Below are 57,671 nucleotides of genomic sequence, written 5' to 3' on the forward strand. Positions count from 1 at the left end.
ATCAGCTGGTATCAGCAAGTTTAATGAGATGGCGACAGAGATACTTTCTTAGAGAAGCATGACTTATGGTGCTAGCCAATTTTCGAATACAATGTGCTAGTAACTTCCAATTAAAAGAGCGCATCGGCACATCGGCAGCCTTACCGAGGCCTCGCCGAAGCGGTTCGTTCGCCACCGTAGTGGCGGACGGTATTGGATTGCGTCAAGCAAATACTCTAACGCTGATATAGTTTTTGCGGGATAGCGTTATAAAAATCTCACCTAGTGGTGCCGGGCAATCTAATATCAAAAAGGTATGCATCCTTCAAAGTCTCACCACTCTCCGGTAAGCTCAACACCACGCTTTCCGCCCGACCTGTCTCTGTTTTCCGATCTGATTCCCCCTTTCTCGCTCCCATAAAGGGGCTCACCAACGTGATAAGCACATATGTCAATCATGAATGAGCGTACTCGCTACCGCGCATTAATTGTTCAGCGCCGCTTGACGCATTATCGGGTTGCTTTTTTTGAAGCACTTCGTAAAGAACTCAGCGAAAGAGACTGTGAATTAAAGCTTGTCTATGGACAGCCTGCACCGAGTGAAGGTGGTAAAGACGATTCGGGAACATTGTCTTGGGGAGAAGGCCTCGAAACGCGCTATTTTTTTGGTGAGAGAATCTGTTGGCAGCCTTTCGGACACAAACTGGCAGAAGTTGACATTGCCGTGCTCAGCTCAGAAAACAAGCTTATCTATAACTTGATTGCCCAATATCTTTATAAACGCCAACGCCTCGCCCTCTGGGGCCACGGGGGTAATCTTCAAGCTGACGCAAATAGTCTTCGGGAGAGATATAAACGTGTTGCCACGAAAAGAGCGGACTGGTGGTTCGGTTATACGAACATTAGCGTGCCATTAATCGAGCAGAGCGGCTTTCCGCGGGAGCGCATCACGGTGTTGGACAACGCTATTGATACCGTCGAGCTTTCGAATATGGTCGGAGGGGTGAAGCAGGAAGCATTGAGGCAGCTGCGGGAAGAGTTGGGATTGAAAAGCGAAAATGTTGGTATATATATCGGTTCGTTTTACGCGGAAAAACGAATCCAATTTATGCTGGACGCAGTAGCTAGAATTCATCATCGCATGCCGGATTTCGAGTTTTTGATAGTAGGCTCAGGATCGGAAAAACATTTAGTCGACCAATTTTGTGCGAAGCATACGTGGGCAAAGTATCTTGGGGTGCGCAAGGGACAAGCCAAAGCAGATGTGCTGGCGTTAGCAAAAGTAATGATCAATCCCGGCGTCGTTGGCTTAAATATCCTTGACTCCTTTGTCGCAGGTGTTCCAATGATAACAACAAGTTGTAGGGGGCACGGTCCGGAAATAGCCTATTTGACTAATGGCGAAAACGGATTGATGACGACGACCTCCTTGGATGATTACGTAGAGGCCGTGTCCAAGCTTCTGGCGGATGAGTCGGCGATCGAATTGCTGACGATCGGCTGCAAAACGAGCGCTCAAAAATATACGGTAGGGAATATGGCACGCAAGTTTGCAGATGGTGTTTTGCGCTGCCTGGAATTACCCACTCTGAGAGGACGATGAGAATGAAGGAACGCATACTCATCGTCCATAATGCCTACAAGCATCGGGGAGGAGAAGACGCCGTTGTTGAGTCTGAAGTCCCGCTATTGCGTTCACATGGCCATATAGTGGAGGTTTACTCTCGCACCAACGACGAAATTACCGACATCCCGTCAATATCGCTTGCGCGGCAAGTGCTCTGGTCAACGCGGACAACACGCGATCTAGCTGGACTGATTGTACAGTTCCGTCCCGATGTCATCCATGCACACAACACCTTTCCCCTGATTTCGCCTTCTCTTTACTGGGCCGCCGCCCGAGCCAAAGTGCCGATCGTGCAGACCCTACACAACTTTCGACTTATCTGCCTAAATGCAGTGTTTCTGCGCGAAGGGAGTGCATGTGAGGACTGTTTGGGCCGCTTACCATGGCGCGGAGTGGCACACGCATGCTTCCGAGGCTCGCGGGCGGCCTCTGCGATGACGACAGGAATGCTGGCACTGCATCGCGGATTGGGTACGTACCGCACCAAGGTAACGCGTTACATTGTGCTAAACGAATTCTGCCGTAAGAAGTTCATCGAAGGTGGATTACCGGAAGATCGCGTCATAGTGAAACCAAATTTTGTAAATTTTCCACCGCCACTCCCCATGCCCCGCCAAGGACTACTGTTCGTTGGGCGCTTGTCGGTAGAAAAAGGGGTGAAAACGTTAGCTAGCGCAGCAGCTTTACTGTCAGAAGTCGATTTGCGTGTCGCTGGTGAGGGCCCCGAAGCTTCAGAATTACGAAGAGTGGAAGGTATTAGACTTTTAGGTCATCTGTCGCCGTCAGATGTGCACCACGAGATGAGCTGTGCCGCGGTACTAGTAGTGCCGAGCATGTCTGAGACCTTTGGCTTGGTTATTCTGGAGGCTTTTGCCACTGGAACCCCGGTTATTGCAAGTCGTATCGAGCCATTTGCCGAACTTGTAGAGAATGGCGAGACCGGCTTGTTATTCGAGCCCGGGAACCCGGTCGACCTGGCTGATAAGATAATGTGGGCGCTGGCACACCCGGAACAGATGATCGCAATGGGTCGGAGGGCTCGCCTTTGCTACGAAGCGCGCTATACTGCCAGTCGTAATTATGAGCGGCTTGTCACCATTTATCGTGATGCGATTGATGAGGTAAAAAAAGCAGCGCATGAATAGTCCGTCTGATAATTTCCGTACATCCTTTAAAGGTCAATCTTCTCAAGCACTGCAAGTGACTGGATTTAATTTGGGAACAGTATCCGCTTCAGGATGGGTAGTAGGAGGTTATCTCAACTAATATTCGATCTCGCTCTAATCTCGAATGGGCCTTTTAAGCCTGTGATGGAGAGCTAAGCAGGTCAGTGGCGGGTATTTTTGGTATTAGTGATATTTGCAACTTTAAAGACATGAGATTGAAACAGGCAAAAATATATCTGATCGCGGGAGCCCGGCCGAATTTCATGAAAATCGCCCCCATCGTACGGGCGCTGCACGCCCATGGCGGCTTTACCTACAGTATCATTCACACGGGTCAACATTACGACCGCGAAATGAATGATGTATTTTTTGAGGAATTGGGCATTCCCGCGCCGGATACCTTTATGGGCGCCGGCGGCGGTAGCCATTCTCAGCAGACCGCCAAAATCATGGTTGCTTTCGAGGAGTTGTGCCAGCGCGATCGGCCCGATGCTGTGGTTGTGGTGGGGGATGTGAATTCTACGTTAGCGTGCGCAATTGTTGCGAAAAAGGCAAATCTTACAGTGGCACACGTCGAAGCCGGGTTGCGTAGCGGCGACATGACCATGCCTGAAGAGATTAATCGTTTGGTTACCGATAGCATCTCTGATTTATTTTTTGTTACAGAACCGAGTGGGGTTGCGCACCTGAAACGCGAGGGCAAGCGAGACGTCGCGATTCACCATGTGGGGCACGTGATGGTGGATAATTTACTGTATCAGGCAAAGAAGTTGGAGCAGGAAGATACTGCCGCGTTTGACACATCCGGTTTCAAAATCGCCACCATGGCGGATGGCGGACGTTATGGAGTAGTTACCTTGCATCGCCCCAGCAACGTGGATACGGCGTATACGATGACGAAGATATGCGAAGGATTGAAGGAGATTTCGGCTGAGTTACCGTTGATATTTCCGGTACACCCGCGTACGCGAGGAAATCTTGAAAAATTTGGAATCGATCTCGGGCCGAACATCACCCTGGTGGGGCCGCAGGCCTACATGGCGTTTCTCAATCTATGGAAGGATGCCGCTGTCGTGTTAACCGACAGCGGCGGTCTGCAGGAAGAAACCACCGCGCTCGGGGTACCATGTATTACTGTTCGTCAGAACACAGAGCGCCCGGTGACGATAGATGAAGGTTCCAATGTGCTGGCGGGTACTGATCCGGCCCGTATCGTTGCCGAGGTGCGCAAGGTGCTGCGCGGCGAAGGCAAGCAAGGACGTCGCCCGCATCTGTGGGACGGAAAAGCAGCCGAGCGGATTGTGGGGATTCTAGCGAGGGAACTGGGCGTTGACGAAGCCCAGCATTGAATCCTTGGGCGCGTTTTAAAAAAGATGAGATGTGATCGATGAAATCGAGAATAACTATTGGGGTGGAACTTAATTCGCCTCTATGCTCAAATTGGTATCCCTGAGATCTTCATAGCGTATGACCACTATTCTCGTGACGGGCGGAGCGGGCTACATCGGTTCGCATACCTGCGTCGAATTGCTGAACGCGGGTTTTGAAGTTGTCGTTTTCGACAACCTTTGTAATAGTCGTCCCGAGGCCCTGGCGCGGGTGCAGCGGATTACCGGCAAACAGCTCCGCTTGATAAAGGGCGATTGCCGCGATCGCGTTGCGCTGTCTACAGCGCTGCGCGACAGCAGGGCAACATCGGTTATACACTTCGCCGGCCTCAAAGCCGTGGGAGAGTCTGTTACGCAGCCTCTGACTTATTATGATAATAACGTCGTCGGCACACTCCGGCTCCTTGAAGCGATGGGAGACCAAGGAGTGCAAAAACTGGTCTTCAGTTCCTCCGCAACCGTTTATGGTGATCCACAGCGGCTCCCCCTGACTGAGGACCATCCTCTTTCCGCCACCAATCCCTATGGACGAAGCAAATTGATGGTGGAGGAGATTTTACGCGATCTATACCGAAGCGACTCTTCCTGGCGGTTGGCGATACTCCGTTATTTCAACCCGGTGGGGGCACATGCCAGCGGCTTGATCGGAGAGGATCCGCTCGGTACACCCGATAATCTGATGCCATTCGTTGCGCAAGTGGCGGTAGGTCGACGGGATGCCCTAAACGTGTGGGGCAACGATTATCCAACCCCGGATGGAACCGGAGTGCGCGATTACATCCATGTGGTCGATCTGGCCTTGGGCCATCTCAAAGCCTTGCAAGCGCTGGACGCGACGACTGACTCGACCGGGCAACAGTCGACCGGCTGTTTCACTGTAAATCTTGGCACGGGTACGGGTTATAGCGTCCTGGATATGGTGCATGCTTTCGAAAAGGCAAGCGGCAGGCGCGTCCCTTACAGGATTGCTCCGCGCCGCTCTGGTGATATTGCTTCTTGCTACGCGGACCCTAAACTTGCGCATGATTTGCTGGGCTGGCGCGCGGAACGCGGCCTTGAACAAATGTGCGCCGACGCGTGGCGCTGGCAAAGTGCAAATCCTAACGGGTATGAAGACTGAGATAAAAAATGCGATCAAGGTCAGTCTCCCAGTTTTCATTCAAGCCTTAGTGCTGTTTAATTTCCATGCACATAACATCACCTCGCTCTCATTGATGGAATTCACATGCAATCGTTAATTCCTGTGGTGCTATCCGGCGGATCGGGTACGCGCCTTTGGCCTCTTTCCCGCGAAAAGTATCCAAAACAGCTCTTACCCCTGATCGGAAACGATTCCCTTTTGCAGGCGACTGTGCGGCGCATGGAGGGAATGACAGACGTGCAACTCGGAGTACCATTGGTAGTTTGCAACGAGGAATACCGTTTTGTCATCGCTGAGCAGTTGCGGTTGATGGAAACCAAGGGCTCAATAGTGCTTGAACCGGTTGGACGCAACACGGCGCCTGCGCTAACTCTGGCTGCTCTTGCGGCGGTGCGTTCCGGAGATGACCCCGTGCTCCTGGTGATGCCGGCAGACCATGTAATTTCCGATATCGCAACTTTTCAGGCGGCGGTTCGCCAAGGCATGATACTGGCAGAGGAAGGTGTGGTCGTCACTTTTGGCATTACCCCCGATTCGCCCGAGACAGGTTACGGCTATATCCAGGCGGGCGAGCGGATTGGGGCGGGTGAGGCGCGCAACATTGCACGATTTGTGGAGAAACCGGATCGTCCTACCGCGCAGGCTTATCTCGACGAGGGCTCCTATTTTTGGAACAGCGGCTTGTTTATGATGCGAGCCTCTGTGTGGCTTTCGGCCATTGGGTTCTGCCGGCCGGATATTTTGTCGGCATGCCGTGCGGCTTGGGATAGAGGATCGGCTGATGGGGACTTTTTACGCGTGGACAAGGAAGCGTTCATGCGGTGTCCGAGCGATTCGATCGACTATGCGGTGATGGAGCGCATAACCGCTAACGACATTAGGTTGCCTAAGGGCGCGTTTATTCCCTTATCGGCGGGATGGTCCGATGTGGGAGCTTGGGATTCGCTGTGGCAGGTACTGCCCAAGGATCATGAGGGCAATGTCACCCAAGGCGATGTGCTGTTACACGACTGCCGTGACACACTCGTCATGGCGGGGCATCGCTTGGTGGCATGCGTGGGAATTAGCAATATGGTAGTGGTTGAAACGCCCGACGCCATTCTCGTGTCCCATATGAGCAATACTCAGCACGTTAAGAAAATCGTTGACAGCCTCAAACGGGAAGGTCGGCCCGAGGGGGAGTTGCATCGTAAGGTCTTCCGGCCCTGGGGTTGGTACGATAGCGTTGATTCCGGTGAGCGGTTCCAGGTAAAACGCATTGTTGTCAAGCCGGGTGCGGCATTATCGCTGCAAATGCATCACCACCGCGCCGAGCACTGGATTGTGGTGCGAGGCACCGCGCAAGTCACTCGTGGTGACACTAGTTATCTTGTATCCGAAAACGAATCGACCTTTATTCCGTTGGGTACGCGCCACCGCTTGGAAAATCCCGGTTGTGTACCCCTTGAGATGATCGAGGTTCAATCGGGCTCCTATCTTGGGGAGGACGATATAGTTCGGTTTGAGGATGTGTATGGGCGGTCAAATTTAGCGTAGAGGCAGCACGTCGGGTCCGTCCACCGCTCTCTGTTGTCCTTCAATCCCATGCTTGTTTAATGGGCCGCCAGACTAGTCTCGGTCAAAGGTTGGACCAGTACTTCACTGCAAACTGCATTGCGAGGACAGAGCCGCTCGTGTCAGTTTTCCAGCATCCGAATTTGGAGCAGAGTAGGGCTCAAAGTCTTCGGTCCATTCTCCTCCTGTGTTGTTCGAACTGCTTCGCCTGCGCACCGCTACACCGTCGCATTGCTTCTTCCAGTCCCTAGTCTATCGGGCAACGCAGTTCCGCTTAACACTTTCTTCCAAAGGACGTTGCCTTGGCTGACGATGTGTTTCTGCTAGCCCAAACGGTCTATTGACCGTTTTCCTTGTGAGAGTAGTCTGTGAGAGCATTGAGGCCTCGGGTTTCCCAGCCGTGTTTATGAAGGCTGATTGAAAAAGGCTACTACTGTCACTTGCGTACTTGTTCGAGCCGAACAACACGTACAAGCGGCATTCTGATAGGAAGAGGCCCCATCGTCGTTCCAGGCAGCGCCCGAGGATGAGCTGATGGATGGATGCTCCTTGCTAGGCCGAACGGTCTATTGACCCTGTTGCAATTGAGAGTAGGCTGTAAGAACGTCGGGGTTCTTTACTTGGAGTCTCGGTGTTTATAAGTGCTTGTAAAATAAGTGAAGTGACTATGCTCACCTGACTTAACCAAGCGATCTTAATGACGCTGTATTTTATGATAGTGTCAGGGTAGTAATGTTTAGACAATTATAAAGGAGGTAAAAAATGATTAAGACTTCTTTGAAGTTAACTGCTGTTGCCGCGATGCTGGCGGGCGCAAGCGTCGGAGCAAACGCCGCGACGACCGATCTTGGTACAGTTGCGCTTGGTACACCCACAACGTTTTCGGGCGTTGTTAGTGGATCCGGTACAAGTATTAACGATCTCTTCACCTTTACTCTGGAGTCGGGCAATACGGCTTCGGGTTACAGCGTCGTGAATATTCCGCTCAGCTTCTCCGGCGGGGAATGGAACACCGCGCTGGCCACGTTGACATTGATGTCAAACGCGGACGGAATCGTGGGTAACTCGGACGACCAGATGCTGGGGACGGCAATCTGGAATCAAGGAAGCAATAGCAACAATTCGCTTCAGTTGTCGTACGACTCAGCCATCAACGGTCCGGCATATATCCAAATTACCGGGGTTACCGACGGTGGTAACGGCGGTATTTATTCCGGCGCAATTGCCGCCATTCCGGAACCGGAAACTTACGCCATGTTGCTCGCTGGTCTGGGGTTGATGGGTGCTGTTGTTCGGCGCAGAAGCAACCGCAAGACCTCGTAAATCGAGCCATGCTCGGGGGGGACATTGTTTCCCCCCACGGGTGGTAGGAAACGGCGTCCAAAAGAGGCCGTTTTTTATTCCCATCCTATTAACGTTGCGTCCTGTTATGAAAGCGTTAGGTTAGTTATGTGTGACAATTAATGGAGGTAACAAATGATTAAAAATTCGATGAAGCTAACCTTCGTCGCCGCGATGCTGGCTGGCATGAGCGTTGGAGCAAACGCCGCCACAACGGATCTGGGTACATTGAATACTGTCCCCACTACGTTTGGCGGTACAGTGTCAGGAACCGGCGTGGCCTTTAGCGATATCTTCACTTTTGACGGTTCGCAGTCGATTGCTTCGAGTTTCTCGGTTGTAGATGTTCCGCTAACCGTAGGTGGTGTAAACTTCGACGGTATACTCACCGGGCTGTCTCTTTTTTCGGCCGGGGCTAACGGAGTCGTAGGTGGGGGTGATGATACGCTGCTGGGATCAAGCGCAGGTACAGGAGCAGGTGACTCTCTTACCTTAAATTATGACCAACCTCTGTCCGGCGCGTCTTTTATCACTGTTACTGGGATATCGAACGGTTCGGCCGGAGCAATCTATGCTGGCGCAATGGCTGCCGCCATTCCGGAACCAGAGACTTATGCCATGTTGCTCGCTGGTCTGGGGCTGATGGGTGCTGTTGTTCGGCGCAGAAGCAACCGCAAGACCTCGTAATTCGACTCATGCTCGGGGGGAGATTGTTTCCCCCCACGGGCAATAAAAAACGGCCTCCAAAAGAGGCCGTTTTTTATTGCCATTGTTCCTCGCTTCCTTTTGCGAAATTCAGTATTCCCCAAAGCCTTCGCCATCGTTCTTTATTTCCACGATAGCTAGTGCAAGCTGAAGTGGTTCGAACGAGCACGTGCGAGAAACGCTCCGCAAATGCTCGCGATTTTTTGATTAGCGGCTGCTGACCAATGCGAGCGAGTTGTTTAAAGACAGGTAGGACGCGGCTTTGCGGCAAGACGATTAGAATATGAAAGCTTACGCAAGCAGAGAATATTGGTAGGCGCGATTGGACTCGAACCAACGACCCCCACCATGTCAAGGTGGTGCTCTAACCAGCTGAGCTACGCGCCTGAAAATACCAAGTCAAATTTTATCTGAAACTGGGCAAGGGTTCAAATTATAATGCCCGTATCCCTTAAAATCGCGGGAAGTAAGACGATTCGTATCTACTTTTCGCCATGAAAGTCGACGGGAAGAAAACGCCGGAAATACCAGGCATCCAAAAGCTTGCGGAGGTACATGGAAAAAATCCGGCTGTCGAAGCTGATGTCTCAACGAGGACTGTGTTCCCGCAGAGAAGCAGATAATTACATTCAACGGGGATGGGTGTTCGTGGACGGCGAGCGAATCACTGAGTTAGGTACAAAAATCTGCCCACTGCAGAAGATAACACTCGATAAGGCGGCGCAATCGCAACAGCTGGAACAGGTCACAATACTGCTGAACAAGCCCGTAGGCTACGTATCGGGTCAGCCAGAACCCGGGTATCAGCCGGCAATTAGTCTGATTAGTCAGGGATCCCGCTTCCCGGGGGATCGCGCACCGCAGCGTTTCAATCCCATGCATTTAAGAGGCCTGGCGCCGGCAGGCCGCCTGGATATCGATTCCTCGGGACTGCTTGTCTTTACCCAGGACGGCCGTATAGCCAAGCAGCTGATCGGGAAAGGCTCGGAGATTGAGAAGGAATACCTGGTGCGTGTCGAGGGGAAATTAGCCGTGCAGGGGCTTACTTTATTGAATCACGGTCTGAGCCTGGACGGTGAAGTACTAAAGCAAGCGCGGGTGGTATGGCAAAATAAAGACCAACTGCGATTCATTTTGCGAGAAGGCAAGAAGAGGCAGATTCGCCGCATGTGTGAGCTGGTTGGGCTAAAGGTAACCGGTTTAAAGCGGGTGCGAATTGGAAATGTCAAATTGCGTGAACTGCCCTTAGGGAAATGGCGATTTCTGGGACGAGATGAAGCGTTCTAATCATAATGCGTCAACTGGTCTCTTCATTGAGGGGTAATACATGATTTTAGTTACGGGGGGTGCTGGGTTCATTGGCGCAAATTTTGTTTTAGACTGGTTGGCACAATGCGAGGAAGGTGTGGTCAATCTCGACGTACTCAGTTACGCCGGCAACATGGAAAATCTGGCTACGCTTGCTGAAGATGAGCGACACATCTTCATCAGAGGAGATATCGGAAACTCTGCCTTGGTGAGTGAACTGCTTCAACGCTACCAACCGCGCGCCGTGGTGCATTTTGCGGCCGAGAGCCATGTTGATCGATCCATTCACGGTCCGGAAACCTTCATCCAAACCAACATCGTCGGAACTTTCAGACTCCTCGAAGCCATTCGATCCTACTGGTACGGATTAGACGGAAAACCCAAGCAGGATTTCCGTTTTCTCCATGTATCGACGGATGAAGTGTATGGTTCATTAGCAAAGGGTGAGGCCGCTTTTACGGAAACACATCAGTATCAGCCCAACAGCCCCTACTCGGCGAGTAAAGCCGCCAGCGACCATCTCGCGCGCGCATATCACCATACGTATGGCTTGCCTGTACTCACTACAAATTGTTCTAACAACTACGGTCCATATCAATTCCCGGAAAAACTCATTCCACTCATGATCGTCAATGCGCTAGCCGGCAAGCCTCTGCCGGTGTACGGCGACGGACAGCAGATCCGCGACTGGTTATACGTAAAGGATCATTGCAGGGCCATAGCTCGCGTGTTAGAAGCGGGCGTGCCCGGGGAAATCTACAACATAGGAGGGTGGAACGAAAAACCCAACCTTGAAATCGTGAATAGTATCTGCGGACTTCTGGATGCTTTAAGACCTCAGATTTTCGGATCGTACCGGAGTTTGATCACCTTCGTCGCGGATCGCCCCGGACACGACCGCCGCTATGCGATTGATGCGAGCAAAATCGAGGGTGAACTGGGCTGGAAACCCGTTGAGACTTTTGAAACGGGTATCCGTAAAACTGTTCAATGGTATCTGGATAATTCTTCCTGGGTCGAAAATGTTCAGTCCGGGGCATACCTGGCCTGGGTTGCGACGCATTATCAAGGACGAGTGGATGAAGATTCTGTTGTTCGGTAAAAGCGGGCAAGTCGGGTGGGAACTACAGCGAAGCCTTGCCCCGCTCGGCGAATTGGTGGCCCTCCATTCCGGTAGCAGCGAACTCTGCGGCAATTTTGAGTACCCTGAGCGGATTGCTCACACGGTTAGAGCGGTGGCCCCGGACGTGATCGTGAATGCTGCCGCTCATACGGCGGTGGACAAGGCTGAAAGCGAGCGGGAGAAAGCGCGCGCCATCAACGCGCATGGGCCTGCCGTGCTGGCCCAAGAGGCGCGCAAACTCGACGCCTGGCTGGTGCACTATTCCAGCGATTACGTGTTCGACGGGAATGGAACTCATCGCTGGCGCGAGACCGATCCAACCGGGCCTTTGAACGTATATGGCTTGACCAAGCTGGAAGCAGAGAAAGCGATTGTCGATTCCGGTTGCCGCCACCTTATCTTTCGTACCAGTTGGGTTTACGCTGCGCGTGGCGGGAACTTCGCAAAAACCATGTTACGCCTGGCTCAGGAACGCGATCGCCTCACCGTTATTGAGGATCAGATCGGTGCGCCGACTGGTGCCGATCTGCTGGCGGACATCACCGCGCACGCCATTCGCGCGGCGGTGCGACATGGGGCTATGGACGCGGTATCGGGTATCTATCACCTCGTTGCCGCCGGAGAAACTTCATGGCACGGTTACGCGCGCTTCGTACTTGATTACGCACGTCACGCGGGAGTCGTGCTTAAAGTTACGCCAGAGAACGTCGTCGCTGTGCCAACCAGCGCATTTTCCCTGCCTGCCAAACGGCCCCGAAACTCGCGTATGGATACCGGTAAACTTCGTCATACCTTCGATCTGACTTTGCCGCCTTGGGAAACGGGCGTGGCACGCATGCTCACCGAAATTTTTGAGAGATCAACATGACTCAACGTAAGGGAATCATTTTAGCGGGCGGGTCGGGCACGCGGCTCTATCCTGTGACAAAGGCTGTCTCGAAGCAATTGCTGCCCATCTATGATAAGCCGATGATCTACTACCCGCTGAGCACCCTTATGCTCGCGGGTATACGCGATATTCTCATCATTTCCACCCCGCAGGATACCCCGCGTTTTGAGCAGCTGCTGGGAAATGGGAAGGAATGGGGGCTCAACCTCCAGTATGCGGTGCAACCCCGGCCTGATGGATTGGCCCATGCGTTTACTATCGGCAAGAATTTCATTGGAAAGGATCCGAGCGCACTGGTGCTGGGCGATAACATCTTTTACGGCCATGATCTGCATCTTCAACTCCGTCGCGCCATGGAAAAGCAGAGCGGCGCAACGATATTCGCTTACCATGTCCAGGACCCAGAGCGTTATGGTGTTGTCGCTTTTGATGCCGCCAGCCGGGTTTCTTCGCTCGAAGAAAAGCCCGCACATCCCAAGAGCAACTACGCAGTCACCGGTTTGTACTTCTATGACAACGAAGTGGTGGATATCGCGTGCACGCTCAAGCCCTCGGCGCGCGGCGAACTGGAAATTACCGATGTGAACCGTATTTACCTGGAACGAGGGCAGCTCAATGTCGAAATTATGGGCCGCGGTTACGCATGGCTGGATACGGGAACACACGAAAGCTTAATGGAGGCGAGCAATTTCATCGAAACCATCGAACACCGTCAGGGTCTTAAAGTAGCCTGCCCGGAAGAGATCGCTTATCGTCAGGGCTTTATCAGTAGCGCGCAGCTTGAGAAACTGGCTCAGCCGCTGGGTAAAAACGGCTACGGCCAGTATTTGCTGCGCTTACTTAATGAGCGGATAATCGTATGAATGTGATTTCTACCTCCATTTCCGACGTGCTGATAATCGAGCCCAGGGTTTTCGGTGATAGCCGCGGTTTTTTCTTTGAAAGCTTCAATCACAAAGATTTCAGCCAAGCCACCGGGCTTAACGTAGAATTCGTACAGGACAATCATAGCCGCTCGGTTAGAGGCGTCCTGAGGGGACTCCACTATCAGATTGGGCAACCCCAGGGCAAACTGGTGCGAGTCGTTCGCGGCGAAGTGTTCGACGTTGCCGTAGATATTCGCAAATCCTCTCCGACATTTGGCAAGTGGGTAGGGGTGGAACTGACTGAAGACAATTATCGTCAGTTGTGGGTGCCGCCAGGTTTTGCCCATGGCTTTTACGTACTGAGCAGCAGTGCCGATTTCCTGTATAAAACGACAGAGTACTATTTCCCCGACCTTGACCGCGGCCTTCTTTGGGACGACCCTACCATAGCTGTTTCATGGCCGATTCAAGCCGATGCACCACCCATCATTTCGGCAAAGGATAAAATTGCACCCAAACTGATGGATGCTGAATTATTCGATTGATGGGTGGTCTTTGCTTCCGATTGTCGGGCACCGGGGCACGGAAAAGGCCAGCTGTCCGTTACTGATAAGCCGAGCTGTACGCCTGATATTCAGACTGGAATAAAATCTTAATTCAACCGATGAACCACATCAAATGAGCATCCGGGATAGCGAAACACCAGCTGGGATTGAGTTTCCCTTGCGTGAAGCTCATAACCTCGTGCGTGACCTCATGACGCCAAACCCGTGGATTTACTGGGCTGATTTTCTCTTTCATATATCGTTAGGCTGGATCGTTTTTATCTCCATCCTGTCCATGCCGCTGTTTTCGCTGTGGCAGTTTCCCGGCCTGGTCGTCGCAATGCTCGCTTTTTATCGCGCCGGTATTTTCATTCATGAGCTGGCGCATCTTAAAAAAGGCACATTCAAGTTATTCCGCCTGGTGTGGAATGTCATCTGCGGCATACCGCTACTGATTCCTTCCTTTACCTATGACGGAGTTCACAGCGACCACCACAAGCGCGATGTTTATGGTACGGCCGAGGATGGCGAATATGTCCCGTTTGCAACAATGAAACCCATCGTCATGATTGGTTACGTAATGCTCTCGTTTCTTTTGCCGCTCTTCTTCATTATCCGCTTTCTGTTACTGACTCCGCTGTCTTATCTCATTCCGCCATTGCGCAGATTGGTTTGGGAGCGTGCTTCCTCTCTTACCATCGATATGAATTACAAGCGCGCAGAGAACGCGATTCGCAATGATAAGTACTGGAAGGTGCAAGAATTTGGCGCCTTCCTGTTCGTAACAGCAGCCGTGGCGTGCATTGCTGTGGGTGTTCTCACCTTTAACGCGCTCGTCCTTTGGTACGTAATCGCAATGTTCATCTTTCTCGTAAATTCTTTGCGTACGCTGAGTGCCCACGCTTACCGCAATCCCGGCGACAAACCGATGGAGTTCCATGAGCAGTATCTCGACTCAATCAACGTTCCGGGCAATTTTCTTACCGGCTTATGGGCCCCGGTGGGCTTGCGCTATCATGCCACTCATCACCTTTTCATGAGCCTGCCCTACCACAATCTTGGAGAGGCTCAGCGCCGCCTCGCGAATGGGTTGAGCGATAACAGGTTGTATCTAAGCACGATTCGGACAGGGATGTGGGACTCGCTGCAGCGTATCTGGGGCGAGGCTTCTACCGCCAGCCGCACAGTTGGTGCGCCCACCGCCGTCGCGACACCAACTGACACGGTCGATATGGAAGAAGCCGTTACGCGGCAGCGAAACGTGGGCTAGCGACTGAGGCCGACTGAGGCGAAGGGGGCGACCGAAAGGCTGGGCGCGGCGTGGCACGTACAGCGTCCGCTCTTTCCCGCTGCAGACTCAGCCTTAATCGAACGCGCTATTGGCGCTAAACGTGGCTTGCTTATCGGGCAACCGGTCAGTGCATCTGTTTAAGCAACGTTCTGGCCTCTTCCCGGCTGGGAAAGTTTTTGCCATTGCTCAGCAGTGCCTCCAGTTCTTTACGTGCTTTCGCCTTATCGCCTGATTTGGCCAGGGCGGCGGCGAAATGATAGCGAATCTCCCCGACATCAGGCGCGAGGGAAACTGCCTTTTGCAAGAGCGGGAGCCCTCGTCCAGTATTCCCCTGTTCTATCAGTATCCATCCCAGCGTATCCATGATGGCGGGGTTGTCAGGCGCAATCTGATAAGCCTTTTCCGCATATTCCAGGGCCAGAGGGTTTTTTTCCTGCTGGTATGCGGTGGCAAGGTTGTTCATCGCGGGCATATACTTCGGATTTTGTTGAAGTACAGTCTGATATTGCTCTATAGCTGATCTGGTTTGACCATCTGCAAGATACACTTCCCCGAGATACATCCGGAGAGGTACATCGGAAGGGTTCTCCTTCAACCACTGAATTAATCGGGAGTTGGCTTCCTTGCCTCGTCCCGCCTGACTGAGCGATGCGTGCAGTTTCAGCATCAGAGGCTGGTTCTTGCTGATGGCAAACGCGTGTTCATAGGCTTTCGCGGCCAATGCGGGATTTTTTTGCTGCATGAGCAGATCACCTTCCGCGACGTAACCTACCGGAGATTTTTGATGCTGTTTTTGAATCTGACGCGAGATTGCAATGGCTTTCTCGGTATTCCCCTGGCGGGCTTCAAGCCCCATCTGTGCCAGTTGCGCGTCGAGATAATCCGGTTTTAACGCGAGAGCCTTCTTCAACGCATCGCCCGCGGCCGGGAAGTTCTCCGCCGCGGTATGAATCGCCGCGATTCGGAACTGGACGAGGTGGGAATTCGGCCGTATCGCGGCGAGCCGATTATAAGTCTCCAAAGCGGCGGCTTTATCGTTGTTGGCAAATTGCGCCTGCGCCAGCACATCCAGCACCTCGGGATTGCTGGGATTGGCGCCCTGAAGCTTCTGGCCAAGGGTGAGCGCCTTTTGTTTCTCCCCCACACGGAGATAATGTCCTGCCAGCAGCAGGGAAGGCTCAAGCACGTCAGGATTATTCTGAACGGCCCGTTCCAGCCACGAAGTCGCTTCTTTTGTCTGGCCTTGGTTCAATGCGATCGCGGAAAGCGCAGCCATGGCCTGTATATTTTTCTTGTCCTTGGCAAGTATGGCTTCAAAGCGTTTTTTCGCCGCATCGGGTTTATCGTCCCGCAGATCAAGCTGGGCAAGATTGGCTGCCGCCGGGAAGTATGTTGGCTGCAGCGAAAGGGCTTTTTCGAAACTGGAGCGGGCGTTACCGGGATCATTCCTGCTCAGGTAGATACCCCCTTTAATGTTTTGGACCACTGGATTATCCGGATGCTCTTTCTCAAGCGTTGTTACTGCCTGAAGCGCTTTCTCGGGCTCTTTAAGACGGAGATGGGTCATCACGAGGAGGATGCCAGCCTGAGATGATTTTGGGTCGAGCTTGGTGGCCATTTCCAGTTCAGCTATGGCGCGCGCGTTATCTCCCTGACTCATCTTGCTCGAACTCAGCGCGGTATGAAGCATCGCGCTCTTGGGAGCGATCCTGACTGCTTTCTCAAAATACTCGGTTGCTTTGGAAAACTCCTTGGCCTGCATATAAGCTTCCCCTGCCAGGGCAAATAGCTGAGGATCCTGGTCCACCCCATCTCTGAGTGCCGGGGTCAGGAGGGAGAGGGCTCGCTGCGTATCGCGGTTTTTCAGCAATGCGGTAGCCAGGAGCTTGCGCGCGTATAGATTTCTGGGGTCCTTCTCCAGGTATTGTTTCAAATACTGTTCCGCTTGCGGCAATGAGCCCATGGCGAGTTGCGTGGCTCCAGCAAGCAATACGGTAGGCATGTGCCCAGGCGCTTTGCTGAGTATCTGTTGCAGCGATTCCCATGCGGCCGCGTGGTTGCCCTGGGTAAAATCGAGCAGCGCCTGGGCATAGAGGACCAGCGGACTGCCGGGTGCAATTTTACGGGCAGCTTCGATATCGGCTTTTGCTCCCTCGAACTTTTCCGTGCTGGTCTCAATAAATGCCCTGTTCAAAAAAGCCTGAGCATTATTCGGCTTTAGTTTGACAACCTGGTCGTACGCTGCCAGGGCCGGGTCAACTTTCCCCACGGCGCGGAGCAGGTCACCCTTGAAAAGCCAGGCATCGGCATTTTTCGGGTCGGCGTTCACAGCTTGTTCAGAATATTGAGTTGCCGCGTCGAGATCCTGCTTCGAAAGCGAGTATTGGGCCAAACCCACCAGGGCGTCCGAAAAATCAGGACTACCCTCGAGCGCCCGCCTGAACAGCTCCCTCGCGTCTTCACCCTTGCCAAGCGCGAGTGAAGCTCGCCCTCTCAACGTTAATATTTCCGCAGAAGTCCTCGTATCAGAAAGGGATTTCGTCTCATCAAGTACCTGTTGAAACTGGCCCAGCTCCAAAAGGGTTTTCCCCAGGTCAGGAACAACCCTCCCAGGGTCAATCCCAAGGTTCAAAGCCCTGCGAAGTTCCTTTTCCGCCGATTGCAGATCACCCGTCTTGCGATAGATCGTACCCAGGAGGTAACGCGTCTCCGGATCGTCCGGGTTTTTTTGCAGAGCGTTTTTAAGCTGGATGATAGCAGCTGAATTGTCCCCTTTTTCCTGGTAGCGCTTTGCATCCGCGACCAAAGTTTGGGGATCTTCCGATTTTCCGCAGCCTGCTATGCTACCGGTAAGCAGAACGGCGGAGATCATGAGTCCCGCCAGATTTTTACTTTTCGCGCCAGCCCTGCTTGAGTTACGCATTCAAATCCTCTTCTCTGTATTAGCGGTTACTTTTAAAAGACCACCCGGACAGATAAGCGCAGGTTTTCAATAGCTCGTCCGGAGTACTAGGAAACTGGATACAACGGGTTGCTTTCTCCCGATAACAGCGAGCGACACCATACCGTTATCGTTCAATTCCGGCTGATGTGTGACCGCCCTCGGCAGTAAAGCGTAGTGATGGCAAAAATCGTCTCGCTGCCTATAATGACGCGGCAGGGCGGAGAGTGGGCAGTGCTTTACTATATCCATGTTTTTCCAAGCAATCAAGGCATTGTAGGAATATAGGTGGGCCGGTTCGACCTCGGCCTTCTTGTTCCTGATCGCGATGTCGGCTGGATCACAGGCGCTACCGTAACTTGCGTGGTTTTGCGCGCTACTCCATCTCGCATTCATTACTCGGTATGATATGCTGACACAAACTGTACGGGAACTGCCCTTTGGTACAGTATTTTTTGCAAGAATTCTGGCTGATGATACCGGTGCGCCGGAATTGACGTGCCATTAATTCTAAACGAAGAGGATAAGTATGAGTGTAGTTGCTGTAGTTGGCCTAGGGTATGTTGGTTTACCGCTCGCGGTCGAATTTGGTAAGAAACGGCAGACCATAGGTTACGACCTTTCGCGAACCAAGGTCGAAAGTTACAAACGATACATAGACGCTACTGGAGAAGTGTCCTCCGATGATTTCCGAGCCGCGCGGGAACTTGTTGTAACCAGCGACCCGGCTGAGTTATCTGGCGCCGATTACATTGTTGTTGCTGTTCCAACGCCTGTAGATCTCGCTCATCAACCCGATTTTTCGCCGCTGGTGGGTGCCAGCGAAGCTGTGGGAAAAAATATGAAACGAGGGGCGATCGTGATTTACGAATCCACGGTTTACCCTGGAGCAACCGAGGAAATCTGCATTCCGGTGCTTGAGAAATATTCGGGCATGAAATGGAAAACGGATTTCCACGTCGGGTTTTCCCCTGAACGGATCAACCCGGGCGACAAGCAGCATACGCTTACCCGCATCCTCAAGGTTGTGTCGGGCGACGATGAAGATACGCTGGAGAAGATCGCCGTGCTATACGAAAGCGTAATTACCGCGGGAGTCCACCGCGCATCGAGTATTAAAGTCGCTGAAGCCGCAAAGGTGATCGAAAACACTCAACGAGACCTTAATATCGCATTGATGAACGAATTGGCGATTATTTTCGATAAGCTGGGAATTGACACGCTGGAGGTCCTGCAGGCCGCCGGCACGAAGTGGAACTTTCTTCCCTTTCGGCCAGGCCTGGTCGGGGGGCACTGTATTGGCGTAGATCCGTACTACCTTACCCACAAGGCCGAGATGATCGGCTACATACCGCAAGTCATCCTGGCTGGCCGCCGTATCAACGACAGCATGGCGAAGTTTGTGGCGGAGCAAACAATAAAACACATCATAAAGGCTGATGTGAATGTCAAGGGTGCCCGTGTGAATGTGCTAGGGCTGTCTTTCAAGGAAAATTGTCCTGATCTGAGAAACTCCAAGGTCGCTGACCTGATCAACGAGCTCAAGTCCTACGGCATCGACATTCATGTTCATGACCCTGTGGCAAGCCCTGAAGAGGCTCGCCATGAGTACGGCGTGGAGCTCGAGTCCTGGGAAAGCCTTCCTTGTTCAGATGCGATCATTGTCGCTGTCCCGCACCAGCAATTCGTGGAAAGGCCCCTCAGCGACTTTCAGGCCAAGGTCACTGGCAAAGGCTGCTTTATCGATGTGAAATCTCAGTTTGACTCCAAGGCGCTTCGCGCGGCCGGCTTGAATGTCTGGAGATTGTGATAATCGCGCACTGATATGACCGGATACCAATACACTCTGAAGCACCTGCTAACACGCCAATACCACTGGCTTGTCACGGGAGTCGCCGGTTTTATCGGCTCAAATCTGCTGGAGGCCTTACTCAAGCTAAACCAGAAAGTGACAGGTCTCGATAATTTTTCAACCGGGCACAGTCACAACCTGGGGCAGGTAAAGGAAGCGGTTGGGGAGGCGGCCTGGTCCAATTTCAGCTTCATTGAGGGGGATATTTGCGAGCTGGAAACTTGCCGGCAGGCATGCAACGGTGTGGAGTATGTATTACACCAGGCCGCTCTCGGTTCCGTTCCACGATCGATACAAGACCCGATACGAACCAACGACAGCAACATTTCCGGTTTCCTGAACTTATTAGTGGCGGCGCGGGACGCTCCCGTACAGCGCTTCATATATGCGGCATCCAGTTCCACTTACGGCGATCATCCCGGTTTACCCAAGGTGGAGTCGGTTATCGGCCGGCCACTCTCGCCATATGCCGTAACCAAGTACGTCAATGAACTCTATGCCGAGGTATTTGGACGGTGCTACGACGTCGAGTCGGTCGGCTTGCGATATTTCAATGTCTTCGGTCCTCGTCAGGATCCGGATGGGGCCTATGCGGCAGTGATACCCCGCTGGATCGCTGCGCTCGTGCGCAACCAGTCGGTATTCATAAACGGGGATGGTGAAACCAGCAGGGATTTCTGTTACATAGAAAATGTCGTTCAGGCCAATCTCCTTGCAGCTTTGGCGGAAAATCGCGAAGCGGTTAATCAGATCTACAATGTCGCGCTCAATGAACGCACGAGCCTGAATCAACTCTACGGCATGATCCGTGATTTGCTTTTAGACAAGTTTCCCGATCTGGTTAACCACAAGCCGCAGTACGTCGATTTTCGGGAGGGGGACGTCCGGCATTCCCAGGCTGATATTTCCAAGGCTCGCGGAATGCTGGGCTTCGAGCCGACTCATCGTATTGATCAAGGGCTTGAGCAGGCAATGGAATGGTATCTTTCTCATCTTGAGCCTGAAAAAGAAAAACCGGGAAAAACGGCCTGATACGACCGTACGCCCCTGATAGAAGTCGCGATTTTAAGAAGTAAGGCGGTCCTTCAGGTCAATCATCCCATTTTCCAGCCTGGATCAACTGGTTTTTCAGGCCGGGTAACGGAAAACCCAGGTCGTACGCTTTTTTCGCATAAGTTTTAGCCTGCGCATAATCTTTCTTTTTCATATAGAGCAGGCCAAGATTGTAATTAATGGTTGGGTCTTCCGGTTGGAGATCGACGGCCACGCGGTATTGCTCGGTAGCTCTGTCAGTTTGCGCGGCTTGTAGAAGATAAGTTGCGTATACCATGCGTACCATGGCGTCGTTGGGTTTGAACCGGATAGCACGATCAAAAAAACACTCGATGGAAAATTGCGCGCCTTTCGGTTTCAGCGTCTTTTCCCGCTGGGCCAGTTTTCCCATCGCAGCCAGTGCCCGGTGGTGATTGGGGAACATCAGCAGCGTGTAGTTCAAGTCAGCCCCGATTGTCCCGGTAGCGCCCGCGCGTAAATTTTCCACATCGGAAGTGAAATGGAATGCCTCGACTGTCGCAAGCATCTTCTTGTCTTCCGAATTGGTGTAGTCGTAGATTTGAGTCCCAGGGGCCGCCAGATTACCGCAATGGGGAGGAACCTCTCGTGCATGAAGATCCGCTGCGCCAGTCATAATTATTAAAACCGCAATGCCGAATATGTTTCTCATATAACCTCCTCATCACAGAACAGTCTGCCTCGACAATTCAATTAAGGGAGCTCCGAGTAGTTGTTAAAGGTCAAATCACCAGGAGCGAATCCAGTTCCTGGTTATGTCGGCCACCTGGTCACGCCAGAGACGACGTGAAAATGTATGATCGGCTTCAGGTAAATTATGCCGGGATACGCGTGGAGCAGCGAGTAAGCGTTGCCAGCCAGGCGAGGCGCTAACGAGATCGGAGAACTCTTGGGCAGTGAGATCATTGCCGCTGATGATCAAAAGTATTTTTCCATTGAAGCGGCGGAGCCCGTCGAGCATCCGGTCGGGGAGGTTAGCTGGATCACACGATTCGCCAGTGCGCGCAGGTTCTTTCTGTCCGTGTTCGTTCGCTCTTCTTCCCGCTGCAGCTCGAGCGATCGTCCGGGTAAAAGAACGCGTGGCGGTCGAGTAATCAAACCGACCGCTCAACACCTTGCCCCAAAATCCCTTGTTAAAAAAACGCGTAAGGTAATAATGCTTCAGATAGGCTTTTGCCTCGCCTTGTTCCGTTCTTACCCACGGGTTCAACAGTACCAGCCCCGTTACGCGCGGGTCCCGGTGTGCATAGAAAAGCGCAGCCGATGCTGCATCGCATAATCCCCAGATAACCAGCTCATCAAGAGCGGGCAACTCCTGCAGAAACCTGTCGATGGCGCAATGCAGGTCATCCTCCAGCCGTTCAAAATCCCGCGGGTCGCCCTCGCTATCACCCATTCCGCGGCAATCAAAACGAAAAACGGGAATGCCGTCGGCGGCCAGGTTGCGCGCAAGCAAGGTAAACTGGCGGTGGCTTCCAACTCGATATTGCGGGCCGCCCACCAGTATCAGTACGCCCCTGGAACCGATCTGCTCAGGCAGGCTGATCATTCCATACAGCCACGCGTCGTTACACTCAACGACCAGAGGGCGTTCCTCTACATTTGTATCAGGTAGCAATGACATTTGTGGTGGCTGACACGAGCTGGGGACACTCGGCAATCTCCTGTGTTGCCCAAAACGGCAAACAAGGCACGAGGTGAAGGAATAGTTGAACTTCGCTTTGCTTCCAGGCGCCTACCACTTTTGATCCGGCAGGGGTCATGGTGCGCCCGGGCTCGGCCACGATCTCGAACCAGTGGACCGGGCTGTTCTTTACCACTAGTTCCGCCGCTTTTAGGCTGTCAATTGCACCCGCAAGGTCGGGTGCGAGTTCATAGCCGGCCACCTCGAGTGGCATCCCCGCTTTCAGGCTAGCGCGCAAGGCGCTGGTTCCGCCAGTCTTGTCTCGATCCCCGGCCAGCATTTCACTAGCCAACCTCAACCGCAGAAACTGGGTCAGGAACGCCTCTCCACTGATGACTGGTTGCCATAGAATAATCTGGGCGACTTTTTTTTTTGCGCTCCTCGCAAAATCAAGCGCGAGCAGCGCGCCCAGGCGCAGGCCCCAAAGACTGACGGGTGTCGAAACGCGCTCTTCGAGCCATGTCCTGGCAACGGCCAGGTCCTGCTTCCATATCTCCCAGCGCGCATCCGAGAAGTCGCCGCTGCTATCCCCACAGCCGAAAAGGTCTATCTGCAATACGCCAAACCCCATGGCAGCAAAAGCTCTTGCCTGCAACGCAGCCATTCGCCGCGACTTGTTCATCTCCTCCCCAAAGGGATGAACGTATATGAACGCTCCCCGGCACTCCTTTTCCGCATGAGGCGCATGGTAGAGGCAGAAACGTCTCCCGCAGTCGGTCCGCAGAAAAAAAGGCTCAGCAGGAACGTTGCGCGGAGATAACTTTTTCATTCAGCCAATTTTTGCTCAACAAAACCGGTGAGGCTGCCTACCGTTTCGAAAGTTTGCGCGCTGATTTCGTCATCGTCCACAGTGATGCCGAAGTGATCTTCCAAAGCAGTAATTACGTTTACCACTGCCATCGAATCCAGTTCCGGAATACTACCCAACAAGTCAGAGTCTGCCGAAAGCGAGTTCTTCCGTTCGCCGAGGCTTAACACATCGGCCAGTATATTTGTTACTTCTTGAAGATGCTGCATGATTACTCCATGGTGGTTTTGTCTTTCTCGGCACCGGGTATATGCCCCAGGCCCTGGGTATTCAGCCGAAACTCCGGAAATGAACCGGAATGTGTGGATAGGTGAAAATAGGGATATACAGAGGCCAGCGTTATCTGCCACGGGCCGGCACAAAAAAAGATGGCGCTACCCAGCGATGTGGTCCCCAGTCGCGCATGGGCGCCAAGCGAACCCGCGTTAAAGGCCGAAATTCGGCTACACGACCACGAAACCTCGTGTTCCCGCAGGAATCGATTCGCTTCATCCCATAAGCGGGGAAAAGTAAATCCCAAACGGAAGTCGGGATCGACGTACACGTCGAAATCCCAGGCTGTGCTTCCCTCAGGAAGCGGTATGTAGCGAGCGCGTACTTCATCCTCCTGATAACTGCCCAGTAACAGCCAAAGGAAGCCCATAAATTGCGCTTCCTTAGAGGCGACCAGGCACTGCGCTCCTTGCGCAAACCGAGCCTGGATCGCTGCAGCGGGCCTCGGAAATTGTCCGATAATCTCATCCTTTTCATGGATCAGCCTGACCTCAATATTCCTTCCCCTGCGCGGCGGGAGCAAGGGAGTTTGGCCCACGGGCTGCGCGACCAGGTGATACTTATATAACCGCAGGCCTCCGTTCGAGACCATGACGAAAAATTTGTTGAGTATGAAAAGGCTGACATTGAACCAGCCCCACTGCCGCACCATTTCATAAAACTCATTTTTTCGTTGCGTTATCGATGCCATTGCGTTTATGAGGCGCATTGATCAGCCCCGGATTTAGTGCGGTGGCTACAAGGGCGGATAGTTTAATCCGAACCAGTCCGGTTGCCCAACTGTTGTTGCGGGAATGGCTGAACCGCTCCTCCCCTTCTTCCAAGACCTAAAACTTGAAGCGTTAGAGCCGAGTTGAGCCAACTTTCTCCGGCCGCCCCACGCTGGGGCGCCAAAACACGGCATCTTACTATAAGTGTTCAAAGGGATGAGTTTCAAGTAACACGCCGTCAGTACGAGCGATTGGTTTTGAGGCTGTACTTCAGTCCAATTGGAACGGCATGAAAACTCGGTAACATGGCGAGCGGAAGTGCCTATCGATTACCGGCTAGCGGGCGCTGGTGCTCGGCAGGATACTGGCTTTGATTTTAAAGGCACTTCCCTGTACGCTTCACCTATAGTTAACCTCAGCAACAATTTCCTGGCAGGCTTGCCGCAGGGGGCAATGCCTGCGAGGTAAAGCAACTTCGTGCCCGTACTCAAGCGCCGCAGCGTGGCGTAACCGACGGGAGCGTGCGGTGAGGGGAGCTATGTTCGGGTATTAAAAGATGACAACCATTTGTTACGGAAAAAACATGAAAAAAATTAATTTTAGTGTCGTGAGAGAGAATGCAAACCCTGCTGTTAACAAGAGAAAACTGCGCGCCTCGCACTTTGCGCTCGCTTCCTTCCTGATGATCGGCTCCTGCCCCGGCTTGGTGGCCCAGGCTCACGCCGATTCCTTCGAACGCTTGTCTTCGCTGCTGGCGGCCACACCCGAGGGCGGCTGGGTCAAGGCCAGCACTGGTCTTTTTTGGGATGCATGGCCGACCGGGGCCGATGCGGTGCCGGGACAGTACGGCTGGCCCGGAGCCGTCGTTCGGGCGTGGAGCTCTTTTGCCTGGGACTCGAGTCGCGGCGACTTGATGCTCTGGGGCGGCGGTCACGCTAATTACACCGGGAATGAAATGTATGTGTGGGACGGCGTGACAGGTGCGTGGGGACGCGGCTCCCTGCCAAGCCGGACGGATGCCCAAGGCATGGTCCTTGGCGGCACGGCGCCCCAGTCGGCACATACCTACGACAATAGTATCTATCTCCCGGTCAACGACATGTTCCTGACATTTGGAGGAGCCGCCAGCGGCACCGGCAGCGTTTTTCGGACGACGGAAGACGGTAACATAAGACGCGCGGGACCGTATTTGTGGGATCCGGCGAAGGCCGACGCAAACAAGGTCGGGGGTACACTCGATTCGGGCTGGAATACGGCCAATCCAGCGCAGAACGGGGATATGTGGATCGATCGCCAAGGGCAATGGACTGGCACTGAAGCCCCGGGGTATATCAACGGAACTACAGCCTATCGTACGGAAAATGGGAAGGACGTGGTCTACCTTACCGCGGACGCGAATGCATCAGGGTTTGCCTCGCTTTATCGTTATACGCTCGGCGATGTAAGGAATGGCGGGAAAGATACCTGGGAGCAAATCGGGATCGCGCGTAATACAGCGGGATACCAGGGCGCCGCCACGCTTGATACTGACCACAACCTTTACATCAAAACGGCTGCCGTCACTGGACCTTACACTTCCGATCTCACGATATGGGATCTGGACAGGGCAAACGCCAACAATCCTTCGGCAAATCAGGATATCGGAATTAACCTGGTTAACCAGGATGGGAGCGACTTTAAAATCCATTCGTGGTACGGCATTGCGTATGACCCCAACAATGACACCATCGTCCTTTGGGATGGCAATACCACCGGTTCGGTGTGGTCGGCCCATGTCCTTACCGACGCGAATGGGAATATCGGCTCCAACACTACCTGGACTGTTTCAGAGATCGAAAGCTCAACTCTGGCGCATCCTAACGGGAGCTTTGTGACCGGCGTCCTCGGCAAGTGGCAGTATGACAGCCACCTTGGCGCATTCGTTGCCCTGGATGAATTTGCCCCTACCAACAGTGGCGCCTGGGACACCGGCGTGTGGCTTTATAAGCCCATGAGCGCCTTGAACGCGCCAGCTGTGCCCGAACCGGAAACATATGCAATGTTCCTTGCCGGACTCGCTATCATCGGAGGGATCATCCGCCGGCGCGGAGTGCGACTGTCCTAACGGACAGACGCCTTAAACGGTCGCTATGCAGGGGAGCGGAGAGAACGCCTACCGGCTTTTCTCCGCAGCTTCATTTGTTTTAATTCCATATTTTAGATTTGCTTGAACGGGATGAATCACGGTATTCCCGCAGTCTGTCGCGCCGAGCGCGGCAATCGAGTCGCAAACCGGCGGCCCGGGTAGGTTTTATAACAATCTCATCATTGGTGCGAGCCCGGCAGCCGGTTTCGTCCCTTGCAGATTACCTCGCGCGGAGCGTGAGGGAACCGAGCGTCACGCGCTGTCTTTCAGGGTTCAATTAGTCGGTACGAATAGCCCCGGGCTACGCGTTTTCTCGCAGATGCGAAAATTGCGCAAGTGGAGTTCAAGCCACGGTTTGCCCGAGTTCATCAACTTATGCTGGGCATAGGCAACTTAGCCGGTTTAGAGGAGGCAGGACGACTGCAACATGGCGTTATGCTATATTAGCAAACTCATGCTTGTCCAGATTATTCCCCTGATCGAACGTTGTCAGTCATGGGTACTATTCGGTAGGGATCACGCTCGGTCAAGTTGATCCCCTTCCGGGATTGACCAGTTTAGGAAAACGGTAAATGAGCGGCCTTTGTCCAGGGTACGCTCGCTTCCAGTACCCGCTCTGTCCTCCGGGATATCAAAAACGGAAACCCCTTCAGTAAGCCTCGATAGGCCGCCGCCTTAAAAATCCAGAGCAACGAACTAAAGAATAAGTTTATGGTGCAGCCCATGGCGACTTCGAAGGTAGTAATTATTTTGCCGACGTATAACGAGCGTGACAACATCGGAAGGATGATCGATGCGCTACAAGTTCAGTCGCGTGGATTCGGTCATGAGTTGCATATCCTCGTAGTGGACGACAGCTCTCCCGATGGCACCGCCGATGTAGTGCGGATGAAGCAGGCCACGTATCCGAACGTGCATCTGCTGCTGGGGCAGAAGGCCGGATTAGGCGCGGCTTACATTCGCGGCATGGTACACGCAATGGATCAGCTCCATGCCGACGTCGTGTTCGAGATGGATGCCGATTTTTCTCACAAGCCCGAGGATGTGCCTCGGCTGATGGACGCGATTGACCAGGGGGCCGATTTCGTGATCGGCAGCCGTTATGTAGAAGGCGGGTCGATTCCGAAGGAGTGGGGACTGATGCGCCGTTTGAATTCCCTGGGCGGCAATATCGTCGGGCGGTACATCGCGGGGTTGTACAGGATTCATGATTGCACGGCGGGGTTCAGGGCGATCAAAACGTCTTTGCTAAGAAAAGTCGTATTTGATGATCTCGGCGTCCAGGGCTACGCCTTCCAGGTGGCGCTGCTTCATGAGGCCGTGTCGCTCGGTGCGAAAATCAAGGAAGTCCCAGTGGATTTCATTGATCGTACCGAAGGAGAGTCCAAGCTTGGCATTTCGGACATTATCGAGTTTATCGTCAATGCCTGGTGGATCAGGTTGCACAGCTCCAAGACATTTATCAAATTCGCCGTCGTGGGGTTGTCCGGCGTCATCGTGAATCTCGGGATATTTACCTTGCTTCTTGAAGCGAACGTCAATAAATACATTGCCTCCCCCATCTCGATCGAAGTATCCATCATCACGAATTTCCTCCTGAACAACTACTGGACCTTTCGCTTGCGAAAATCCCAGGACCACGTCCGAATAAAAGGGCTGAAATTCAATATGGTCTCGCTTGTGTCCCTGGGAGTGAGCTACACGACTTTCGTAGTGCTTTCAGTACTTTTTCCTGAGACGGCTCCAGCGGTTCATCAGCTCATAGGGATTGCGCCTGCGATGCTCATAAATTATTTCCTGAATTCTTACTGGACCTTCAAGCATGCCCCGGAAGCCAAAAGCTGAGCTTACGAACGGTCCCAACAACGATATCAGCCCACCTTGCGGGTATCGGCGCTAATGCTATCTGATTGCCTGCGGGCGAGCCAAATGGCTTGCGTTGAGCGGCATGGAAAGACCAGCACAGCTTCGTGCAATTGATTCCGTTAAAGATAGCGTCCATAGCAAAAGTTAGCGAAATAGAATGACGCCACGCTTGAATATTCCGCAGAATCCTGGATTTCGGCAAAGGAACGACAAGAGCTGTTAAGGAATCACCACCATCGGCCGCGCCGCTATTCGTCGCCAACGTACACTTGATCGAAGTACCTATGCGCATACTTCACGTCCTCGACCACTCCATTCCCTTACACAGCGGCTACACTTTCCGCACGCTCTCGATCCTGAAGGAACAGCGCGTTCTGGGATGGGAGACTTTTCACCTGACGAGTTCCAAGCAGAAAAATTGCGACGCACTGGAGGAGGACATTGACGGGTGGCATTTCTATCGCACCCCGGTCGCGACCGGCCTGATGTCGCGCTTGCCGGTCCTGAACCAGCTCGCGGTCATGGATGGGCTGACGCACCGGTTGATTGAAGTGGCGACGAGCGTCAAGCCCGACATCCTGCACGCCCATTCCCCGGTCCTGAATGCAATACCCGCAATACGTGTGGGCCGTCTTATGAGCATCCCGGTAGTGTATGAAGTCCGAGCGTTCTGGGAAGATGCGGCGGTAGACCACGGCACCAGCCGCGAATGGGGGCCTCGCTATCGCCTTACTCGCGGCCTGGAGACTTATGCGCTGACCCAGGTCGACGCGATTACCACTATCTGCCAGGGGCTGCGGGGAGACATCGTTGCGCGGGGCATTTCCAAGGAGAAGATTACGGTCATTCCCAATGCCGTGAATATCGAGAATTTCAGCGTGGGCAACCCCGCCGATCCGGCGCTTGCGCGGGCCCTCGGTCTCGAAGGTAAGCTGCTGCTAGGTTTTATCGGCTCCTTTTATGCTTACGAGGGCTTGAGCCTCCTGCTCCGCGCCTTGCCGGAAATGCTGTCACGCAGCCCCGACGTCCGTGTTCTCCTTGTTGGCGGCGGGCCGGAGGAGAGCGAATTAAAGAACCTTGCTGTGCAACTGGGGGTTGAGGACAAGGTTGTCTTCGTGGGACGCGTTCCTCATGAACAGGTGCAGCGATATTACAACTTGATCGATGTGCTTGTTTATCCGCGGCTTCGGATGCGGCTCACGGAACTCGTGACGCCGCTCAAACCACTGGAAGCGATGGCGCAGGGCCGGCTGGTTGTGGCATCAGATGTAGGCGGCCATCAGGAATTGATTCAGGACAATAAAACCGGCGTCCTTTTCAAGGCGGACGATGCCGGCGCCCTGGCTTCCAAAGTACTTGAGCTACTTGCCCAGCCTGAGCGCTGGCCTGTATTGCGCGACGCTGCCAGAAGCTTTGTTGAAACGCAACGCAGCTGGGCAGGCAGCGTTGCGCGCTACCAAGGCGTCTATCACATGGCGCTTCACAGGGACGTGCAGGAATGAGCGTACCGGGCGCGCGCATCGGCCTGGTCGGTCCGCTTCCCCCGCCTTCCGGCGGGATGGCGAACCAGACGCTGCAGCTGGCAAACTTGCTGCGCGAGGAAGGCTTTAAAGTGGATCTGATACAGGTCAACCCGCCTTACCGCCCAGGCTGGGTCGGCCAGCTAAAGGGGGTGAGGGCAGTGTTCCGGCTCCTCCCCTACCTTGCTAACCTCTGGACATCGGCTGGGCGGGTCCAGTTGTTTCACGTAATGGCCAACTCCGGCTGGTCATGGCATCTCTTTGCCGCCCCGGCGATCTGGATAGCGAAGCTGAGAGGCATACCGGTTATTGTCAATTATCGCGGTGGAGAGGCCGATGTGTTCTTCGACAAAGCCTTTACCTGGGTAAAGCCCAGCTTGAGCCGCGCTGACGCCGTTATCGTTCCTTCCGGTTTTCTTGAAGCTGTGTTCGGGAAGCGCGGCTTCTCTACCAGCATCGTGCCCAACATTATCGATCTCAGCCGTTTTGAAGCCGACACGCGGCAATGCAGCTTGGGGCTAACGGATTCCCCGCACCTTATCGTCACACGCAATCTGGAGCGCATATACGACAACGCCACGGCCTTGCGCGCGTTCAGCATCGTCCGCAGCGCATATCCCGGGGCGAGGCTGACGCTGGCAGGTACCGGACCAGAGCGGGAGCCGCTGGAACAGCTTGCCGCAGGACTGGGAATAACGGATGCCGTGGTGTTCTCCGGACGGGTAGACAATGAACGCATGGCTGTGCTCTACCGCAGTGCGAATGTGATGATCAACCCGAGCCTGGCCGATAACATGCCGATTTCGGTGCTGGAGGCGCTGGCAAGCGGTGTGCCGGTCGTGACGACGAATGTGGGCGGCGTCCCTTATCTGGTCGAGCATGAGAAAACTGCCTTGCTGGTACCCGCGCAGGACCCGGAAGCTATGGCTGAGGCGATCCTGTCGTTGCTGAATAATCCCGTCAAGGCGGGGGAGATAAGGCAGGCCGGCATCGACTCGGTACGTCAGTACACATGGCCGAACGTGCGGGTGCGTTTGCTCAGTGTTTATAAGAGGCTCCTGGCGAAGACTGGCCGTTCGATGGCGGACGCGAAATGAATCCCGGTTCGTCAAGAAGGGATTTGTACACCGCACTCGTATCCGGCGTTTTCTTTCCGCTGCACGAACTCATTAAAAAGCATGATAGCGTCGCGATCCGCAAGGAGATGGAAATATCGCAGTGGTGGGACGAGGGCCATCTGGAGCAACTCCGTCTTTCCCGGTTGCGACACTTGCTTGCGAGCGCACAGGCACGCGTCCCCTATTACCGCAGACTCTTTTCCGATATTGGCTTCAGGGTGGAAGACATCCGCTCGCTGGCGGATCTAGCAAGTTTACCTCTTCTTGATAAAGCCGCGATCCGTGCCAGCAGCGATGCGCTCAAGGCGGAGAATGCAACCGACCTGACACGCTTCAATACTGGTGGTTCCAGCGGCGAGCCGTTGGTCTTTTACATCGGTAAGGAGCGCGTAAGCCACGACGTCGCGGCCAAGTGGCGCGCAACCCGCTGGTGGAATGTGGATATTGGCGACCCCGAGGTCGTGATCTGGGGTTCACCCATCGAGCTTGGCGCGCAGGATCGCCTGCGTGCGCTTCGTGATCGTATGCTGAGGACGCGGCTGCTGCCCGCCTTCGAGATGTCGGAAGAAAAACTGGACCGGTTTCTGGATGAGATAAGCGCTACGCGCCCGAAAATGCTGTTCGGCTACCCGTCCGCCCTGTCCCATATTGCCCGGCATGCCGACGCCCGGGGGCGGCCAATGGATGATCTGGGCATTCGGGTTGCTTTTGTCACCTCTGAACGGCTCTACGATGAGCAGCGCCAACAGATCGGCAAAACGTTCGGATGCGCGGTGGCGAATGGCTATGGGGGGCGTGATGCGGGCTTCATTGCCCATGAATGTCCGCAAGGGGGCATGCACATTACCGCCGAGGATATCATCGTCGAAATCGTCGATCAGCGGGGCATCCTCCTACCGCGTGGCCAGGCGGGCGAGATTGTGGTTACCCATCTGGCTACGGGCGCCTATCCGTTTGTCCGCTATCGCACCGGCGATATTGGCGTACTGGATAGCAAATCCTGCAGTTGCGGAAGGGGCCTTCCCCTACTCAAGGAGATCCAGGGGCGCAGCACGGATTTCCTGGTGGCAAAAAATGGAACGGTCATGCACGGTCTGGCCCTGATCTATATCCTGCGTGACTTGCCGCAGATTCGAAATTTCAAGATTACACAGGAAAGCATTGATCTCACGTGCGTGTGGGTGGTTTCAGATGATGGACTCGGCAGCGAGCTGGTCGGCAACATTGTTCAGGGTTTCAAGGCAAGGCTGGGTCAGGAAGTGGAAATCCTTGTCAAAGAGGTGAAGGAGATCCCGTCGGAAAAATCGGGCAAATTTCGCTATGTTGTAAGTAAGGTGGCGCCGTCTTGAAAGTAATGCGTCGGAAGCTAAAATGAGATTGCGGCGGTCGCGCAGATGTTTGATGTGAAATAAACCGGAGGCCTGCTGGTAAACGGGATAATATTCCCCGACGCTGGGAGCAGGGCAACGAGAGCTTCTTGCTGAGCGGTGGTTGTAGGCGCCGCGGATGATCCTGCGTTCCTTTAACAATAAATATTCGCACCTTGGGGACCGGGAAAATGATAGGGCCTTAACGAGTTCAGCCTGGGGCGAGTGGAACCATTATGCTGAGGTGCTAAATGAGTGATGAGCAAAACACATCTTCGACCCCATCAACCTTCTATTACGAAGAAGGACGTGACGAGATGGCCGATTATGTCCCCGCATCGATTAAACGCCTCCTCGACGTAGGGTGTGCTCAGGGGAAATTCGGCACGAATCTGCTAAGAGACAACAGGGAACTGGAAATTTGGGGGGTAGAACCCTTCGAGGATGCAGCCGAAGTTGCCCGAGGGCGGCTCACAAGGGTCATTAACACAACTGTGGAGGATTCTCTGGCGAGCCTGCCTGAGGGATACTTCGATTGCGCGGTTTTCAATGATTCGCTTGAACATCTGGCTGATCCATGGGCGGTGCTGGGCCAACTCAAGGCTAAGCTGGCGCCGGGCGCGACGGTCGTCGCCTCCATTCCCAATCTCCGGTACTTCCATGTGATAAAACAGCTATTGCAGGAAGCCGATTTTGAATACGCGCCCTACGGAGTGCTGGATAAAACCCATTTGCGCTTCTTTACCAAGAAAAGCATGCAACGCCTCTTTGCCGAGAGCGGCTATCGCGTCGAACGCATAGACGGGATCAAGCCTGCTGCTTTTCCATGGAAGTTTGGCTTGATGAACCTGCTGTCCGGGAATGCTTTCGAGGACGCGCGATACGAGCGTTTTGCCCTGGTGGCGAGTGCTTCTTAGCTCGACCGCGTGTCTATTCGATCTGCTGATTAAGCAGGGGGCGGTTGCTTGCAGTCAGCGGAATCGAGTTTGAGAAAACAACAACTCGTCGCGACGTTCGGAACCACGTTGCTTCTTTACGTGCGACCCGAAAATCGCCGGAGCAAGCCTTGCAGCCGCGCTGATAAGGAGAGCACGCCGCTTGCGAGCGGTATACGATTTTCCTGCCGCTCTCAGAATCAGGGCTATAATCGCCGTAGAGGATATGCGGCGCCTCGTGGGGTCAGCCGTGGCTTAGCTCTGCAAAATGATCGCATTTAAAACAAAAGTGGCTCATCGGCTTTCAACTTATGTCAATATCTCTCGACTGTAGAATTTGCGGCAATTCACAGGGCAACCGCGAATTCAAGGTCCTTGAGATGTTCTATGGCACTCGGGAAGAATTTACTTATTTTGAATGCCAGTCGTGCGCTACGTTACAAGGCACGAAAGTGCCAGACGACTTATCCCGATATTACCCCCCTGGTTATCTCGGTCCAATTTCAGATCAATCGGAAGCGGATGTGCGGCCGAATCCACTACGCCTGTTTTTGAAACAACAGCGCGTGCTTTATTTGCTTTATGGTAAAAATCTGCTGGGTTGGCTCGCGAGCAAAATCGGCGAGGATTACTTTGGGTACACGTGGGAATGGTTCCGGAAGGCGGGTGTGACACCTGCTTCCCGCATACTGGATGTTGGATGTGGTCCCGGGCTCCTGCTCAAGAATATGCAGTATCAGGGGTTTTCAAATCTCTCCGGCGTTGACCCCTTTCAGGAAAAAACTCTCCCGGGCCTGAACATTCATCGGACTGAAATAAACAAACTAACTGGTCAGTATGACTTCATAATGCTGCACCATTCGTTGGAACACATGCTCGACCCTGCAGGGGCGCTGTGTGAACTCAAGCGTCTTTGCAGCCCCGGTGGGACTATCCTTATTCGAATTCCTGTCGCAAATTGCTATGCCTGGGAGCGCTACGGGGTACATTGGTTTCAAATTGATGCGCCTCGTCACATTGTTATTCCTTCGGTTCGCGGAATGGAAATACTTGCCGAACGTGCCGGATTGCGGTTAAACGAAATCGTCTTCGATTCAGATGAGTTACAGTTTTGCTGTAGCGAACAGTATATGCAAGGGATTTCCTTAAAGGACTCCCGCTCCTACGTCATAAACCGCGAGACAAGTTTTTTCACTCAAGCACAGATTGAATCTTTCAAGCAGCAGAGCCAGGACCTCAATGAGCGTGGCCGCGGCGATCAGGCGTGTTTTTATTTCAGGAATCCAGCTTAGACGAACAGACCTGTTTTCTCACTACACCCGACCCGAAAGTCGCCTGAGCAAGTCTCGCAGCCGTCCTGATAGTAACGTAGGCTGTTCCGAGGTCCGGTCCCAGGTACTATGATCTGTATCCTTTACCGGATGCCACAGGAGGTCTGGCTCGGGTCCGGGCGCGGTCATGGCCGGGCGAAACACGAATGTTCCAGGGGTCAGCGATTTGTCCAGCCAGTTGTTGCGGTAATAGCGGTTTTCTCTTCCCGGCGGCACAAACTCGCCATCGCCTCCAATATCTTCTATCCGCAATCCCCGATACGTCAGTACGGTGGGAACCACGCACTCCGAATGCCCCGCCCATCTGTGCTCCCGGTACTCGGAGGCCAGGGTCTCCAGAGCAGCCCGCGAGAACCGCACGATGGGATTGAATGAGCGCAGCCATTGCTGCTGGGGCAACTCGACCTCGTCGGGCAATTCAAGCGACTTCCACAGCGGCCAGTCCGGGATCCGATCGTGGCGCGCGATGCTGGTGCTGAGCAAATCCGCCGTGTTACCGGCAAAACTCTGAAAGAAGCTTTTCCAATCGCCCGAGTATACGACGTCGTATTCCAGATACCAGTAATTGTCGTAAGCAGGCAGGCGATGAAAAGCGCTGAGAAGCATGCCGTCCTCATTGCCGGGGATCTTGTCCGGAAAGTAGCGGCAAGGGCGCTTGTACTGCGGCCAATCGTGACTACCGTGGGGGAGCGCCTGTCCCGCACGGCGAGACACTTCCGCCTCGCTCAGCCTGGTTTCATCGTAATAGAAGAAAACGTCATGATCTTCCGGCACTTCTGCGCGCAGCTTTTGCAGCCTTGCAAGCACCGTCTCGCCCAGGAGGTGGCTGCTGAACAGAACCGCGTTACGTTTCATAACCGTTTCATATCATGAGCCTCTCGTCCGGCGGATGCGCGTTAATTCTGTTGCACAAGCAAGTGCTCGACAAGCGGATCGCTTGCATCCAGCTCGTCATCCGACGTGTAAAGGCGCATTTGAGATTGGGAAGGCAGAAGAAACTCGTGCGCCTTTGCGGTCGCGCGCCAGCCGTGGGACCCTGCTATTTCCTTGGGGTCAAAGGCTTTTTTTACATATTTCTGTATTGCGTGTTCAAGGCTCAGCACGATGTAATGTTTGAGCTTGAAGTCTACGGTATAAGGTCGGATGCCCTCAAATTGGACGACGTGACCGCCGGTGTCGCGTAAATTCACCGATGGGACGGTCCAGCGGCGGTTGTGCACCAGCTCACTCACGAGTCTCCTTGTGCCGGGCCAGCGCCGGGGCTGTTTCTTCCAGGCGTTCAGTCGGTGAGGGTGACGCTGTGCAAACGGATAATACCATCGCATCGTTTTCTGAAACTCGGCATTATCGTGCTCCGGAAACTCACGGACCGGTAAAAACGTATACTCCATGAAGTTGACCGCGTTGTAGCCTTTTCCGTCCACTTCTTCTAGCGCTTCAGCCAACGTTTGCCGGGAGTTGGGCGCAACCCTGATCTCATCCGGGTCGGCGTGCATCAGCCAGTCGGCTTCGATCTCGTCCGCCAGTTGCTCCTTGCGCATCAATATCTTCTGCCACTGGTACATACCGTGGCGAGGGATTCGCTCGATGCCGATTACATTGCGGCCAAGGTATTCGCGGGCAATGGCGAGCGTGTCATCGGTTGAGTCGTTGTCCAGCAAATAGACGTCTATCCCTTGGTGAAGATAATGTTCAAGACAGGCGCGGATGAATCGCTGCTCATTGTAGCTGGCTAGTATTGCGACGATTTTCATAACTGGTTGAGGTTCAATTGCTCACTGTTTTTTTGAGTTCTGGATTTAGTGCAAGGAGCGAGGATTAGGTAAGGGTTTTGGGTATCAGCTCTATTGAACTTACTCATAGATAACGGCAGTAATTCTTGTTCTATAAGGGACAGACATAAACGTCTCGCAAAAGGCTTCGGGGAAATCAACGCGGTAGCTTATTCCACGATACAAAGAAGCGCAACGCAGGAGCACGATTTGGTTTCGCCTCGCGTCGTAAGAATTCGTTCCCATCTCTGAAAGAATTCAGCCGTGATGATCATCCTTATCCTTACAGTCAGTACGGCTATATGTGAATTAGCGAACGGACGTTCGAAGTGACATTGGATATTCTATCGTTTTGTTCAATTAGTCTCCTCGCCCACTTTCGTCACCGAACACAATACGTTTGAAGAACAATCTCGCCCGGAGCGAGCGCTCTCTTCCTGAAAGAACAGAAATTGGGATATCCCATGCAAGATATTCAAAATGCAAGCCGGAACGACAGGTTGGCGCGGCTAATAGCTTTTTACCTGCCACAATTTCATCCTATTCCAGAAAATGACTTATGGTGGGGCAAGGGCTTCACCGAGTGGACAAATGTGGCAAAGGCAAAGCCGATGTTCCCTGGCCACTATCAGCCTCATGTTCCCGCGGACTTGGGTTTTTACGACCTGCGCGTGCCGGAAACACGGGTGGCGCAGGCGGAAATGGCGCGGAAATATGGGGTTGAAGCATTCTGCTACTATCACTACTGGTTTGGGGGGCGGAGAATTCTGGAACGCCCATTCAACGAGGTACTGAGATCAGGCGAGCCGGATTTTCCTTTTTGCCTGTGCTGGGCGAACCAGACTTGGACTGGCGTTTGGCACGGCTGTTCAGATAGGGTCTTGATCGAACAGACGTACCCCGGCATCGCCGACCATCAGGCGCATTTTTATTCCCTATTGCCGGCGTTTACCGACCGGCGTTACCTGACATTGGACGGAAAGCCGGTTTTCCTGCTATACAACCCCAAGGAAATACCCGACCTGGAGCGCGTGGCCGACTATTGGCGCGAAATGGCTTTGAAGGAAGGGTTGAAGGGACTGCACCTCGTTGGCGTTAGCAAGGACCCCGCGTTCCCTCAGAGGCATAACCTGGATGCCTCGGTGAGCCCGAATCTGCCGTCCATCGAAGACACCTGGTATAGCTGGCGGCAGCCAATCAAGAAGCTGAAATTGTTTTACCGGAATGCGAAGAGCAGGCCTGCGATATTCAAGTATGGAGACGTAGTGCTGGACTTCATCCACGAGGTGGAGCCCGGCATCAAAAACTATCCCTGCCTCGTGCCAAATTGGGACAACAGCCCGAGAAGCGGAAAAAATGGTTTGGTGCTGGAGGGATCCACCCCTGAGCTATTCCGCATTCAAGCTAAAAAAGCCCTGCAGGTTACCGACGGCACACCTCTGGAGCACAGGCTTATTTTCATAAAGGCGTGGAACGAATGGGCGGAGGGAAACTATCTGGAACCCGACCTGAAGCTCGGGACATCTTACCTTGATGTCGTTAAAGACGAGTTTTGTGACGAGGAGAGCAGCGGGCAAGCAGCGTCTGGGCCGGAAGTGGATGGGCGCTCGGAGGAGAGTGATGTGCTTGCCGCGTAGCTTTTAGCTTTTACCAAAGTTAGAGTGGCCTATCGCTTATAAATCCTAAGACATTCGTTTCCCACCGGGGAGCACTGCGTCCTAGTCACCTAGTGTTAAACAATGAAACGAATGAGCATCAAATTTGTTGGTTGGAACGAGAAAATAAATATTGTAGAGCCTGTCGAATCAGGAGATAGAAATTCCCGCGTAGAAGGTTAGCCCAAATGTATGGATGAGAAAGCAGGAGTGAAGGAAGCCAGTTCGGCACCTTCCGGTCTTCCTTCCACATCCCACCACGTCCTAAGAGAGCATCCCAGATGGCGAATAGTGTGGCAGTTTCCTTCTGGCTATCGCTAATAGCATGCCACGAGGATGCCAGCAATAATGCCCCCGCCACGTAATTTCTTGTAAATCTGAAACGCTGTCTTCGTGGCAAGTGATTCATCCAAAAAAAATATTTATTTCTCGTATTTAAATACACATAGTATGGAGGGCGTTTAGCTGGATCGTCTGCTCCAGCATGGAATACTATTGCCTCAGGAACTATCTTGCTACGGAACCCTGCGCGGATTAGCCTGACAGAAAAATCGACGTCTTCGAAATATGCAAAAAACTTTTCTTGGAACCCACCAAGTTGTTTCAGAATTGATGTTCGAACAAGTAATGCAGTACCCCAAAGGCAGAAGCTCTCGGGGCTTTTCTCTTGAGACACCAATGCATCGTGAAGTTGTTTGAATTTCTCAAAATATTGAAACTTCCAGTTTATCGCACACCCACAGAATTGAATTTGTCGGGTCTCTGGGAATTCACTTTCAATAAGCACAGGAGATACTGAACCCACTGCTGAATCCGAATTCATTTCGGCCACAAGAAGGCCGAGGGCCTTGGGATCAATTATGGTGTCATTATTGAGGATCCAAATATATTCATAACCATTGTCTATAGCAAAGTTGATACCCTGGTTTTGCGCGGTAGTAAACCCAAGATTTTTAAAATTCTGGATTAGCTTGACCTGAGGAAATAACCTGGTAATAGTTTCTGAAGAGTTGTCGTGTGATGCATTATCAATAACCACCACAGAAAAATTTTGATAGTTTGAGTTAAAAAGAGACCTCAGGCATTCAACTGTTTTATCTTTCCCGTTCCAGTTCAATACCGATACTAGAACGTTAGGTTTTCTCATATCGCGCTATTCGCATAATTTTACAGATTAACAGGAGGCTTTAGAATTAACCTTCGAGTTGAACAATTAAAAGGAATTGAATGTATCTCATATTACGAGTGAATTCTGGAAATAACTTAAAAAGCAATCCTTGCTGGTCTTTATGGCTCGTCATAAATCCTAGTTGCTACCGATTAAAAACGAAACATCGGTTTCGATGTCACTGGTTTAGCGAACAATATTTTTTCTGTAAAAAATCGTAAAAAGACGTTTCATCGCGAATTCCGAAAGCTTCGAACGTCAATTTCATTCGAACAGTAAGTGTTCAATATTACGATCCACTGGTACCCGTCCGCCACCATGTCTTTACATGCCGTAGCACCAACACAAGTTCGTCGCGTAACGGGGTTTTTAACACCCAGATCGCTCCCATCCACATCAAACTGGTCACCAGAACCTGTGCAATAAAGTTTGGAATGAAAGAGAGCGCGGTGTTACCCCAAGTGAGGACGGCTACAAGAGATGGCGTCACCGCCACAATCATTAGCAGGATATTCTTACGGTAAATACGGCTGAAGGAGGCAAACGGAATTTGCAGGAGCCTTTGGCTGACGATCTGGTAAATACATAGCTGAACCGCGCCTACGGCGGCTACTGCCGTTGCCACCGAGGTCAGGCCGTGCCGCGCCGTAAGCAACACAGCAATAACGGTTACGACCTGAATGCTAGCCATAATTCTAAAAGAGGTGCGTATCCGTCCCGAGGAAATCAGCATCTGATCCACCAATAAAGTGGTATACACAAGAATGGCGTAGACGCAGAGAATGCGCAGGACCGGCACCGACTCCAGCCACTTTTCGCCGAACAGGATCCGTATCACTGGTTCGGCCAGTATGCCGAGCGTTGCAAAGAAAGGCCACGCCACAGCAGTGATGCAGGCGACTAGGAAAAGATATTGGTCACTGTCGATTTTCCCGTCGCGATGCTGTTTTGAAAAATGGGGCAGAATGACGCCCCAGAGGCCTTCGGTAAACGCCTTGTTGAAGATGTTGACCGTTCCCAAGGCTCGACTGTATAGCCCTACCGCACCCATATCCAGCACTTTTCCCAGTATCCAGTCGGGCGCGGTGTGGCCTGCATGGACGATGATTTCGCTCGACCCGGCATAACGGCAGAAGGCGAAAACATGGGGGATTTCGCGCAAGCCAGGGAGCAGCATCACGCCCGGCGGGCGGAACAGGAGCGTGAAGATCACGCTGGTCAGCGTACCGGCAATAGCGCTCCATACCAGGCTGCGATACCCCTCGCCCGCAAGAGCGGCAGTGATGCCCGTTGCCGCCGACGCAATCGCGCTGGCGACCTGGATGATCATCGTATGTTGAAAGCGCATCTCACGCCGGAGATAGGCAAAGGTGATCGCGCCCACCGGAACCAGCAGGAAGTTGATGCACAACAGACCGATGACCTCTCGCACCGCCTCGCTCTCGTAAAAATTCCCTATCGGAGTTCGAGTAAAATAAAGAATCAGCGCGATACTCCAGCCGAACAGCAGGTTGAGGGTAAAGGCCGCCCGGATTCTGTCCGTTGTTAGATCCTTCTCCTGGACAATGTAATTGTTGATACCGAATTCCCGGAGCAAGTGGCCCAGCCCGACAAATACGGATGCAACCGTGTAAATGCCGATATCCGCGGGAGTGAGCAGACGGGCCAGTATGATCGTCGTCACAAAATGTATGACGAGTGTCAGGTATTTGTTCAGGTAGGAATAAGCGAGCGCTACTCTAAAACTGGCCACGGCCAATATTCTTCATTTTGTTGGTAGAGGTAGGGATTACGGCTTTCCCATGTAGTTACTTAGCCGCGCGTGTTCCGCGGGGAACGGAGGGAACGTGATTATAACGTTGACTTGTGACTGATTCAGTGTTGAGTATATAGTGATTTCGACCTTCACCTTTCGAGAAAAGAAGCCTTTTAGCATGGCTGACCCCAAACCCGCTATCTCAGTCATCATCCCTTCCTACAACTGTGAGGCTTATATTGCCGAGACAATCGGCAGCGTTCTCGACCAGACGTTCGGCGACCTTGAACTCATTGTTGTGGATGACGGATCGACTGACCGCACCCGTGATATCGTTTTGTCGTATGGGACGCCAGTCCGGCTGCTTACCCAGAAAAACGCAGGCGTATGCGCGGCGCGAAACTATGGGATACGCGAGGCCACGGGTCAGTACATCTGCCTCATGGATCATGATGACTACTGGTTTCCAAATAAACTTGCGTTACAGTTGGAGCAGATGCATCGGCACCCGGAAGTCGGCCTGGTTTACAGCTCGTTCATCTGGTGGCATCCCGGCGAAGACGGAGTCTTCCCGCATCACAACAGCTTTGACCAAGCCTCGTTTCCTGACGGCACCGATGAACAATTCTCAGGGTGGATATATCACCAGCTTCTGCTTGATTGCTGGGTTTTGACCAGCGCGGCGTTAATCCGCGCGGAAGTGTTCGACAAGTGCGGCGTCTACGACGAGTCCCTGCCTTACAGCGAAGACTGGGACCTATGGTTGCGGTTTTCGCGCGAATACCCTTTCATCAAGTTGAAAAGGCCACTCACCCTTTATCGCCAGCATCCCCGCCAGGGAAACCGCGTACCCAGAAGCATAGACTATCGCACCGAGTTGCTGGCAAAAGCGGCAGCGAAGTGGGGACTTTGCAGTCGCGATGGCCGCTGCATCACCAAGCGCCAATTCAACGAGAATATTGCGCGCTATCATTCGGAATACGGCCTTCACAACCTCTCCGCCGGGAACCTGAAGACCGCTAACCGCGCTTTTCTCAAAGCCTGGTCACGCTATCCGCTCAACTGGAAAAGCCTTGCGTTTATTCCTGCAGCGCTGCTGGGATGGAGGCCGAAGTGGTGACCAAGGGCACGACAGGGGCATGACAAGGCGCGAATGTCGAACGGATGGGATATTCAATATCTGCGTAGCATTTTTTCGATCAGCCAGACCGGTTTAATCATTAGCCAGCTCCACGATTTATAAATCCGGAAAAACTTGATCCGGTAATCGGCCCGCTCTTGATTGAGGTAGCGGATCTGCTCCACCAATTCAACGCTCCAGTTTTTCTGGTAGGCGGCAAAATCGGCAGCGATGCGGTCAACCGCTGAGTATGGAATCTCTTGCCCGGCAGCCGCGTCGCTGAATATTCGGTGCAGATCGTAAGCCATCAACGGCAGCCCTTCCTGCGGAGGTTCCAGCGTATCGGCTTTGTGGTGGCGAAGACCAGGAGATACGAACTCCTCGATTTTTTTCTTTGCTTCACCCACCGGGACCGGAAAAACGAGGCTGGCTTCCTGCGCTATCTTTGATAACACCCCGACTGGGTATGTTACAACCTGGTCGAAATCGATGAATACTCTTGGCAGCCCACGCGAATGACGCTCCGCCGTCAAGGAATGGATCAGCCAAAGCACCAGCGCTTTTTCCCTGGAAAAGTGATCCCGTTTCTGAAGCGACCCTGCCACTTCAAACGGGTTTCTGTTCATGCAGATGAAAGTGGCCTTGATCTGCCGAGTCGCAAAAATGGGGAGCCACGCCGGCAGCAAGCGGCACATGCGCGGGTCCTTGAGCGCCCAGACAGGCGCATCCTTGAAGTCCCGCTCCACCAGACCGATCAGCCGGTTGGAAAACGGTTTGACAAGATCTGTTTCCCACCATTTCTCGCCCAGGGTATCGGCCAGGGGCAACAGGTCATCCCATTGGGAGTTCAGGTTTAGCAATAACTCATCATGGGCGTCGACGATGTCCTCATGTTCCCAAAACCCTTTTTCGTTGACCCCCTGCTGTGGCGCATACAGGCTTCGTCCCATTTTTACGCCCACCTGGCTGAGCAAACCTGTCAATAGCGAAGTTCCACTTCGGTGCATGCCCAGAATGATCAGTGCATTATTGTCCTTCACCAACTCTCCACGTATTTTTTACTCTGTTCCGTATAGCCCGGCCACCCGGCAACGGGTCTGTTTCAGGCAGAACGGCCGGATTGCTCAAAACATTTAGGCGCGGCGCGAAAGAGCGTGCTCAACTTTATTCACCCATCCCCGGATCACCACTGGCGACTCCAGGTATCTTATAGCGAGAATATGCCGGCTCGTCAGTAACGGGACGTATCGGCTTATATCCCGCATGTTGCCCAATAGTCCAATTGTGCCAGTTCTGTCCTGCTGCCATAATGCATTTTACCGGTCGCAGCAGGGCCCGCCTGGAACAAACTTGCATTTCCACCCTTCGTGCTAAAATTTCGCTCCGCTCCGTGCAGCACTACCCATTTTCGATGAACAATTTTAACAGTGTAACCATCTCCACCTTTGATTTTAAAAAGGACGATCAATCGATAGATCGAACTTTGCGTCTTTCGATCCGTTAGTTGCATAGAGGAAAGTATGGCTTTTGGCAGAACATGAACGGCGGCAACAATACAGTGTGGCATCGCGCCACCATAACGCGTACGCATCGGGAGCGATTGAATACGCATCGCTCAGTAGTGCTATGGTTTACCGGGTTTTCAGGTTCGGGTAAGTCCACGTTGGCGCACGCGGTGGAAGACAGGCTCTATCACATGAACTGCCGCACCTTCGTGTTGGATGGCGACAATGTCCGCCAGGGCCTGTGTTCCGATCTTGGTTTTTCCGTCCAGGATCGGTCGGAAAATATCCGCCGCATCGGCGAGGCTGCGAAATTGCTGGTTGAATCTGGCGTGATTGCGATGACGGCGTTCATCTCCCCCTTTCACATCGACCGTCAGCGCGCGCGAAGCATTTTTCCTCATGGCGACTTTATCGAAATCTTTTGTGATGCAAGCCTGGACGTGTGCGAGCAACGCGATGTGAAGGGTCTTTACAAACGCGCCAGGGCAGGAGAGGTAAAGGAATTTACCGGAATTTCCTCGCCTTACGAAGCGCCGCTCAATCCCGAGTTGTCGATTCTAACCGGCGAGTGGCCGATCGAGGACTGCGTGGAGCGGGTGATCGGCTATCTGCGGCAGCGCAATATCTTCAGCGGAGTGCAGAACAGCGATGGATAGAAACATCCTCTTACGTGCTCGCTTCGGGCATGGGGTCAAGGGTAAAAATGGCGATATGGTTTTGAGTGAAGACTAATATAATTTCCGGCTCGTGGCCGGGCAATCGACGTTGCTTTTACCCACTAATGCACTACACGGTTCTAAGGAGCTAAGCTAGAGCGAAGCATGAGAGACATTCTCGTTACCATTATCGTTTTCGCCTTGTTGCCTCGCATCTTCAAGAAGCCATACGTGGGCGTGATGATGTGGGTTTGGATCAGCGTCATGAATCCGCACACTCAAGGTTGGGGATTCGCGACCACCTTCCCGTTTGCCGCCATTATTGGCGGTGCGACGATAATCAGCCTTCTTTTAACGAGGGATCCGAAAAACCTGCCCCTTACTTCGGTGACCTGGGCGCTTATCGCTTTCGTGCTGTGGATGAACGTTACCACGGCGGCGGCGCTGATGCCGGAAGAGTCGTTGGTCCAGTGGAACAAGGTCATGAAAATCATGCTCATGACTTTCGTGACACTCATGCTGGTAAAAACCAAGGAACAGGTCCATCTCCTGATCCTCGTAATAGTGGGATCCGTCGGATACTACGGTGTCAAGGGTGGAATCTTCACGATCGTTACCGGGGGAACGGATATGGTCTGGGGACCCAACAGCACATTCATCGAAGGCAACAATGAGATCGCGCTCGCGCTGATCATGACTATTCCGCTTTTGCATTATCTGCAGATGGTCTACACCGATAAACGAGTGCGGTTCGCACTCACGGTTGCCATAGTGCTATGCGCCATTGCTGCGTTGGGATCGTACTCTCGCGGCGCCCTGCTTGCGATTGTGGCGATGGGTGGATTCCTCTGGCTCAAGAGTCAGAACAAGCTCCGCATCGCGCTGCTCGTGATTGTTGCTATGTTGCCCGCCGTCGCGTTCATGCCCGAGGAATGGTCGACAAGAATGGATTCGATCAACACGTATGAGGAGGATCAGTCGGTTCAAGGCCGTTTCAACGCCTGGTGGATGGCGTACAACCTGGCTAAAGAGCGGCCGTTCGTCGGTGGCGGGTTTGAAATCATTACCGAAGACCTGTTTTATATGTACGCCCCAAATCCCGAAGATTTGCATGCGGCCCACAGCATCTACTTCCAGGCGCTGGGAGAGCATGGCTTTGTTGGCCTCGGGCTTTACCTGTTATTGGGATGGCTAACCTGGAGAACCGGGACGTGGATTATTCGCAACACTGCCAAGCGAAAAGAGCTCCATTGGGCGTTCGCACTGGCGAGAATGATCCAGGTGAGCCTGATCGGTTTTGCTGTTGGCGGCACCTTTCTAAGCCTGCTGTATTTCGATGTGCCTTACTACCTCATGGCGGCGATGGTAATCACCCGAGTCCTGGTTGAAAAGGAACTGAAGAAACAGGCTACTTCGGTCGTCGATAATAAAGGCCCGGGTTCTGCGGGTCAGTTTGGGCAGCTGAGCCCTTCGCAATCCCAGCCCGTAGCACGGGACTCGGGCTAGCGGCATGACTGTCCGGAGGGATTTGCCCAGGCTTGTTCGCGCCCCGACGGCGATGGCTCATCGCGGCTTGTATACCGCCGCATGAGCCCTGCCTGGAACGAGCCATTCAGCCCATGAGCACGCGCACACGGAGGCTTTGTTGCTGACCCGTTCGCTATTGCAGCTCCTGTCCCGCGGCGGTTCGCAGGGCCGCCTGTCCATACTGATCTATCATCGCGTGGCGGTTCAACCGGACCCGTTGTTTCCAGACGAATGCGATGCCCGGCGTTTCGATGCGCAGTTGAGGCAGCTTGCCACATGCTTCAACGTCATTCCGCTCTCGGATGCGGTGCGCGGCCTTAATCGGGGAAAACTGCCTCCCCGTGCGGCCTGCATTACATTTGACGACGGGTATGCGGACAATGCGGAGGTCGCCTTGCCGATTCTGCAAAGGCACGGCTTATCCGCCACTTTTTTTGTAGCGGCAGGCTTCCTTGACGGCGGGCGGATGTGGAACGACACAGTCATAGAGCTTGTGCGTCGCGCGCCTGGAGAGTCCCTCGATCTGAGTGAAATTGATCTTGGACGATTCGAGATTGGGAGCATTCCTCAACGCCGCGAGGCCATCGCCAATCTCATAGACAAACTGAAGTATTTGCCGATGGAATCGCGGCAGGTGAAAGTGGATGAAATGTGCGCGCTTATCCCGGCAGTTCCACCAGACAATCTCATGATGACGTCAAATCAGCTCAGGGCGCTGCATGCGTCCGGGATGGAAATCGGCGGACATACAGTGAATCACCCCATCCTGGCGCGTACGGAAGACAGCGTCGCCAGTGCGGAAATAGCGAATGGGAAGGAAATGCTGGAAGGCATCATCCGAAGTCCGGTGCGGATTTTCGCTTACCCAAACGGGAAGCCGGAGCGCGATTACATGCGTCAGCATCCGGAAATGGTGAAACACTTGGGTTTTGACGCGGCGGTTTCGACTGCTCACGGCACGGCGACGCCGGGCAGCGACGTATACCAGTTGCCGCGGTTTACGCCGTGGGACCGGAGCGAACTGCGCTTCACCCTGCGAATGGCGCAAAATATGCTCACGGCCGTGGAAACGGCCTAGGGGTTCCGACCAATTGCAACTGATGGGGTAATTCTATGGAAAGACCGATTATAGCGTTTGGACATGATAGCGAAGGCGAGCCAATCGCGATTCTCAACTGCGGGCACCCGCAGCACGTGCGTCATAACCCGCCATTCATCAATCGTCCATGGGTTACATCGGAGGAAGGCCGTAACGGCATGATCGGGCAGATGCTCAACTGCATACGTTGCGATAAATTCGAGCTGCCGGGCAACTTTGTTCCTTACAAGCGGACCTCTGTCTTTACCGAAGAATCGCTTCCACTCGGCTTGAGAAAGGACCACTCAACCAAAACGGGGGTGTGGGGGAAGATCGTGGTGGAAGAGGGAAGGCTCCGCTATCGGGTAGGCCCGTTGGGCGTCGATGTGGAATTGTCGCCCGACAATGGCGGGATTGTCATACCAGAGGTACTGCACAGCGTGGAACCTCTTGGCCCGGTTCGGTTCTTCGTTGAGTTTTATCGAGCTCCCGATGAAGGCGCGCCTGTGTCAGCGGCTTCGCCGACATCGCCCGCCTCGCCAGTTTGAAGCTCATTTTGTCTGCTCGTTGCCTGAGGGCTAGCGCATTCATCGTCTTCCTCTTCCCCAACCACGCCGAGCAACGTTACGCTGTTCCAGGGATCCAGCCACGCATCTGACTTGGCAATCGCAACGGCAGAGCCCGGCCTTAAACTTGAGCTGACAACGGGTGCGTAACCATGTATGGGAAGAAAAGTTGCATGGAATGAATTGGTCCAGTTCGAGAGCCCCGCGGATGTCAGCCCGGCATTGAGAGGGTGGAGCGCCTGACAGGAGTTAATGATCGGGTTTTGCTCGGACCCGGCATAATCGATATATCCATCGAGTTCGTCGCGCAGGAACGAGTCCGGATGGGTCCACCAGAAGGAGCCCTCGAACTCCCCATCCAGAAACGAGACAATTCCCAGCCCGTTGCCGTTTCCCGCCCAGTTTATTGCATTCACCGCATGACCGAGGGCTCCATCCCAGCACTCGGGCGCGGTTATCGCGGGCACGCATCTGCCACCGCGGTTGGGGGCGTCCGGGTCAACCGGAACGCTCCCCGCGTCTCCACGGATGGCATGAAAATCAGCATCTGAAGTGGTGATGAAGGCTCGGCCGCCACGCGCCGCTTCTAGGGCTGTTTTATTGTCGAGAATGCCGCTGAAGTCGGGCCTGGCGGGTGGCCCATCGGGCGGACCGGTAAGGAAGGCTTCGCCGCTTTCGATAACCAGGACGTCAAACGCGGTAAAGTCCGGCGCAGGGTCCCCGGCGTGCCAGTACGTCAGGTTCCATCCCGACCCGTCGCTTTGAGGAAGGGTATGGACCATGCGGGATAGTTGTGAAATCTTTTGACGATACTCGGAACCGGCAGCAGCGTAGGTATACCACAGTACCTCCAGGGGGTCGGCGCGTGTCTGCGGACTCAAACCGAGCCCGGCAAGAAGCACAACAAGCACGGTCGGCCGGATCAAAAATGGAGCGCTTTTCATTCAATTCCTGTTCAAATCCAACTGCGTTAGAGTCGCGCAGTGCTATCGTAAAGCTGAGTGGCACCGACTGGCAGGAGGCTTGCTGATAGGGACAGTATAGAAAAATCACGACCTGAGTATTCAAACTTGGGCCTGAACCAATTTAAGGGACTGGCAAGCAGTGGGGATCGTTTTCTATCTTTCCTGCTGGCGAATGTTTTTGCAGGGTAGGCGTTTGCCGAAGGCTGCAAACAGACGGCAAACAGACGGCAAATTCAGGCGGCGCTATTTCAACGTAACGAGCATCGCCGACGGCCGCTGCCGGCTACATCTGATCCTGTTAAATCCCCGGCTGATATTACGCGAATTAGCGGCGTTCCCGGGGCACGGCGGCGACTTTTCATTGACTGATGTGCTCAGGCAGATTAGAATCCGCCTGTTTTAAAATGGCCGCGCCGGATTTAATGATTCAGTGAGGCATGAAAGAAGAACCGAACGCGGCACCGGCTGAGGAACGAAAACCAGGTCTTCCAAGAACAGACAAACGCACGTCTGCGAGCCCAATGTCACGCTAAGCAGTTGCTTTTCGACTGACGCTTTCCGACAGAAGCCAATAAATGCCCTGGATACGAAACAAGCCCGTACGCATCGTCATGCGTTGGCAACTGATTATCACGACGGCGATGGTGCTGGCGCTTGGTTTATTGTGGGGCTTTCATGGCGCGGCTTCCGCGTTGCTGGGCGGGGTAGTGAGTATTATTTCGGCTGCGGCTTTTTCCGCGATCGTTTCGCGCTACCAGGGCGCCACTGCGGGCGGGGTCTTAATCACTGCATTGAAAGCCGAGGCGGTCAAGATTCTCGTCATGGTGATCCTGCTTTGGCTTGTCCTGACCCTGTACAAGGATGTGGTCGCGGTAGGGTTTATCGGAACATTCGCGCTTACCGTTTTAATTTTTGGCATGGCTTTGTTTGTAACGGATGACCAGAAGGCTGCGGGAATTAAACAGTTTGAATAGGTAAACAGATGGCATCAGGCACCGAACTCACTCCGACCTCGTACATGTCGCACCACTTGACCAACCTGACCAGTTCGTTGGGCGATGGCGCATTCTGGACGCTGCACGTTGATACGCTGGTAATGTCGGTATTGCTCGGCATTATGAGTTTTGGTTTTCTGTGGTGGGTGGTGCGCGGCGCGACCTCCGGAGTTCCGGGCAAACGTCAGGCATTTGTCGAACTGGCAGTCGAGTTCATCGACGAGCAGGTCAAAAGCACGTTCCATGGAGATCGCCATGCTTTTGTCGCACCCGCGGCGCTGACAGTGTTTGTTTGGGTTCTGATGATGAATACGATGGACTTGTTGCCCATCGATATCATGGCCAAGGTATATGAGTTGCTGGGGCTTCACAACTGGCGCAGCGTACCGACCACTGACATAAATACCACCTTCGCGCTGGCGCTTTCGGTATGGCTGCTGATGATTTTCTTCAACGTCAAGGTCAAAGGGCTGGGCGGCTGGACACATGAGCTCGTCTGCACGCCCTTCGGCAAAAACCCCCTATTGTGGCCGGTCAATATCCTGTTCAACCTGGTCGAATACGTATCCAAGCCTCTTTCCCATTCCCTGCGTCTCTACGGAAACATATACGCCGGGGAAATCATATTTCTGCTTATCGGCATGTGGGCCGCCACTGGCCTGGCTGGAACGATCTTTGGCACGCTGCTTGGTGCGGGCTGGGCTATCTTCCACATTTTGATCGTCACATTGCAGGCGTTTATTTTCATGATGCTGACGGTGGTTTATCTTTCCATGGCGCACGAATCGCACTGATTCACGCTACTGCTTACCAGTTTACTATTTACTACCACGACGAGAGGAAAACGAGATGGAGAATTTGCAATACTTGGCGATGATTCAGGCCTACACGGGCATTGGTATCGGTCTGATGATCGGCCTTGGCGCAGCGGGCGCCTGTATTGGTATCGGTATCATGTGCAGCAGCTTCCTGGAAGGCGCCGCGCGTCAGCCGGAAATGATTCCGACACTGCAAGGCAAAGTGTTCCTCTTGCTCGGGCTGATCGACGCCTCGTTCATTATCGGTGTCGGCTTGGCAATGCTTTTCGCGTTCGGCAATCCCTTGCTGGCGGTCATCAAGTAATAGTTTAAGCACCCGGTACCTCATCAAAGGCTAGCGATGAATATTAACTTTACGCTTTTTTCCCAGGCAATGGCGTTCGCCGTCTTTATCTGGTTCACGGTCAAGTTCGTATGGCCGCCTTTGCTACGCGCGATAGAAACCCGGCAGAAAACGATTGCCGATGGGCTGGCGGCAGGCGAGCGCGGCAAGCACGACCTGGAGTTGGCAAGTCATCGATCCGCAGATCTGGTGAGGGACGCGAAGCAGCGGGCAGCCGATATCATTGCCCAGGCGGAAAAGCGCGCCGCCGAGATTGTCGAGGAAGCGAAATCGTCCGCGAAAGACGAGGGTGATCGTATCCTCGTCGGCGCCAAGGCGGAGGTCGAACAGGAGGTGTTCCGCGCCAGGGAAAGCTTACGGCAGCAGGTGGCAGAGCTGGCGGTGGCCGGTGCCTCAAAAATTCTACGGCGGGAAGTGGATGCAAACGCCCACGCGGATCTGCTTGCTTCCATCAAGGCAGAGCTGTAAGCGATGGCTGAAACTCGCACGATCGCCCGGCCCTATGCCGAAGCTGTTTTTAGACTGGGGAAGGCCAAGGATGAGCTTGCCGCTTGGTCGGATATGCTGCAACTCACTTCTGCAATAGTCGCGGATGAGCGAATTCGCACGCTTATCGGTAATCCGAAGGTACCACCCAGACGGTTGGGCGAGCTGCTCCTCGGCATTTGCGGGGACAGGCTCAACGATGAAGGGCGCAATTTCATTTTACTGCTGGCTGAAAACGGGCGGGTCGAAATCTTGCCCGAAGTAAGCGAAATGTTCGAGCAGCTGAAGACACAGCACGAAGGCGTGCTGGGCGCCCAAATCCTTTCTGCGTTTCCCATGAACGATGCCCAGTTGGGTGATCTCGTGGCTCATCTCGAAAAAAAATTCAAGCGCAAAATAGAGGCCAAGGTTAGCGTCGACCCCGAACTGATAGGCGGGGTAAAAGTTGAAATCGGGGACGAAGTGCTCGATGCCTCCGTGCGGGGCAAACTGGAAGCCATGGCTGTTGCACTAAAAAGCTAGGAGTTATTGAAATGCATTTAAATCCATCCGAAATCAGTGAACTGATTAAAAGCAGAATCGCGGGGCTTGAGACTGCCGCTGAAGTCCGCACCCAGGGAACCATCGTGTCGGTCACCGACGGTATCGTTCGGGTTCATGGTCTTTCCGACGTGATGCAGGGCGAGATGCTTGAGTTTCCCGGCAATACATTCGGCCTGGCGCTTAACCTTGAGCGTGATTCCGTCGGCGCGGTTATTCTGGGGGAATATGAGCACATCACCGAGGGTGATACCGTCAAGTGCACGGGGCGCATTCTAGAAGTGCCGGTGGGTGAGGAATTGATAGGCCGCGTGGTAAACGCCCTGGGGCAGCCGATCGACGGCAAGGGCCCGATAAATACCTCGCGGTCTGAACCCATCGAAAAAATTGCGCCGGGTGTGATCTGGCGTCAATCGGTGAACCAACCGGTGCAGACCGGCTTGAAATCCATTGATTCCATGGTTCCAGTCGGGAGGGGGCAGCGTGAACTGATTATTGGTGACCGTCAGACCGGCAAAACGGCCGTGGCGATAGACGCGATCATCAACCAGAAGGGCGAGAACATGACGTGCATCTACGTTGCGATCGGACAGAAGGCGTCGTCCATCAACAATGTGGTGCGCAAGCTCGAAGAGCACGGGGCGATGGAATATACGATCGTCGTGGCTGCCACCGCCTCTGAATCGGCGGCCATGCAATTTATTGCGCCTTATTCCGGCTGTACCATGGGAGAGTACTTTCGCGATTCCGGCCGCGACGCCCTCATCATTTATGATGACCTGACCAAGCAGGCGTGGGCCTATCGCCAGATTTCGCTGTTGCTGCGCCGTCCGCCCGGACGGGAAGCGTATCCGGGCGACGTATTCTATCTTCATTCGCGTCTACTGGAACGTGCCGCACGGGTTAGCGCGGCTTATGTGGAGAAAGCGACAAATGGAGAAGTAAAGGGCAAGACGGGTTCGCTTACGGCTCTACCGATAATTGAAACACAAGCTGGCGACGTTACGGCGTTCGTGCCCACCAATGTCATTTCCATTACCGATGGCCAGATTTTTCTGGAAACCGACTTGTTCAACGCCGGCATTCGCCCCGCCATCAACGCCGGTGTTTCGGTATCACGTGTGGGTGGCGCAGCACAGACAAAGGTTATCAAGAAGCTGGGCGGCGGTGTTCGTCTCGCGTTAGCTCAATATCGCGAACTCGCGGCGTTCGCGCAGTTTGCCTCTGATCTCGACGAAGCGACCCGCAGGCAGCTGGAACGCGGCAAGATGGTGACGGAATTGATGAAACAGCCGCAATATGCCACTTTGAGCGTTTCTGAAATGGCGATCACGCTGTTTGCTGTCAACAAGGGGTATCTGGACGATGTGGAAGTAAAGCGCGCGCTGGCATTCGAGTCCGCGCTCAAAGGCTACATTCGCAGTAAGTACCCCGCGATCATCGATAAGATCGAAACCACGAAGGATCTCGACGCGGCGACCGAAAAGGAACTTGACGCCGCGATACAGGACTTCAAAAAGAACGGAACGTACTAACCGATGGCCGGCAGCAGGGAAGTACGGAACAAGATCAAAAGCGTAAAAAATACGCAAAAGATCACGCGCGCCATGGAAATGGTGGCGGCATCGAAAATGCGCAAAGCGCAGGATCGCATGAAAAAAGCGCGTCCCTATGGCGACAAGATACGCAACGTGGCTGCACACATGAGCCGGGCCTACACTGAGTACCGCCATCCGTTTCTGATCGCCCGCGATACAGTGAAACGGATCGGCATTGTCGTTGTTACATCGGACAAGGGTCTCTGCGGCGGGCTTAACACAAATGTGCTGCGCATGGCTGTCAGTAAAATGAAGGCGTGGGAAGCAGAGGGCGAGCAGATCGAAGCGTGTTGCATTGGAAACAAGGGCTTCGGTTTCATGAATCGCTTTGGCGCCAATGTCATTTCGCACGTGATAGGCCTGGGCGATACGCCCGACCTTGAGAAACTGATAGGAGCGGTGAAAGTCATACTGGATGGTTACACTCAGGATCGGTTCGATCGCGTGTACATGTTCTATACCCGCTTTATCAACACGATGAAGCAGGAGCCCGTGATGGAGCAGTTGCTCCCGCTCTCCGACGAGCGGCTGAAAACGAGTGACGGCCCGACCGGCCAGCGCGGCCTGTGGGATTACATTTACGAGCCTGAAGCAAAGCCGGTGATAGACGACATCATGGTGCGGTATGTGGAGGCGCTTATATACCAGGCCCTGACTGAAAATATGGCGTCGGAACAATCGGCGAGAATGGTGGCGATGAAGGCCGCCTCGGATAATGCCGGAAACGTCATCAATGAATTGACGCTTATTTACAACAAATCCCGCCAGGCTGCCATTACCAAGGAATTGTCTGAGATCGTTGGCGGCGCGGCAGCGGTTTAAATATTTTGATTCAGTACTTTAAGGAACAACATGAACGAGGGAAAAATTGTCCAGTGTATTGGCGCCGTGGTGGACGTCGAGTTTTCGCGCCAGGAAATGCCCAAGGTGTATGACGCGCTCGTGCTTGAGGGAACCGAACTGACGCTCGAAGTGCAGCAGCAATTGGGAGATGGCATAGTGCGAACAATTGCGCTTGGGTCTTCAGACGGCCTGCGTCGCGGCATGATGGTCACGAATACCGGCAACCAGATTCAGGTTCCTGTAGGCACCAAGACCTTGGGCCGGATCATGGATGTGCTTGGCAGGCCAATCGATGAGATGGGACCGGTGGGTGCCGAAAAGACAATGTCGATCCACCGCAAGGCGCCGGCATTTGACGAGCTTTCCGCATCCACTGAACTGCTGGAAACGGGTATCAAGGTCATCGATCTCGTTTGCCCCTTCGCCAAGGGCGGCAAGGTCGGATTATTCGGCGGGGCTGGCGTGGGTAAGACCGTCAACATGATGGAATTGATCCGCAACATCGCTATCGAGCACAGTGGATTCTCGGTATTTGCCGGAGTGGGCGAGCGGACCCGGGAAGGCAACGACTTCTATCATGAAATGAAAGAATCGAACGTGCTGGACAAGGTGGCGCTGGTTTACGGGCAGATGAACGAACCCCCTGGGAACCGGTTGCGGGTGGCATTGACTGGTCTGACCATGGCCGAGTTTTTCCGCGACGAAGGCCGCGACGTGCTGCTTTTTGTCGATAATATCTACCGTTTCACCCTGGCGGGTACCGAAGTCTCCGCCTTGCTCGGTCGGATGCCATCCGCGGTGGGTTATCAGCCGACATTGGCGGAGGAGATGGGACGCCTGCAGGAGCGCATCACTTCAACCAAGTCCGGCTCCATTACGTCCATTCAGGCGGTTTATGTGCCCGCGGACGATTTGACCGATCCTTCGCCTGCGACCACGTTTGGCCACCTGGATGCAACGGTGGTGCTGTCGCGAGATATCGCTTCGCTCGGGATCTATCCCGCCGTCGACCCGCTCGATTCGACTTCCCGTCAGCTTGATCCTCTTGTGGTCGGCGAGGAACATTACTCGACCGCACGCGCAGTGCAGCAAACGCTTCAGCGCTATAAGGAATTGCGCGATATTATTGCCATTCTGGGCATGGATGAACTTTCTCCTGAAGATAAGCTTGCGGTTGCGCGGGCGCGCAAGATTCAGCGCTTCTTGTCGCAGCCGTTTAACGTCGCCGAAGTGTTTACCGGCGCGCCGGGTAAATACGTTTCGCTTAAAGAGACGATCAAGGGTTTCAAGGGCATCGTTGCCGGAGAATACGATCACTTGCCGGAACAGGCATTTTATATGGTTGGCGGCATAGACGAAGCGGTCGAAAAAGCCAAGACGTTACAATAGACAAGATCATCCGGCTTGAGTAACAGCAAGCCGGCGATAATGATGAATGGGAACTAAAATGGGCGTGTTTCACGTTGATATCGTCAGTGCGGAGGAGTCGATTTACTCCGGACCGGCTGAATTTCTGGTCGCGCCCGCCGAGGGCGGCGAAGTGGGCATCTACCCGCAGCACACGCCCATGTTGACACGTATCAAGCCGGGGTCTGTGCGTATCAAAGCGCCGTTGAAAGAAGAGGAACTGATTTATGTTTCCGGCGGCATGCTCGAAATTCAACCGGATGTAGTGACAATTCTGGCCGATACTGCTGTGCGCGGAGCCAATCTGGATGAAGCAAAAGCGAGCGAAGCCAAGAAACGGGCGGAGGAAGCCATGAAAGACCGATCTTCCGCCATGGACTACGCGCGGGCTCAGGCGGAGCTGGCCGAAGCGATCGCGCAGCTGGCGGCGATTCAAAAACTGCGCAAACGCGGACATTAACTATCCGCGTTCGGTAAAGGGCGGCCTCGACCGCCCTTTTTTATTGCTATGCCCTGATCGCTGAATGGCGTCTCGCATCGTAGATGGAATACTTGCAGCTGTGTCTCCTTCGCGAACGCCCAACATGCTGTCGCCTTGGCTTCGTGGTCCGCGATGTGATAAATTATCGTTATCCAAGCCGCTGGTTTGAAGCTGTCAATGCTCTTGCTTCTTCCGGCAATTAGCGCGCCGCAGGCGCGCCTGCGACAAAAGAACGCCGCGGTCACGAATCTCTAATTAGCCCTCATTGATGTGTCCAAACTGAATATCGTTATTCTTGCTGCCGGACTTGGCAAGCGCATGCATTCGGCGCTGCCTAAGGTGCTGCATCCGCTGGCAGGTAAACCTCTCCTTGCGCATGTGCTCGGTGCGGCGCGGGCTTTATCTCCCCAGCAAATATGCGTGGTGTACGGTCATGGTGGGGAAGCTGTGCCGAAAGCAGTTGACGGTGAAGGTCTGATATGCGTGCGGCAGGAACCGCAATTGGGGACCGGGCATGCGTTAATGCAGGCGCTGCCACATCTCGACGAGGAGGGGGCGACCCTTGTGTTATATGGGGACGTCCCGCTCACCAGCATTGAAACCCTGAAAAAACTCATTTCGACGGCAGCGGGAGAAACTTTCGCGCTGCTAACGGTGGAGCTCACCAACCCTTCCGGCTACGGGCGAATTGTGCGGAACGACAGGGGCGCGGTAATCGCCATTGTCGAGGAAAAAGATGCGACTGAATCCCAGCGTAAAATCCGTGAGATAAACACCGGCATCATGGTAATTCCAAACCGGTACTTGCCCGGCTGGCTGCATAAGCTGGAAAACAATAACGCTCAGAAAGAGTATTACCTTACCGATGTGGTCGCAATGGCGGTAAGAGATGGCATAACGATAGAGGCAACGCAGCCGGCGCATGATTGGGAAACCACCGGCGTCAACAGCAAAGCGCAACTTGCCGATCTTGAGCGCATCTACCAGGGGGAGTACGCGAGGAAATTACTGGAGCAGGGTGTGACCTTGGCCGATCCGTCTCGCATCGATATTCGCGGTCAACTTTCGTGCGGCAGGGACGTAACGATAGACGTCGGCTGTATCTTCGAGGGTGATGTGCAGCTGGGCGACCGCGTGAGAGTGGGCGCTTACACAATACTGAAAGACGCCACGGTCGAAGCCGGGTCCGCGATCGCTCCCTTCAGTCTGATCGAAGCCGCTGAAATCGGCAAGGACTGCCGTATCGGTCCCTATGCCCGCATTCGACCCGGAACCCGGCTTGACGACGAGGTTCACATCGGCAACTTCGTTGAAGTCAAGAATAGCGCCATTGCAGCCGGCAGCAAGGCCAACCATCTGAGTTACATTGGCGATGCGGTGATTGGCAGGCGCGTAAATATCGGCGCGGGAACCATCACCTGCAACTATGATGGCGCGAATAAGCATCAGACCATCATCGAAGACAATGTTTTTGTCGGTTCAGATACTCAACTGGTCGCGCCGGTCAAGGTCACGCAAGGCTCTACCATTGGCGCCGGCTCGACCATCACCCGGGATACGCCGCCCGAGACCCTTACCCTGTCGCGCGCGAAGCAAATGAGCATTGAGGGATGGAAGCGCCCTGTGAAAAAACCGAAAAGCTAGAAATGCAGCGCAGGGCGGACAGCCTTTTAACCATCTTTGTACTCCTCGCCGAACGGCGGGGAAGGAGCTAATTCATGTGCGGAATAGTTGGTGCGGTCGCGAATGGCAATATCGTTCCCACCCTGCTTGAAGGTCTGCGGCGGCTGGAATACCGCGGGTACGACTCCGCGGGCATCGCCCTCAACAACGGCGGATTGCATCGGTTGCGTACCACCGGGCGCGTT

General features: G+C 53.7%; 51 protein-coding genes and 1 tRNA gene (1 of these 52 cut by a window edge). 39 read left to right on the forward strand and 13 right to left on the reverse strand.

Going from position 1 to position 57,671, the window contains the following annotated elements; all coding sequences use genetic code 11:
* Positions 1–436 precede the first annotated feature (436 nt).
* From C8R31_RS10390 to C8R31_RS10420, 7 genes are all read left to right on the forward strand, one after another.
* Positions 437–1,582 carry a glycosyltransferase family 4 protein gene (locus tag C8R31_RS10390; protein WP_181320550.1) on the forward strand — a complete coding sequence of 382 codons (1,146 nt, stop codon included), beginning with the start codon at positions 437–439 and terminating at the stop codon, positions 1,580–1,582.
* Positions 1,583–1,584: 2 nt separating this feature from the next.
* Positions 1,585–2,751, forward strand: a complete 1,167-nt coding sequence (locus C8R31_RS10395; protein WP_107694000.1) for a glycosyltransferase family 4 protein — start codon at positions 1,585–1,587, stop codon at positions 2,749–2,751.
* A gap of 230 nt (positions 2,752–2,981) precedes the next feature.
* Positions 2,982–4,121: a non-hydrolyzing UDP-N-acetylglucosamine 2-epimerase gene (wecB, locus tag C8R31_RS10400; RefSeq protein ID WP_107694168.1), complete on the forward strand. Its 1,140-nt coding sequence runs from the start codon at positions 2,982–2,984 to the stop codon at positions 4,119–4,121.
* A gap of 118 nt (positions 4,122–4,239) precedes the next feature.
* The gene (gene galE / locus C8R31_RS10405; RefSeq protein WP_107694001.1) at positions 4,240–5,280 is read left to right on the forward strand and encodes a UDP-glucose 4-epimerase GalE; all 1,041 of its coding nucleotides are present in this window, start codon (positions 4,240–4,242) and stop codon (positions 5,278–5,280) included.
* Positions 5,281–5,385: 105 nt separating this feature from the next.
* On the forward strand, positions 5,386–6,837 hold the full coding sequence (locus tag C8R31_RS10410) for a mannose-1-phosphate guanylyltransferase/mannose-6-phosphate isomerase (protein ID WP_107694002.1): 1,452 nt from the start codon (positions 5,386–5,388) through the stop codon (positions 6,835–6,837).
* A gap of 780 nt (positions 6,838–7,617) precedes the next feature.
* The gene (locus C8R31_RS10415; protein WP_107694003.1) at positions 7,618–8,178 is read left to right on the forward strand and encodes an FxDxF family PEP-CTERM protein; all 561 of its coding nucleotides are present in this window, start codon (positions 7,618–7,620) and stop codon (positions 8,176–8,178) included.
* 153 nt (positions 8,179–8,331) lie between these two features.
* Positions 8,332–8,883, forward strand: coding sequence for an FxDxF family PEP-CTERM protein (locus tag C8R31_RS10420; RefSeq protein WP_107694004.1), 552 nt, complete (start codon positions 8,332–8,334; stop codon positions 8,881–8,883).
* A 328-nt stretch (positions 8,884–9,211) separates the two neighbouring features.
* Here C8R31_RS10420 and C8R31_RS10425 read toward each other — a convergent pair.
* Positions 9,212–9,288, reverse strand: a tRNA-Val gene (locus C8R31_RS10425).
* 168 nt (positions 9,289–9,456) lie between these two features.
* On the opposite strand from C8R31_RS10425, the gene C8R31_RS10430 reads away from it, so the two are divergent.
* From C8R31_RS10430 to C8R31_RS10455, 6 genes are all read left to right on the forward strand, one after another.
* Positions 9,457–10,188: a pseudouridine synthase gene (locus tag C8R31_RS10430; protein WP_107694005.1), complete on the forward strand. Its 732-nt coding sequence runs from the start codon at positions 9,457–9,459 to the stop codon at positions 10,186–10,188.
* Positions 10,189–10,228: 40 nt separating this feature from the next.
* Entirely contained in the window at positions 10,229–11,311 is a 1,083-nt protein-coding gene (gene rfbB, locus C8R31_RS10435; protein WP_107694006.1) for a dTDP-glucose 4,6-dehydratase, read from the forward strand.
* Positions 11,289–12,200: a dTDP-4-dehydrorhamnose reductase gene (gene rfbD, locus C8R31_RS10440; RefSeq protein ID WP_258192669.1), complete on the forward strand. Its 912-nt coding sequence runs from the start codon at positions 11,289–11,291 to the stop codon at positions 12,198–12,200. Before rfbB ends, rfbD begins: the two co-directional genes overlap by 23 nt.
* Positions 12,197–13,084 carry a glucose-1-phosphate thymidylyltransferase RfbA gene (rfbA, locus tag C8R31_RS10445; protein ID WP_107694008.1) on the forward strand — a complete coding sequence of 296 codons (888 nt, stop codon included), beginning with the start codon at positions 12,197–12,199 and terminating at the stop codon, positions 13,082–13,084. Before rfbD ends, rfbA begins: the two co-directional genes overlap by 4 nt.
* Positions 13,081–13,632, forward strand: coding sequence for a dTDP-4-dehydrorhamnose 3,5-epimerase (gene rfbC, locus C8R31_RS10450; protein ID WP_107694009.1), 552 nt, complete (start codon positions 13,081–13,083; stop codon positions 13,630–13,632). Before rfbA ends, rfbC begins: the two co-directional genes overlap by 4 nt.
* A gap of 133 nt (positions 13,633–13,765) precedes the next feature.
* Positions 13,766–14,902, forward strand: coding sequence for a fatty acid desaturase (locus C8R31_RS10455; RefSeq protein WP_107694010.1), 1,137 nt, complete (start codon positions 13,766–13,768; stop codon positions 14,900–14,902).
* A gap of 145 nt (positions 14,903–15,047) precedes the next feature.
* Here the strand turns inward: C8R31_RS10455 and prsT are convergent, their stop codons facing one another.
* On the reverse strand, positions 15,048–17,846 hold the full coding sequence (gene prsT / locus C8R31_RS10460) for an XrtA/PEP-CTERM system TPR-repeat protein PrsT (RefSeq protein WP_107694011.1): 2,799 nt from the start codon (positions 17,844–17,846) through the stop codon (positions 15,048–15,050).
* Between the two features lie 547 nt (positions 17,847–18,393).
* On the opposite strand from prsT, the gene C8R31_RS10470 reads away from it, so the two are divergent.
* A complete protein-coding gene (locus tag C8R31_RS10470) occupies positions 18,394–19,674 on the forward strand; it encodes a nucleotide sugar dehydrogenase (RefSeq protein ID WP_107694013.1) in 1,281 nt (426 codons plus the stop codon).
* 15 nt (positions 19,675–19,689) lie between these two features.
* Positions 19,690–20,748 carry an SDR family oxidoreductase gene (locus tag C8R31_RS10475; protein ID WP_107694014.1) on the forward strand — a complete coding sequence of 353 codons (1,059 nt, stop codon included), beginning with the start codon at positions 19,690–19,692 and terminating at the stop codon, positions 20,746–20,748.
* Between the two features lie 58 nt (positions 20,749–20,806).
* Here the strand turns inward: C8R31_RS10475 and C8R31_RS10480 are convergent, their stop codons facing one another.
* From C8R31_RS10480 to C8R31_RS10500, 5 genes are all read right to left on the reverse strand, one after another.
* Positions 20,807–21,439: a tetratricopeptide repeat protein gene (locus tag C8R31_RS10480; RefSeq protein ID WP_107694015.1), complete on the reverse strand. Its 633-nt coding sequence runs from the start codon at positions 21,437–21,439 to the stop codon at positions 20,807–20,809.
* 75 nt (positions 21,440–21,514) lie between these two features.
* Positions 21,515–22,411 (reverse strand): hydrolase 1, exosortase A system-associated, encoded by an 897-nt coding sequence (locus C8R31_RS10485; protein WP_107694016.1) that lies wholly within the window; start codon positions 22,409–22,411, stop codon positions 21,515–21,517.
* Positions 22,395–23,240 carry a hydrolase 2, exosortase A system-associated gene (locus C8R31_RS10490; protein ID WP_107694017.1) on the reverse strand — a complete coding sequence of 282 codons (846 nt, stop codon included), beginning with the start codon at positions 23,238–23,240 and terminating at the stop codon, positions 22,395–22,397. The genes C8R31_RS10485 and C8R31_RS10490 overlap by 17 nt, the downstream gene beginning before the upstream one ends.
* Complete coding sequence (locus tag C8R31_RS10495) at positions 23,237–23,488, reverse strand: acyl carrier protein (RefSeq protein ID WP_107694018.1); 252 nt, start codon at positions 23,486–23,488, stop codon at positions 23,237–23,239. Before C8R31_RS10495 ends, C8R31_RS10490 begins: the two co-directional genes overlap by 4 nt.
* 2 nt (positions 23,489–23,490) lie before the next feature.
* Entirely contained in the window at positions 23,491–24,261 is a 771-nt protein-coding gene (locus C8R31_RS10500; protein ID WP_219907512.1) for a GNAT family N-acetyltransferase, read from the reverse strand.
* A gap of 584 nt (positions 24,262–24,845) precedes the next feature.
* On the opposite strand from C8R31_RS10500, the gene C8R31_RS10505 reads away from it, so the two are divergent.
* The 7 genes from C8R31_RS10505 (at position 24,846) to C8R31_RS10535 (ending at position 34,485) form a co-directional block, all read left to right on the forward strand.
* Entirely contained in the window at positions 24,846–26,366 is a 1,521-nt protein-coding gene (locus tag C8R31_RS10505) for a PEP-CTERM sorting domain-containing protein (protein WP_107694019.1), read from the forward strand.
* A 744-nt stretch (positions 26,367–27,110) separates the two neighbouring features.
* Positions 27,111–28,232, forward strand: coding sequence for a glycosyltransferase family 2 protein (locus tag C8R31_RS10510; RefSeq protein ID WP_107694170.1), 1,122 nt, complete (start codon positions 27,111–27,113; stop codon positions 28,230–28,232).
* A 305-nt stretch (positions 28,233–28,537) separates the two neighbouring features.
* Positions 28,538–29,755: a TIGR04063 family PEP-CTERM/XrtA system glycosyltransferase gene (locus C8R31_RS10515; RefSeq protein ID WP_107694020.1), complete on the forward strand. Its 1,218-nt coding sequence runs from the start codon at positions 28,538–28,540 to the stop codon at positions 29,753–29,755.
* Positions 29,752–30,870 carry a glycosyltransferase family 4 protein gene (locus C8R31_RS10520; protein ID WP_107694021.1) on the forward strand — a complete coding sequence of 373 codons (1,119 nt, stop codon included), beginning with the start codon at positions 29,752–29,754 and terminating at the stop codon, positions 30,868–30,870. Before C8R31_RS10515 ends, C8R31_RS10520 begins: the two co-directional genes overlap by 4 nt.
* Positions 30,867–32,240 (forward strand): phenylacetate--CoA ligase family protein, encoded by a 1,374-nt coding sequence (locus C8R31_RS10525; RefSeq protein ID WP_107694022.1) that lies wholly within the window; start codon positions 30,867–30,869, stop codon positions 32,238–32,240. The genes C8R31_RS10520 and C8R31_RS10525 overlap by 4 nt, the downstream gene beginning before the upstream one ends.
* 269 nt (positions 32,241–32,509) lie before the next feature.
* The gene (locus tag C8R31_RS10530; protein ID WP_107694023.1) at positions 32,510–33,175 is read left to right on the forward strand and encodes a class I SAM-dependent methyltransferase; all 666 of its coding nucleotides are present in this window, start codon (positions 32,510–32,512) and stop codon (positions 33,173–33,175) included.
* Positions 33,176–33,645: 470 nt separating this feature from the next.
* The gene (locus tag C8R31_RS10535) at positions 33,646–34,485 is read left to right on the forward strand and encodes a class I SAM-dependent methyltransferase (protein WP_181320552.1); all 840 of its coding nucleotides are present in this window, start codon (positions 33,646–33,648) and stop codon (positions 34,483–34,485) included.
* A gap of 21 nt (positions 34,486–34,506) precedes the next feature.
* Here the strand turns inward: C8R31_RS10535 and C8R31_RS10540 are convergent, their stop codons facing one another.
* Positions 34,507–35,379, reverse strand: a complete 873-nt coding sequence (locus C8R31_RS10540) for a hypothetical protein (protein WP_107694025.1) — start codon at positions 35,377–35,379, stop codon at positions 34,507–34,509.
* 41 nt (positions 35,380–35,420) lie between these two features.
* On the reverse strand, positions 35,421–36,278 hold the full coding sequence (locus C8R31_RS10545) for a glycosyltransferase family 2 protein (RefSeq protein WP_107694026.1): 858 nt from the start codon (positions 36,276–36,278) through the stop codon (positions 35,421–35,423).
* A 482-nt stretch (positions 36,279–36,760) separates the two neighbouring features.
* Between C8R31_RS10545 and C8R31_RS10550 the strand changes: the two genes are divergently transcribed.
* Positions 36,761–37,933, forward strand: a complete 1,173-nt coding sequence (locus tag C8R31_RS10550) for a glycoside hydrolase family 99-like domain-containing protein (RefSeq protein ID WP_107694027.1) — start codon at positions 36,761–36,763, stop codon at positions 37,931–37,933.
* Between the two features lie 118 nt (positions 37,934–38,051).
* On the opposite strand, the gene C8R31_RS10555 is transcribed toward C8R31_RS10550, so the two are convergent.
* Together C8R31_RS10555 and C8R31_RS10560 are read right to left on the reverse strand one after the other, a co-directional pair.
* Positions 38,052–39,098, reverse strand: a complete 1,047-nt coding sequence (locus C8R31_RS10555; RefSeq protein ID WP_107694028.1) for a glycosyltransferase family 2 protein — start codon at positions 39,096–39,098, stop codon at positions 38,052–38,054.
* A 310-nt stretch (positions 39,099–39,408) separates the two neighbouring features.
* On the reverse strand, positions 39,409–40,872 hold the full coding sequence (locus C8R31_RS10560) for a lipopolysaccharide biosynthesis protein (RefSeq protein ID WP_181320554.1): 1,464 nt from the start codon (positions 40,870–40,872) through the stop codon (positions 39,409–39,411).
* A 181-nt stretch (positions 40,873–41,053) separates the two neighbouring features.
* Between C8R31_RS10560 and C8R31_RS10565 the strand changes: the two genes are divergently transcribed.
* Positions 41,054–41,995 carry a glycosyltransferase gene (locus C8R31_RS10565; RefSeq protein WP_107694030.1) on the forward strand — a complete coding sequence of 314 codons (942 nt, stop codon included), beginning with the start codon at positions 41,054–41,056 and terminating at the stop codon, positions 41,993–41,995.
* A 53-nt stretch (positions 41,996–42,048) separates the two neighbouring features.
* Here the strand turns inward: C8R31_RS10565 and C8R31_RS10570 are convergent, their stop codons facing one another.
* Complete coding sequence (locus tag C8R31_RS10570; RefSeq protein WP_107694031.1) at positions 42,049–43,035, reverse strand: sulfotransferase family protein; 987 nt, start codon at positions 43,033–43,035, stop codon at positions 42,049–42,051.
* A 497-nt stretch (positions 43,036–43,532) separates the two neighbouring features.
* Here C8R31_RS10570 and cysC point away from each other — a divergent pair, with 497 nt between their 5' ends.
* The 4 genes from cysC (at position 43,533) to C8R31_RS10595 (ending at position 47,309) form a co-directional block, all read left to right on the forward strand.
* Entirely contained in the window at positions 43,533–44,156 is a 624-nt protein-coding gene (gene cysC / locus C8R31_RS10580) for an adenylyl-sulfate kinase (protein ID WP_107694033.1), read from the forward strand.
* A gap of 165 nt (positions 44,157–44,321) precedes the next feature.
* Positions 44,322–45,662: a putative O-glycosylation ligase, exosortase A system-associated gene (locus tag C8R31_RS10585; RefSeq protein WP_107694034.1), complete on the forward strand. Its 1,341-nt coding sequence runs from the start codon at positions 44,322–44,324 to the stop codon at positions 45,660–45,662.
* 139 nt (positions 45,663–45,801) lie between these two features.
* Positions 45,802–46,761 (forward strand): polysaccharide deacetylase family protein, encoded by a 960-nt coding sequence (locus C8R31_RS10590; RefSeq protein ID WP_107694035.1) that lies wholly within the window; start codon positions 45,802–45,804, stop codon positions 46,759–46,761.
* A 35-nt stretch (positions 46,762–46,796) separates the two neighbouring features.
* Positions 46,797–47,309 carry a DUF3565 domain-containing protein gene (locus tag C8R31_RS10595; protein WP_107694036.1) on the forward strand — a complete coding sequence of 171 codons (513 nt, stop codon included), beginning with the start codon at positions 46,797–46,799 and terminating at the stop codon, positions 47,307–47,309.
* On the opposite strand, the gene C8R31_RS10600 is transcribed toward C8R31_RS10595, so the two are convergent.
* Positions 47,240–48,271: a PEP-CTERM sorting domain-containing protein gene (locus tag C8R31_RS10600; protein WP_107694037.1), complete on the reverse strand. Its 1,032-nt coding sequence runs from the start codon at positions 48,269–48,271 to the stop codon at positions 47,240–47,242. The genes C8R31_RS10595 and C8R31_RS10600 overlap by 70 nt on opposite strands.
* Before the next feature lie 596 nt (positions 48,272–48,867).
* On the opposite strand from C8R31_RS10600, the gene C8R31_RS10610 reads away from it, so the two are divergent.
* The 11 genes from C8R31_RS10610 to glmS form a co-directional block, all read left to right on the forward strand.
* Positions 48,868–49,266, forward strand: coding sequence for an ATP synthase subunit I (locus C8R31_RS10610; protein ID WP_107694039.1), 399 nt, complete (start codon positions 48,868–48,870; stop codon positions 49,264–49,266).
* 8 nt (positions 49,267–49,274) lie between these two features.
* The gene (gene atpB, locus C8R31_RS10615) at positions 49,275–50,081 is read left to right on the forward strand and encodes a F0F1 ATP synthase subunit A (protein ID WP_107694040.1); all 807 of its coding nucleotides are present in this window, start codon (positions 49,275–49,277) and stop codon (positions 50,079–50,081) included.
* A gap of 55 nt (positions 50,082–50,136) precedes the next feature.
* The gene (gene atpE, locus C8R31_RS10620; protein ID WP_091136282.1) at positions 50,137–50,409 is read left to right on the forward strand and encodes a F0F1 ATP synthase subunit C; all 273 of its coding nucleotides are present in this window, start codon (positions 50,137–50,139) and stop codon (positions 50,407–50,409) included.
* A gap of 36 nt (positions 50,410–50,445) precedes the next feature.
* Positions 50,446–50,916 (forward strand): F0F1 ATP synthase subunit B, encoded by a 471-nt coding sequence (locus C8R31_RS10625; protein WP_107694041.1) that lies wholly within the window; start codon positions 50,446–50,448, stop codon positions 50,914–50,916.
* A gap of 3 nt (positions 50,917–50,919) precedes the next feature.
* Positions 50,920–51,456 (forward strand): F0F1 ATP synthase subunit delta, encoded by a 537-nt coding sequence (locus C8R31_RS10630; protein ID WP_107694042.1) that lies wholly within the window; start codon positions 50,920–50,922, stop codon positions 51,454–51,456.
* Positions 51,457–51,467: 11 nt separating this feature from the next.
* Entirely contained in the window at positions 51,468–53,009 is a 1,542-nt protein-coding gene (atpA, locus tag C8R31_RS10635; RefSeq protein WP_107694043.1) for a F0F1 ATP synthase subunit alpha, read from the forward strand.
* Between the two features lie 3 nt (positions 53,010–53,012).
* Complete coding sequence (gene atpG / locus C8R31_RS10640; RefSeq protein WP_107694044.1) at positions 53,013–53,894, forward strand: F0F1 ATP synthase subunit gamma; 882 nt, start codon at positions 53,013–53,015, stop codon at positions 53,892–53,894.
* Positions 53,895–53,924: 30 nt separating this feature from the next.
* Positions 53,925–55,304, forward strand: coding sequence for a F0F1 ATP synthase subunit beta (gene atpD, locus C8R31_RS10645; protein WP_107694045.1), 1,380 nt, complete (start codon positions 53,925–53,927; stop codon positions 55,302–55,304).
* Between the two features lie 58 nt (positions 55,305–55,362).
* Positions 55,363–55,782: a F0F1 ATP synthase subunit epsilon gene (locus C8R31_RS10650; protein ID WP_107694046.1), complete on the forward strand. Its 420-nt coding sequence runs from the start codon at positions 55,363–55,365 to the stop codon at positions 55,780–55,782.
* Between the two features lie 291 nt (positions 55,783–56,073).
* The gene (glmU, locus tag C8R31_RS10660; protein ID WP_219907513.1) at positions 56,074–57,447 is read left to right on the forward strand and encodes a bifunctional UDP-N-acetylglucosamine diphosphorylase/glucosamine-1-phosphate N-acetyltransferase GlmU; all 1,374 of its coding nucleotides are present in this window, start codon (positions 56,074–56,076) and stop codon (positions 57,445–57,447) included.
* Positions 57,448–57,521: 74 nt separating this feature from the next.
* Positions 57,522–57,671 carry the 5' portion of a glutamine--fructose-6-phosphate transaminase (isomerizing) gene (gene glmS, locus C8R31_RS10665; protein ID WP_107694048.1) on the forward strand. Its footprint extends 1,698 nt past the window's final position, so the window shows 150 of its 1,848 coding nt (coding positions 1–150); the start codon lies at positions 57,522–57,524; the stop codon falls past the right edge of the window.

Source organism: Nitrosospira sp. Nsp2, assembly GCF_003050965.1.
Classification (GTDB): domain Bacteria; phylum Pseudomonadota; class Gammaproteobacteria; order Burkholderiales; family Nitrosomonadaceae; genus Nitrosospira.

Excerpts from the sequence above, each read along its gene's own strand:
- C8R31_RS10390 (WP_181320550.1), top strand. The coding sequence starts at position 437 with ATGAATGAGCGTACTCGCTACCGCGCATTAATTGTTCAGCGCCGCTTG.
- C8R31_RS10395 (WP_107694000.1), top strand. The coding sequence starts at position 1,585 with ATGAAGGAACGCATACTCATCGTCCATAATGCCTACAAGCATCGGGGA.
- wecB (WP_107694168.1), top strand. The coding sequence starts at position 2,982 with ATGAGATTGAAACAGGCAAAAATATATCTGATCGCGGGAGCCCGGCCG.
- galE (WP_107694001.1), top strand. The coding sequence starts at position 4,240 with ATGACCACTATTCTCGTGACGGGCGGAGCGGGCTACATCGGTTCGCAT.
- C8R31_RS10410 (WP_107694002.1), top strand. The coding sequence starts at position 5,386 with ATGCAATCGTTAATTCCTGTGGTGCTATCCGGCGGATCGGGTACGCGC.
- C8R31_RS10415 (WP_107694003.1), top strand. The coding sequence starts at position 7,618 with ATGATTAAGACTTCTTTGAAGTTAACTGCTGTTGCCGCGATGCTGGCG.
- C8R31_RS10420 (WP_107694004.1), top strand. The coding sequence starts at position 8,332 with ATGATTAAAAATTCGATGAAGCTAACCTTCGTCGCCGCGATGCTGGCT.
- C8R31_RS10430 (WP_107694005.1), top strand. The coding sequence starts at position 9,457 with ATGGAAAAAATCCGGCTGTCGAAGCTGATGTCTCAACGAGGACTGTGT.
- rfbB (WP_107694006.1), top strand. The coding sequence starts at position 10,229 with ATGATTTTAGTTACGGGGGGTGCTGGGTTCATTGGCGCAAATTTTGTT.
- rfbD (WP_258192669.1), top strand. The coding sequence starts at position 11,289 with ATGAAGATTCTGTTGTTCGGTAAAAGCGGGCAAGTCGGGTGGGAACTA.
- rfbA (WP_107694008.1), top strand. The coding sequence starts at position 12,197 with ATGACTCAACGTAAGGGAATCATTTTAGCGGGCGGGTCGGGCACGCGG.
- rfbC (WP_107694009.1), top strand. The coding sequence starts at position 13,081 with ATGAATGTGATTTCTACCTCCATTTCCGACGTGCTGATAATCGAGCCC.
- C8R31_RS10455 (WP_107694010.1), top strand. The coding sequence starts at position 13,766 with ATGAGCATCCGGGATAGCGAAACACCAGCTGGGATTGAGTTTCCCTTG.
- prsT (WP_107694011.1), bottom strand. The coding sequence starts at position 17,846 with ATGCGTAACTCAAGCAGGGCTGGCGCGAAAAGTAAAAATCTGGCGGGA.
- C8R31_RS10470 (WP_107694013.1), top strand. The coding sequence starts at position 18,394 with ATGAGTGTAGTTGCTGTAGTTGGCCTAGGGTATGTTGGTTTACCGCTC.
- C8R31_RS10475 (WP_107694014.1), top strand. The coding sequence starts at position 19,690 with ATGACCGGATACCAATACACTCTGAAGCACCTGCTAACACGCCAATAC.
- C8R31_RS10480 (WP_107694015.1), bottom strand. The coding sequence starts at position 21,439 with ATGAGAAACATATTCGGCATTGCGGTTTTAATAATTATGACTGGCGCA.
- C8R31_RS10485 (WP_107694016.1), bottom strand. The coding sequence starts at position 22,411 with ATGTCATTGCTACCTGATACAAATGTAGAGGAACGCCCTCTGGTCGTT.
- C8R31_RS10490 (WP_107694017.1), bottom strand. The coding sequence starts at position 23,240 with ATGAAAAAGTTATCTCCGCGCAACGTTCCTGCTGAGCCTTTTTTTCTG.
- C8R31_RS10495 (WP_107694018.1), bottom strand. The coding sequence starts at position 23,488 with ATGCAGCATCTTCAAGAAGTAACAAATATACTGGCCGATGTGTTAAGC.
- C8R31_RS10500 (WP_219907512.1), bottom strand. The coding sequence starts at position 24,261 with ATGCGCCTCATAAACGCAATGGCATCGATAACGCAACGAAAAAATGAG.
- C8R31_RS10505 (WP_107694019.1), top strand. The coding sequence starts at position 24,846 with ATGAAAAAAATTAATTTTAGTGTCGTGAGAGAGAATGCAAACCCTGCT.
- C8R31_RS10510 (WP_107694170.1), top strand. The coding sequence starts at position 27,111 with ATGGCGACTTCGAAGGTAGTAATTATTTTGCCGACGTATAACGAGCGT.
- C8R31_RS10515 (WP_107694020.1), top strand. The coding sequence starts at position 28,538 with ATGCGCATACTTCACGTCCTCGACCACTCCATTCCCTTACACAGCGGC.
- C8R31_RS10520 (WP_107694021.1), top strand. The coding sequence starts at position 29,752 with ATGAGCGTACCGGGCGCGCGCATCGGCCTGGTCGGTCCGCTTCCCCCG.
- C8R31_RS10525 (WP_107694022.1), top strand. The coding sequence starts at position 30,867 with ATGAATCCCGGTTCGTCAAGAAGGGATTTGTACACCGCACTCGTATCC.
- C8R31_RS10530 (WP_107694023.1), top strand. The coding sequence starts at position 32,510 with ATGAGTGATGAGCAAAACACATCTTCGACCCCATCAACCTTCTATTAC.
- C8R31_RS10540 (WP_107694025.1), bottom strand. The coding sequence starts at position 35,379 with ATGAAACGTAACGCGGTTCTGTTCAGCAGCCACCTCCTGGGCGAGACG.
- C8R31_RS10545 (WP_107694026.1), bottom strand. The coding sequence starts at position 36,278 with ATGAAAATCGTCGCAATACTAGCCAGCTACAATGAGCAGCGATTCATC.
- C8R31_RS10550 (WP_107694027.1), top strand. The coding sequence starts at position 36,761 with ATGCAAGATATTCAAAATGCAAGCCGGAACGACAGGTTGGCGCGGCTA.
- C8R31_RS10555 (WP_107694028.1), bottom strand. The coding sequence starts at position 39,098 with ATGAGAAAACCTAACGTTCTAGTATCGGTATTGAACTGGAACGGGAAA.
- C8R31_RS10565 (WP_107694030.1), top strand. The coding sequence starts at position 41,054 with ATGGCTGACCCCAAACCCGCTATCTCAGTCATCATCCCTTCCTACAAC.
- cysC (WP_107694033.1), top strand. The coding sequence starts at position 43,533 with ATGAACGGCGGCAACAATACAGTGTGGCATCGCGCCACCATAACGCGT.
- C8R31_RS10585 (WP_107694034.1), top strand. The coding sequence starts at position 44,322 with ATGAGAGACATTCTCGTTACCATTATCGTTTTCGCCTTGTTGCCTCGC.
- C8R31_RS10595 (WP_107694036.1), top strand. The coding sequence starts at position 46,797 with ATGGAAAGACCGATTATAGCGTTTGGACATGATAGCGAAGGCGAGCCA.
- C8R31_RS10600 (WP_107694037.1), bottom strand. The coding sequence starts at position 48,271 with ATGAAAAGCGCTCCATTTTTGATCCGGCCGACCGTGCTTGTTGTGCTT.
- C8R31_RS10610 (WP_107694039.1), top strand. The coding sequence starts at position 48,868 with ATGCCCTGGATACGAAACAAGCCCGTACGCATCGTCATGCGTTGGCAA.
- atpB (WP_107694040.1), top strand. The coding sequence starts at position 49,275 with ATGGCATCAGGCACCGAACTCACTCCGACCTCGTACATGTCGCACCAC.
- atpE (WP_091136282.1), top strand. The coding sequence starts at position 50,137 with ATGGAGAATTTGCAATACTTGGCGATGATTCAGGCCTACACGGGCATT.
- C8R31_RS10625 (WP_107694041.1), top strand. The coding sequence starts at position 50,446 with ATGAATATTAACTTTACGCTTTTTTCCCAGGCAATGGCGTTCGCCGTC.
- C8R31_RS10630 (WP_107694042.1), top strand. The coding sequence starts at position 50,920 with ATGGCTGAAACTCGCACGATCGCCCGGCCCTATGCCGAAGCTGTTTTT.
- atpA (WP_107694043.1), top strand. The coding sequence starts at position 51,468 with ATGCATTTAAATCCATCCGAAATCAGTGAACTGATTAAAAGCAGAATC.
- atpG (WP_107694044.1), top strand. The coding sequence starts at position 53,013 with ATGGCCGGCAGCAGGGAAGTACGGAACAAGATCAAAAGCGTAAAAAAT.
- atpD (WP_107694045.1), top strand. The coding sequence starts at position 53,925 with ATGAACGAGGGAAAAATTGTCCAGTGTATTGGCGCCGTGGTGGACGTC.
- C8R31_RS10650 (WP_107694046.1), top strand. The coding sequence starts at position 55,363 with ATGGGCGTGTTTCACGTTGATATCGTCAGTGCGGAGGAGTCGATTTAC.